The 57,671-nt window shown below is 58.3% G+C and carries 37 protein-coding genes and 2 tRNA genes (1 of these 39 only partly in view); 23 read left to right on the top strand and 16 right to left on the bottom strand.

What is annotated here, in order from left to right; translation table 11 throughout:
* Positions 1-316: 316 nt before the first annotated feature.
* The gene (locus tag CLU91_RS21875) at positions 317-2,422 is read right to left on the bottom strand and encodes a TonB-dependent receptor family protein (protein ID WP_100875803.1); all 2,106 of its coding nucleotides are present in this window, start codon (positions 2,420-2,422) and stop codon (positions 317-319) included.
* Between the two features lie 287 nt (positions 2,423-2,709).
* On the opposite strand from CLU91_RS21875, the gene CLU91_RS27965 reads away from it, so the two are divergent.
* Positions 2,710-3,156 (top strand): response regulator, encoded by a 447-nt coding sequence (locus tag CLU91_RS27965; protein ID WP_157814758.1) that lies wholly within the window; start codon positions 2,710-2,712, stop codon positions 3,154-3,156.
* Positions 3,157-3,184: 28 nt separating this feature from the next.
* Here CLU91_RS27965 and CLU91_RS21885 read toward each other — a convergent pair whose 3' ends face one another.
* From CLU91_RS21885 to CLU91_RS21910, 6 genes are all read right to left on the bottom strand, one after another.
* Positions 3,185-3,481, bottom strand: a complete 297-nt coding sequence (locus CLU91_RS21885; protein ID WP_198521381.1) for an addiction module antidote protein — start codon at positions 3,479-3,481, stop codon at positions 3,185-3,187.
* A complete protein-coding gene (locus tag CLU91_RS21890) occupies positions 3,481-3,780 on the bottom strand; it encodes a type II toxin-antitoxin system RelE/ParE family toxin (RefSeq protein ID WP_100876862.1) in 300 nt (99 codons plus the stop codon). The genes CLU91_RS21885 and CLU91_RS21890 overlap by 1 nt, the downstream gene beginning before the upstream one ends.
* 201 nt (positions 3,781-3,981) lie before the next feature.
* Positions 3,982-4,057, bottom strand: a tRNA-His gene (locus CLU91_RS21895).
* Between the two features lie 144 nt (positions 4,058-4,201).
* On the bottom strand, positions 4,202-5,047 hold the full coding sequence (murI, locus tag CLU91_RS21900) for a glutamate racemase (protein WP_100875805.1): 846 nt from the start codon (positions 5,045-5,047) through the stop codon (positions 4,202-4,204).
* Positions 5,048-5,113: 66 nt separating this feature from the next.
* Positions 5,114-6,655 carry a fumarate hydratase gene (locus tag CLU91_RS21905; RefSeq protein ID WP_086144995.1) on the bottom strand — a complete coding sequence of 514 codons (1,542 nt, stop codon included), beginning with the start codon at positions 6,653-6,655 and terminating at the stop codon, positions 5,114-5,116.
* 82 nt (positions 6,656-6,737) lie between these two features.
* On the bottom strand, positions 6,738-7,352 hold the full coding sequence (locus tag CLU91_RS21910) for a YqhA family protein (RefSeq protein WP_070218187.1): 615 nt from the start codon (positions 7,350-7,352) through the stop codon (positions 6,738-6,740).
* 294 nt (positions 7,353-7,646) lie between these two features.
* Between CLU91_RS21910 and acs the strand changes: the two genes are divergently transcribed.
* The 5 genes from acs (at position 7,647) to CLU91_RS27970 (ending at position 13,702) form a co-directional block, all read left to right on the top strand.
* Positions 7,647-9,653: an acetate--CoA ligase gene (gene acs / locus CLU91_RS21915; RefSeq protein WP_100875806.1), complete on the top strand. Its 2,007-nt coding sequence runs from the start codon at positions 7,647-7,649 to the stop codon at positions 9,651-9,653.
* A gap of 213 nt (positions 9,654-9,866) precedes the next feature.
* A tRNA-Ser gene (locus CLU91_RS21920) sits at positions 9,867-9,957 on the top strand.
* A 217-nt stretch (positions 9,958-10,174) separates the two neighbouring features.
* Positions 10,175-11,467, top strand: a complete 1,293-nt coding sequence (locus CLU91_RS21925) for a tyrosine-type recombinase/integrase (RefSeq protein ID WP_232730837.1) — start codon at positions 10,175-10,177, stop codon at positions 11,465-11,467.
* Between the two features lie 11 nt (positions 11,468-11,478).
* A complete protein-coding gene (locus CLU91_RS21930; RefSeq protein ID WP_100876864.1) occupies positions 11,479-12,102 on the top strand; it encodes a DUF4102 domain-containing protein in 624 nt (207 codons plus the stop codon).
* Positions 12,103-12,319: 217 nt separating this feature from the next.
* Positions 12,320-13,702: a hypothetical protein gene (locus tag CLU91_RS27970; protein WP_157814759.1), complete on the top strand. Its 1,383-nt coding sequence runs from the start codon at positions 12,320-12,322 to the stop codon at positions 13,700-13,702.
* 296 nt (positions 13,703-13,998) lie between these two features.
* Here CLU91_RS27970 and CLU91_RS21935 read toward each other — a convergent pair whose 3' ends face one another.
* Positions 13,999-14,304, bottom strand: coding sequence for a helix-turn-helix transcriptional regulator (locus tag CLU91_RS21935; protein WP_100875807.1), 306 nt, complete (start codon positions 14,302-14,304; stop codon positions 13,999-14,001).
* Positions 14,305-15,139: 835 nt separating this feature from the next.
* Between CLU91_RS21935 and CLU91_RS21945 the strand changes: the two genes are divergently transcribed.
* Positions 15,140-23,236: a CHC2 zinc finger domain-containing protein gene (locus CLU91_RS21945; protein WP_232730838.1), complete on the top strand. Its 8,097-nt coding sequence runs from the start codon at positions 15,140-15,142 to the stop codon at positions 23,234-23,236.
* 1,462 nt (positions 23,237-24,698) lie between these two features.
* Here the strand turns inward: CLU91_RS21945 and CLU91_RS21955 are convergent.
* Entirely contained in the window at positions 24,699-26,279 is a 1,581-nt protein-coding gene (locus tag CLU91_RS21955; RefSeq protein WP_100875809.1) for an isocitrate lyase, read from the bottom strand.
* A gap of 376 nt (positions 26,280-26,655) precedes the next feature.
* Here CLU91_RS21955 and CLU91_RS21960 point away from each other — a divergent pair, with 376 nt between their 5' ends.
* Positions 26,656-27,078 (top strand): SMI1/KNR4 family protein, encoded by a 423-nt coding sequence (locus CLU91_RS21960; RefSeq protein ID WP_157814760.1) that lies wholly within the window; start codon positions 26,656-26,658, stop codon positions 27,076-27,078.
* 174 nt (positions 27,079-27,252) lie between these two features.
* Here the strand turns inward: CLU91_RS21960 and CLU91_RS21965 are convergent, their stop codons facing one another.
* Entirely contained in the window at positions 27,253-27,846 is a 594-nt protein-coding gene (locus CLU91_RS21965; protein WP_100875811.1) for a cysteine hydrolase family protein, read from the bottom strand.
* An 84-nt stretch (positions 27,847-27,930) separates the two neighbouring features.
* The gene (locus CLU91_RS21970; RefSeq protein ID WP_099760423.1) at positions 27,931-29,235 is read right to left on the bottom strand and encodes an MFS transporter; all 1,305 of its coding nucleotides are present in this window, start codon (positions 29,233-29,235) and stop codon (positions 27,931-27,933) included.
* Positions 29,236-29,387: 152 nt separating this feature from the next.
* Between CLU91_RS21970 and CLU91_RS21975 the strand changes: the two genes are divergently transcribed.
* Positions 29,388-30,104 carry an SDR family oxidoreductase gene (locus CLU91_RS21975; RefSeq protein ID WP_100875812.1) on the top strand — a complete coding sequence of 239 codons (717 nt, stop codon included), beginning with the start codon at positions 29,388-29,390 and terminating at the stop codon, positions 30,102-30,104.
* Positions 30,105-30,178: 74 nt separating this feature from the next.
* On the opposite strand, the gene CLU91_RS21980 is transcribed toward CLU91_RS21975, so the two are convergent.
* Entirely contained in the window at positions 30,179-30,367 is a 189-nt protein-coding gene (locus CLU91_RS21980) for a DUF1993 family protein (protein ID WP_099760421.1), read from the bottom strand.
* A 134-nt stretch (positions 30,368-30,501) separates the two neighbouring features.
* Here CLU91_RS21980 and CLU91_RS21985 point away from each other — a divergent pair, with 134 nt between their 5' ends.
* The 12 genes from CLU91_RS21985 to CLU91_RS22040 all read left to right on the top strand — a co-directional run bounded on the left by CLU91_RS21985 (position 30,502) and on the right by CLU91_RS22040 (position 45,558).
* Positions 30,502-30,930: a hypothetical protein gene (locus tag CLU91_RS21985; protein WP_100875813.1), complete on the top strand. Its 429-nt coding sequence runs from the start codon at positions 30,502-30,504 to the stop codon at positions 30,928-30,930.
* Positions 30,931-31,003: 73 nt separating this feature from the next.
* Positions 31,004-31,960, top strand: a complete 957-nt coding sequence (locus CLU91_RS21990) for a bifunctional helix-turn-helix transcriptional regulator/GNAT family N-acetyltransferase (protein ID WP_100875814.1) — start codon at positions 31,004-31,006, stop codon at positions 31,958-31,960.
* A gap of 107 nt (positions 31,961-32,067) precedes the next feature.
* Positions 32,068-32,706 carry a TetR/AcrR family transcriptional regulator gene (locus CLU91_RS21995; RefSeq protein WP_198521383.1) on the top strand — a complete coding sequence of 213 codons (639 nt, stop codon included), beginning with the start codon at positions 32,068-32,070 and terminating at the stop codon, positions 32,704-32,706.
* 116 nt (positions 32,707-32,822) lie between these two features.
* Positions 32,823-33,629: an alpha/beta fold hydrolase gene (locus CLU91_RS22000; protein WP_100875815.1), complete on the top strand. Its 807-nt coding sequence runs from the start codon at positions 32,823-32,825 to the stop codon at positions 33,627-33,629.
* A gap of 148 nt (positions 33,630-33,777) precedes the next feature.
* Positions 33,778-35,982, top strand: a complete 2,205-nt coding sequence (locus tag CLU91_RS22005; protein WP_100875816.1) for a TonB-dependent receptor — start codon at positions 33,778-33,780, stop codon at positions 35,980-35,982.
* Between the two features lie 84 nt (positions 35,983-36,066).
* Complete coding sequence (locus tag CLU91_RS22010) at positions 36,067-37,062, top strand: extracellular catalytic domain type 1 short-chain-length polyhydroxyalkanoate depolymerase (protein WP_100875817.1); 996 nt, start codon at positions 36,067-36,069, stop codon at positions 37,060-37,062.
* 213 nt (positions 37,063-37,275) lie between these two features.
* A complete protein-coding gene (locus tag CLU91_RS22015; protein ID WP_100875818.1) occupies positions 37,276-40,071 on the top strand; it encodes a type VI secretion system Vgr family protein in 2,796 nt (931 codons plus the stop codon).
* 18 nt (positions 40,072-40,089) lie between these two features.
* A complete protein-coding gene (locus CLU91_RS22020) occupies positions 40,090-42,381 on the top strand; it encodes a T6SS effector phospholipase Tle3 domain-containing protein (RefSeq protein WP_100875819.1) in 2,292 nt (763 codons plus the stop codon).
* 58 nt (positions 42,382-42,439) lie between these two features.
* The gene (locus CLU91_RS22025; protein ID WP_100875820.1) at positions 42,440-44,056 is read left to right on the top strand and encodes a type VI lipase adapter Tla3 domain-containing protein; all 1,617 of its coding nucleotides are present in this window, start codon (positions 42,440-42,442) and stop codon (positions 44,054-44,056) included.
* A 13-nt stretch (positions 44,057-44,069) separates the two neighbouring features.
* Positions 44,070-44,336 (top strand): PAAR domain-containing protein, encoded by a 267-nt coding sequence (locus tag CLU91_RS22030; RefSeq protein ID WP_100875821.1) that lies wholly within the window; start codon positions 44,070-44,072, stop codon positions 44,334-44,336.
* A 100-nt stretch (positions 44,337-44,436) separates the two neighbouring features.
* Positions 44,437-45,084, top strand: coding sequence for a hypothetical protein (locus tag CLU91_RS22035; RefSeq protein WP_157814761.1), 648 nt, complete (start codon positions 44,437-44,439; stop codon positions 45,082-45,084).
* Positions 45,085-45,123: 39 nt separating this feature from the next.
* Positions 45,124-45,558: a DUF695 domain-containing protein gene (locus CLU91_RS22040; RefSeq protein WP_100875823.1), complete on the top strand. Its 435-nt coding sequence runs from the start codon at positions 45,124-45,126 to the stop codon at positions 45,556-45,558.
* Here the strand turns inward: CLU91_RS22040 and bla are convergent, their stop codons facing one another.
* Together bla and CLU91_RS22050 are read right to left on the bottom strand one after the other, a co-directional pair.
* Positions 45,559-46,452 carry a class A beta-lactamase gene (gene bla / locus CLU91_RS22045; protein ID WP_100875824.1) on the bottom strand — a complete coding sequence of 298 codons (894 nt, stop codon included), beginning with the start codon at positions 46,450-46,452 and terminating at the stop codon, positions 45,559-45,561.
* Positions 46,445-49,129: a hybrid sensor histidine kinase/response regulator gene (locus CLU91_RS22050; RefSeq protein ID WP_100875825.1), complete on the bottom strand. Its 2,685-nt coding sequence runs from the start codon at positions 49,127-49,129 to the stop codon at positions 46,445-46,447. The genes bla and CLU91_RS22050 overlap by 8 nt, the downstream gene beginning before the upstream one ends.
* Here CLU91_RS22050 and CLU91_RS27975 point away from each other — a divergent pair.
* Positions 49,128-49,337 (top strand): hypothetical protein, encoded by a 210-nt coding sequence (locus CLU91_RS27975; RefSeq protein WP_157814762.1) that lies wholly within the window; start codon positions 49,128-49,130, stop codon positions 49,335-49,337. The genes CLU91_RS22050 and CLU91_RS27975 overlap by 2 nt on opposite strands.
* Before the next feature lie 302 nt (positions 49,338-49,639).
* A complete protein-coding gene (locus CLU91_RS22055; protein ID WP_100875826.1) occupies positions 49,640-51,871 on the top strand; it encodes a TonB-dependent receptor in 2,232 nt (743 codons plus the stop codon).
* Between the two features lie 78 nt (positions 51,872-51,949).
* Here the strand turns inward: CLU91_RS22055 and gluQRS are convergent, their stop codons facing one another.
* Positions 51,950-52,879 (bottom strand): tRNA glutamyl-Q(34) synthetase GluQRS, encoded by a 930-nt coding sequence (gene gluQRS / locus CLU91_RS22060; RefSeq protein WP_100875827.1) that lies wholly within the window; start codon positions 52,877-52,879, stop codon positions 51,950-51,952.
* Between the two features lie 602 nt (positions 52,880-53,481).
* On the bottom strand, positions 53,482-57,671 hold the 3' portion of the coding sequence (locus tag CLU91_RS22065) for a PAAR-like domain-containing protein (protein WP_100875828.1). It continues 586 nt past the right edge of the window; 4,190 of the gene's 4,776 nt are visible here — the last part of the coding sequence; its start codon lies beyond the right edge, outside the window; the stop codon is at positions 53,482-53,484.

Consider the following 57,671-nt stretch of genomic DNA (forward strand, 5'->3'; position numbering starts at 1 on the left):
GTTGTTTATAGGATAATTTGATTTCTCAAATGACATTTAAATGATATCACCAAAACTCACACAAAAAACCAGGGCCGACTAAAAAAATTTGCAATTGTGAAATTATTTTTGTCTGTACTGCAATTAATTTTCATGGCGAAGCAATTACAGCCTTGGTGTAAGGCGAGCGCGACTTCGAACCTTCTTGCATGGCAGCATTTTTGTAACATCAGGGCGTTAAAAAACCTGCATCGCAACAACAACGAGGCAGGTTTTTTTGAGGGCATGTGCGTCTGCGGCGACATATTGATTCGATACGAACTGCCGCAGGCAATGGTCAGAACGCCAGGCGGCCCTGCAGATAGACCATGCGCGGCGCACCCACCAGCTTGCCCAGGTTGCCATCCGAAGTGCGCGTAAAGTAGCGCTTGTCGGCGAGGTTGTTGACGCCGGCGACCAGTTCCAGGCCCTTTTGGCCCGGCACTTTCCATTTTACTTGCGTGTTCCAGGTGCGAAAGCCCGGGATGACGCCCAGGTTGCCGGCCGCGTTTTCCGCCACGGTGTTGGCTTCGTCGGCGAACTGGCGGCTCTGGTGGCTGCTCGACAAATCGACGCCCCAGGCGCCCAGCTGGTAGTGGGCGCCGACGGTATCCGTGGTGCGCGAATAGAAGGGCACGTCGTTGCCTGCGTTCGCGCCATCCTGCAAGGTCGCTTTGGTATAGGTGTAGGTGGCATAGGAGTTCAAGCCGGACAGCGGGCCGGACTGGTCGAAATGGTAGTCGATGGCCGATTCCAGGCCACGGTGGTGCGTGGCGCCCACGTTGTAGAAGACGACGTTCTCGCCGCTGCCGACGGACTGGATCTGGTTGTCGAACTTGATGTTGAACAAGGTCGCCTCGGCCGACAACTGGGCGCTCTTCCAGCGCGCGCCCAGCTCGGCCGTCTTGGCCAGTTCCGGCTGCAGCGGGTTCTTGCTCGACTGGGCATTGAGCTGCGTGTTTTGCACGGCGCCAAACGAGCTGTTGTAGTTGCCGAACAGGGTCACCTTGTTGCTCAGCAAGTAAGCCACGTTCAGCGAGGGCAGGGCCTTGTTGTTGAGCAATTCGATCTTTTGGTCGACCGGCAAGTGATTGTAGCGTTCCGTCTTGATGTGCTCGTAGCGCACGCCCGGCGTGATGCGCCAGGCGTCGATGGCGATCTTGTCGTCGATATACACGGCTTGCGCATCGGTGGCATTGTTGGCGAAGCGCGTCGGCTTTTGTTGCACGCCGCTGGCGATGACCACGTTGTAGATGGTTTCATCGGCCCGCTCGGCCAGGTAGCGGTAGCCGACGGTGACGTCCTGCGATACCTTGCCCGTGATGAAGCGCTGCGTGTAGCGCGGTTCGATGGCCGTCGTTTCATAGTTGCGCGGCTGGTGGCCCAGGTTTTTTCCGCTGATCAGGGTGCTTTCGCGCGAGCTCTTGTTGTAATAGGCGCGCACCTCGAATTCCTGCGTGCCGGACAGGGCATTCAGGTAGCCGATATCGAAGGCTTTGCGCTCGCCGCTCCAGAAGTCGGTCGGACGCGTGTTCTGGAACGGGTCCTGTTTGTACTGGGCGGCGGTCAGGCCGCCCGGCGTGCGCGACGTCACGTCGTAGTAGGACAGCTTGCCGTACACCTCGGCCGTGGGGCTCAGGTCGTAGCGAAATTTCAGGGCGAAGTCGTTGACCTTTTCATCGCTGCCCACGCGCCAGTCGCTGCCGCGGATGCCCGAATACAGCACCGCCAGGCCCAGGCCGCTGTCGAGCTGGGTACCGGCAAAGACGCTCGCTTGCGTGTTGTGGCCCACTTCGCTGTACGAGTTGTAGCGCACGGTGGCGTCGCCCGTGATGCCTGGCGTGGTGGGTACGCGGCGCGTCTTGAAGTTGATGATGCCGCCCACGTTTTGCGGACCGAAGCGCACGGCGCCGCCGCCGCGCACCACGTCGACCGTCTCGACATTGGCCAGGCTGACGGGCGCGAACGACAGTTGCGGCTGGCCATATGGCGCCACCGACATCGGGATGCCGTCCAGCAAGACCGTGCTGCGTGGCGAATAGCGTCCGGCCAGTCCCCGCACGCCGATATTGAGCGATACGGCGCTGCCGGCGCTGCCCGAGTTGTCGCTGATCTGCACGCCGGGAATGCGGCGCATCACATCGCTGAGGCTGGTCGCGCCCGAATTCTCGATATCGTCCTTTTGCACCACCGTGCGGGCGCCGGCGAAATTTTTCGTGCTGGCGGCCATGCTGGTGCCCAGCAGGTTGCTGCTGACCTGAATCGATTCCAGGATGGGGCCGGCATTGTCAGCGGTGTTGGCTTGCTGAGCCTGCGCGGCAAGGGAAGTGCCCAGGCAGGCGAGGGCGATGGCCAGCGCGCACGGGCGCAGCGAAAACGGCAGTGTGGGAAGTGTGGCGGCCATGCATGGATCTCCGTAATGACAATGGTTGCGCGGGCAATCAGGCGGCGCGACAACGGCGTGGCGTGGGCATCCGGCGCAAGGGGATAGGAATGATAATGATTCTCATTTTATCCGTCAATTGCGCAAACTGCGTAGGGCAGGCTTTCTCCGCGCGCGGTGAGGAAGTGTTGCTGGCGCGGTACAGCGGGGCGCCTGGATTGCTGCTTGGCAGCATTGCTGGGGTGCGACGGCATTGCGCGCGCTTCTTGTATACTGCCGTTTTTGCAGCCGTCACACGTGAAGGTACAATGAGCCAGACAACTGAAACGACACCAGGCAGTTCCTCCGTGGAACGCCGCCAGGGCGACCAGCCGGCAAGTGCTGCGCGCAAACTCAATCTGCTGGTGGTCGACGACAACCAGGAAGTGGGCGAATCGCTGGCCATGCTGCTCGAGGCGCTGGGCCACCACGCGGTGGTGGTGCGCAACTGGCAGATGGCCGTCGAGCAAGTCAAGCTGTGCGTGCCCGACGCCGTCTACCTCGACATCGAAATGCCCGGTATCAGCGGCATCGAAATCGGCCGCCGCCTGCATAACAATCCCGAGACGGCCAACGCCGTGCTGATCGCCGTCACCGGCCACAGCCTGCCCATGTACATGGACGACGCGCTGGCCGTGGGCTTCCGCCACTTCCTCGTCAAACCCGTGCGCCTGGAAGACCTGGCGACGACGGTGCAGTCGGTGCTGGCGGGGTAGGTTTTCTGCTGCCTCGCCTGATCGGTGGTCAGGTGTTCAGCGCTGCGGCGCGAAATTGCAAGCCGAGTGCATGCGTCACCTTCAAAATGGTGTCGAAGCTCGGATTGCCTTCGCCGGACAGGGCCTTGTACAAGCTTTCCCGTCCCAGTCCCGTGTCTTTGGCAAGTTGCGTCATGCCGCGCGCCCTGGCAATGTTGCCGAGCGCTTTGGCGATGAACGATGCGTCGTCGCCAGCTTCTTCCAGGCAAGCTTCAAAGTAGGCGACGATATCTTCTTCGGTCTTGATGTGCTGCGCGCTATCCCATTTGCTGAGTTTTTGTACCATCAGACCTCCTGGAGTGTTTGCGCGAGCCGCTGCGCCGTTTTGATATCTTTCGCTTGCGTTGATTTGTCGCCACCAGCGAGCAGGATGATTATTTCCATGCCTCGTTGGGTGAAATAAACGCGGTAACCGGGGCCACAATCAATTCGCATTTCCGAAACGCCGCCACCGACAGGTTTGCAATCGCCAAAGTTGCCATCTTCGGCGCGATCAATGCGGGCCTGGATACGGAAAAATGCTTTCCGATCTTTCAGCTGGCTGAACCAGTCATCGAACGTGGCCGTGGTATGGATGCTTTTCACGCATACAAGTGTATTCTTTGGGATACGATAAATCAAGCGTATGCGTCAAGTTTGACTGCGCGTACAGCTTGGATTTTTTCTGATGTGCTCGCCTGACATGCTGCGGGAGAAGAGGGCTGATGTTGCCTCATGCATGTGTGCGGAAATGAAAAAAGGGTTACAAGCCGAAGCATGTAACCCTTTAATTTACCACTAATTCTGTGGGGTGGCTGATGGGGCTCGAACCCACGACAACAGGAATCACAATCCTGGACTCTACCAACTGAGCTACAGCCACCACTGTCTTACTTACCTGTTTAGCTGTTTTGCTGAACAGGTGCCGAATTATACAAAGAACTCGGCGAAGTGGCAAATCTAAATGCAGTCTTTTTTAAAGAATCGAAAGATTGCATGAAAACGGTCGCTTTTGCTCTCACACCGCTCACACGGACAGGTGTGTGACGGGCGGCTGCAAGTCCAGCAAGCCGGCGAAGGCTTGCGCCAAGGACTCGACCTTGGCCGTCGTGTAGCCCTGCAGCTGCGGGGCCTCGTTGTCGATGCGGCGCAGGCTTGCCGCGTCGAGCAAGCGGGTCAGCTGGCGCGCCACGGCGTCGCCCGTGTCCACCAGGGTAATCATTTCCTGCGTATGCGCGCGCACCGTGCGGACGATGGCGTCCTGCACGAACGGGTAGTGCGTGCAGCCCAGCACCAGCGTGTCGACGCCTTGCGCCAGCATGGGAGCGATGTAGCGTTCCAGCATGGCGCTGGTAGCGTCCGTCGGATCATTGCCCAGCTCGCACTGCTCGATGCGGTCGGCCAAGCCGATGCAGGGCTGCAAGATGAACGTGGCGCCCGTGGCAGTGCTCACCTGTTCGCGCAGGGCCAGCAGCTTGTCGCCGCGCAAGGCGCGTTCCGTCGCCAGCACGGCGATCTTGCCGTTGCGGCTGATGCTTGCCGCCGGTTTCAGGCCCGGTTCGACGCCGACGATGGGCAGGTCCGGGTAGCGCGCGCGCAGCGCCTTGATGGCGGCGATGGTGGCCGTGTTGCACGCCACCACCAGCGCCTTCGCACCTTGCTGCAATAAAAAGGCGGTGATGGCCAGCGAACGGTCGACCACTTGCTGTTCCGTCTTGTCGCCATACGGCGCATGGGCGGAATCGGCAAAGTACATCAAATCTTCCTGCGGCAGCTGTGCGCGGATATGGCGCAGCACCGACAGGCCGCCCACGCCGGAGTCAAAAATGCCGATGGGCGCGTTTGGGCGGGCAGTGCTTGCAGTAAAAGTCATAGGGAACCGTTGAAGATAAAAAAACGCCGCGCTGGATTGCCGCGCGGCGTTAATGGTAGAGCTTGTTTAAGCAACCGTCACGGGAATCTTGCTGACGCTATTGAGTTGCTCGATCTTCGCCTGCCATTCTTTCGGGCCCGTGTTGTGCACCGAGGTGCCTTTCGCATCCACGGCTACCGTCACCGGCATGTCGACGACGTCGAATTCGTAGATCGCTTCCATGCCCATATCGGCAAAGCCCAGCACCTTGGCGTGCTTGATGGCTTTCGACACCAGGTAGGCGGCGCCGCCCACGGCCATCAGGTAAGCCGACTGGTGCTTCTGGATCGATTCGATGGCGACCGGGCCACGCTCGGCCTTGCCGATCATGGCGATCAGGCCGGTTTTTTCCAGCATCATGTCGGTGAACTTGTCCATGCGCGTGGCGGTGGTCGGGCCGGCCGGGCCGACGGCTTCGTCGCGCACGGGGTCAACGGGACCGACGTAATAGATCACGCGGTTTTTGAAGTCGACCGGCAATTCTTCGCCCTTGGCCAGCATGTCCTGGATGCGTTTATGCGCGGCGTCGCGGCCCGTCAGCATCTTGCCGTTCAGCAGCAAGGTCTGGCCCGGCGTCCACGAAGCGACTTCTTCTTTCGTCAGGGTGTTCAGGTCGACGCGCTTGGATTTTTCCGTGTCCGGCGTCCAGTGCACTTCCGGCCACGACGACAGCGATGGCGGCGTCATGTAGGCAGGGCCCGAGCCGTCCAGCACGAAGTGGCCGTGGCGCGTGGCGGCGCAGTTCGGGATCATGGCGACCGGCTTCGATGCGGCGTGCGTCGGGTGCATCATGATTTTTACGTCGAGCACGGTCGTCAGGCCGCCCAGGCCTTGCGCGCCGATGCCCAGCGAGTTGATCTTGTCGCACAGTTCGATACGCAGTTCTTCCAGTTTGTTTTGCGGGCCGCGCTGTTTCAGCTCAAACATGTCGATGTCTTCCATCAACACCTCTTTTGCCATCAGCATGGCTTTCTCGGCCGTGCCGCCGATGCCGATGCCCAGCATGCCTGGCGGGCACCAGCCGGCACCCATCGTCGGCACCGTTTTCATGACCCAGTCCACCAGCGAGTCGGACGGGTTCATCATGATCATCTTGGATTTGTTTTCCGAGCCGCCGCCCTTGGCAGCGACTTTCACGTCGACGGTATTGCCTTCGACCAGTTCCATGTGCACCACGGCTGGCGTGTTGTCCTTGGTGTTCTTGCGGTCGAAATGCGGGTCGGCCACGATGGAAGCGCGCAGCTTGTTGTCGTCGAAATTGTACGCGCGGCGCACGCCTTCGTTGACGGCGTCGGTGACCGTGCCGCTGAAACCTTCGAAGCGCACGCCCATGCCGATTTTCAGGAAGACGTTGACGATACCCGTGTCCTGGCAGATAGGACGCTTGCCTTCCGCGCACATGCGCGAGTTGGTCAGGATTTGCGCGATCGCATCTTTTGCCGCCGGGCTTTGCTCGGCCGCGTAGGCGCGCGCCAGGTGCTCGATGTAATCAGCAGGGTGGTAGTAGCTAATGTACTGCAACGCTGCGGCGACGGATTCGATCAGGTCTTCTTGCTTTATGACAGTCATGGTGTTCTCGCGGTGGATAAGAAGGGTAGGACTCTTTGCTAAAAGCCCATGGCCGCCGCTGGCAGCCATGGGCTTCTTTTCTTTAGTGGGGTGCTCTGGCCTGGTTCTGCGTGACGGTCATAATGCGGTCCGTGTACGCAATCGCCATCGCCGACAGGATGAAGACCATGTGGATCACCGTTTGCGCGATGATCACTTCGATCTTGTACGAGTTGGCGTTGATGAAGGTCTTCAGCAGGTGGATGGACGAGATGCCGATGATGGCCATCGCCAGTTTCGTTTTCAGCACGGACGCATTCACATGCGACAGCCATTCCGGCTGGTCTGGGTGGTCATCGAGGTGCATGCGCGAAACGAAGGTTTCATAGCCGCCGATGATGACCATGATCAACAGATTCGAGATCATGACCACATCGATCAAGCCCAGTACCACCAGCATGATGGTCGCTTCATTGAGCTTGGTCGGCAGGGCGCCGCCCGGTACGGCCACGGCCGTCAAGACGTGCTGCAGGGCCGCGTCATTGCCGAACACGGCGCCGATCAGGTCCGACAGTTCCACCCAGAAGTGAAATACATACACGCATTGCGCGAGGATCAGGCCCAGGTACAGCGGCAGCTGCAGCCAGCGCGACATGAAGATGAAGGCGGACAGGGGATGCAGTTTGCTATGTTTGGGTTTTTGTGAATGGTCGATCATCTGGAGTTTCCTGGGGGTAAATACCAATTTTTGGTATGCCCGACATTTTACACTTGCTGCTGATCACTGCGCATGCCCTCGATCTGGATTCTTGGCCTTGATGAAACACAAAGCGACGCCAACTAATTGACTTGTTATCAGTTTTTCCATCCAGAATGCTGGGCGGCGTACGCTTGACGCCCGTCGCCGGTGGCGATTATGGTTAGAATGGATCGAGGAAAACGCTGCATGTAAGGCGTCCGTAAGACAGCAGGAATATTGTATTAACAAACAATTACTACACTGGAGACTAGCATGGCCGCTATAGAGAACCAAGGGCAGGGCACTGAGCAGCAGGGACCGGAAGAGTCGCGCGTATTTGAACCGTCGGCAGCGTTTGCCGCACAGGCAACGATTTCCGGCATGGACGCCTACCGCGCCATGGTGGCCGACGCCGAACGCGACTACGAAGGCTTCTGGGCCAAGCTGGCGCGCGAGAACCTGAGCTGGAAAAAGCCGTTTACCCGCACCCTGAACGAAGACAACGCCCCGTTCTACAAGTGGTTCGAAGACGGCCTGCTGAACGTGTCGTACAACTGTCTGGACCGCAACATCGAAAATGGACTGGGCGACAAGACGGCCATCATTTTCGAAGCGGATGACGGCACCGTCACCAAGGCAACTTATACAGAGCTGCACGAAAAAGTCTGCAAGTTCGCCAATGGCCTGAAAGCCAAGGGCATCGCCAAGGGCGACCGCGTCATCATCTATATGTCGATGTCCGTCGAAGGCGTTGCCGCAATGCAAGCCTGCGCGCGCATCGGCGCCACGCATTCCGTCGTGTTCGGCGGCTTCTCGGCGAAGTCCTTGCAGGAACGCATCATCGACGCCGGCGCCGTGGCCGTCATCACGGGCGACGAGCAATTGCGCGGCGGCAAGAAGCTGCCATTGAAATCCATCGTCGACGAAGCGCTGGCGCTGGGCGGCTGCGAGTGCGTGAAAAACGTCATCGTCTACAAACGCACGGGCAGCGACTTGCCGATGGTGGCCGGTCGCGACACGTGGCTGCACGACCTGGTCGAAGGCCAGAGCGCGCAATGCGAGCCGGAATGGGTCGATGCCGAGCATCCACTGTTCATCTTGTACACCTCCGGTTCGACCGGCACGCCGAAGGGTGTGCAGCATTCGAGCGGCGGCTACCTGCTGTGGGCCGCGCTGACGATGAAGTGGAGTTTCGACATCAAGCCCGACGACGTGTTCTGGTGCACGGCCGACATCGGCTGGGTAACGGGCCACAGCTACATCGCGTATGGCCCGATGGCCGTGGGCGCCACGCAAGTGGTATTCGAAGGCATCCCGACCTACCCGAACGCGGGCCGTTTCTGGGAAACCATCAAGAAGCACAACGTCAGCATCTTCTACACGGCGCCGACGGCCATCCGTTCGCTGATCAAGGCGGCCGACGTGGACCCGAAAGTCCATCCAGGCAACTACGACCTGAGCAGCCTGCGTTTGCTGGGTACGGTTGGCGAGCCGATCAATCCGGAAGCGTGGATGTGGTACTACAAGCACATCGGCGGCGAGAAATGCCCGATTGTCGATACCTTCTGGCAAACGGAAACGGGCGGTCACATGATCACCCCGTTGCCAGGCGCCACGCCGATGGTCCCCGGTTCCTGCACCCTGCCATTGCCTGGCATCATGGCCGCCATCGTCGACGAAGCGGGCCAGGACGTGCCGAACGGCCAGGGCGGCATCCTGGTGGTGAAGCGTCCATGGCCATCGATGATCCGCACGATCTGGAACAACCCCGAGCGTTTCAAGTCCAGCTACTTCCCGGAAGAACTGGGCGGCAAGATGTACCTGGCAGGCGACGGCGCCATCCGCAACAAGGAAACGGGCTACTTCACCATCACGGGCCGCATCGATGACGTCTTGAACGTGTCGGGCCACCGCATGGGCACGATGGAAATCGAATCGGCCCTGGTCGCCAACCCGCTGGTGGCCGAGGCGGCCGTGGTGGGCCGTCCGGACGACACGACAGGCGAATCGATCTGCGCCTTCGTGGTGCTGAAGCAAGCGCGTCCGACGGGCGAGGAAGCGAAACGACTGGCGCTGGAGCTGCGCAACTGGGTCGGCAAGGAAATCGGCCCGATCGCCAAACCGAAGGAAATCCGTTTCGGCGACAACCTGCCAAAAACCCGCTCCGGCAAAATCATGCGCCGCCTGCTGCGCGTGCTGGCCAAGGGCGAGACGATCACGCAAGACGTGTCGACCCTGGAAAACCCGGCGATTCTGGATCAGCTGAAAGAAACGTCGTAATAAGGTCAGTCCCTTCGGGATCGGCCTGCGCCCCACTGGGGCACAGGCCCCCGCCGGGCCTGACCCCAGCAGTTACTGGGCTGGGTGTTTCAAACTTTTACCCCAGGGTAAATAACTTTGGCAGTCTGTAGAATCTTTGCTATAATCTGCGGCTTCGCGACAAGCGATATGCAGTACACAATGTGAGCAAGCAAGACGCGCGCATTGCCTTCAGGAGAGATGGCTGAGCGGCTGAAGGCGCACGCCTGGAAAGCGTGTATAGGGTAATACTCTATCGGGGGTTCGAATCCCCCTCTCTCCGCCAAAGATACAAATTGGCCAGTTCAAGGAAGTCCAAGAACGTCCACAAAAAACCGTTTTAGCCCGTGCTAAAGCGGTTTTTTTGTATTCTGGCGTCCAGTACTGTCCAGCTGCAGCCAAATTTTTTGGGTGTTTGTTTGGGATCAATACCTAGTTCACACTGGGGACCATTCCCTGGTTAGTCGCCTATAGTGGTTTCTGACGCTTACGCAGAGGAGACCATGATGCCCAAGCTCATCCCACCCCTTACCGAACTCCAGGTCAAGAACGCCAAGCCCCGGCCCAAGCCGTACAAGATGTTCGACGGTGGCGGCCTGTACGTTGAAGTGATGCCCAGCGGATCGCGGATCTGGCGCTGGAGATTCCGTCATGCAGACGGCAAGGAAAACGCGCTGACGTTTGGCCCGTATCCGGAAATTTCAATGCAGGATGCGCGAGAAAAGCGCCTGGAGGCACGCCGCTTGCAGCTGCAGGGGATCGACCCTGCCAAGCATCGCGATGACGCCAAGCGGCTCGCCGCCGAAAAGGCCGCCAATACCTTCGAGAAGGTGGCACGCGAGTGGTACGCAAACAAGGTGCCAACCTGGAGCGAGCGCACTTCCAAGAACATGCTGCAGCGCCTGGAGGCCGATATCTTTCCAAAGATTGGCAGCAGGCCAATCGCGGAAATCAAGCACCGCGAACTGATTGTCATGCTGCGCAAGATCGAGGAGCGCGGCGCCACCGAGATCGCGCATCGCCTGAAGGCCGTCTGCTCGCAGATATTCAGCTACGCTATCCAATGCGGGCTGGCCGACCGCAACCTGATGGCGGACATGAAGGACGTCCTCAAGACCAAGCGCGCGTCGCATTACGCCGCCATCAGTGCTGATGAATTGCCGACTTTCCTGGACGTACTGTCGCGCAACGAGGCGCGCATGTTCGAGCCGACGCGCATCGCGCTGCGCCTGATGCTGCTGATTTTCGTTCGCACCAGCGAACTGATAGAAACGCCATGGAGCGAAGTTGATATTGAGAACGGCGAGTGGATTATTCCCTGGCAGCGCATGAAACGCGGCAAGCTGACCGTCAATCCCGACATGACCAATCACCATGTCTGCCTTTCGCGCCAGGCGCTGGCCTTGCTGCGCCAGCTGCATACCATTACGGGCCATGGTATTTATCTGTTTCCAAACCAGCGCGACCACGACAAGCCTCTGAGCAACAACACGCTGCTGGTGGCGCTGGCCCGCATGGGGTACAAGGGCCGCATGACCGGCCACGGCTTTCGCGCGCTGGCCATGAGCACCATCAAGGAGCGCCTGGGCTACCGCCATGAAGTGGTGGACCGCCAGCTGGCGCACGCGCCGAAGGACAAGGTCGCCAGCGCCTACGACCGCGCCCAATTCCTGACGGAGCGCCGCAAGATGATGCAGGAGTGGGCCGACTACCTGGAAGCCGTGGAGCGCGGCGATACGCCGCAGCCGGGCCATCATGGATCGCTGGAACTGGTGTGGCCAGTGCCGCATCGTTAATGGAGGCTGATATGGCAAAACTTATTGCACCTCTTACAGAACAACAAGTTGCCCAAGCTGAGCCTCGAAGCAAATCTCACAAGTTGTTCGATGGCTTAGGGCTGTATGTTGAAGTCATGCCAACTGGAACAAAGGTATGGCGGATGAAATTTCGTCAGCTAGATAGGAAGGAACAGACGTTGACCTTCGGCCACTACCCGGAAGTGTCGCTGGATCTTGCGCGGAGCCGCCGTGTAGTTGCTCGCAAGATGCTTGATGAGGGAAAGGACCCGCGCCCAGAGTTCAAGGCCGCGCAGACGCGCCCGTCAAAGCGGCTTCGGCAAAATCGACCGTTGCCTCCTGCCATAAATGCTAGAAACGTGGAGCGCTGCGCAACCCACATCGGTACGCAGGCGGTGGAGTGGATGTGGGCGCTGGTCTTTCCTGCACTGAGCCGCGTTTCCGCCGATGAAAGAATGCGAAGCGACATGTTGGCAATGCTGGAGAACGTCCAGAAAGAGCGCGCCGCCGAGGTAATTGATGTGCTGTATGACTACTGCGCCGACATAATCTTCGGCTGCCTTGAATTGGGCATGGATGAAGGTGACTTGATCGAGGCCATGAGAGATGCCAGGGTGATGCAGCGGCGCAGGTGAGCGTGCGTTTAATGCTTAATATTAATAGTACTTGAGCAAATACTTGTGTTAGTGTTTGACGCATGTGTGCCTGCTTGGCAGGCACTAGTTTTTATCACGGAAATTTCTCTTGTCAGAGTCGGTAATTATTCAAGCTTTGATGACAATCGCTACTTTTCGTTTCTGGCGTACTAATGCTGGAAACAGCCGTAATGGCCCTTCACGCTAACGTGATAATGTGCGTTTTTTTCGCATTGGACAAGTCGTTGTATTCTGGGATCGTCATATTGCAGTAGTATTTTTTGATAACTATAGTTTTCCTACTATCAGAAGGAGCCTCTTGTTGAAGATGCTTAGCGAACTTACCGATATACCGCCAGTACTGCAGTTGCTAGTAAATGAGGTGTCTCAATGCGAAAGATGGAGCGATGCAAGGAAGCGCATCAAGAATATTCTACCAGAACTAAAATTGCAAGCCCGATCTTTTGAATTTCCAAATTCCAATGATGCGATTAAGGCAAGGGATCCTGGGAAGCTGGATATACATTTGCACGGTGCTCTCGATATTATTAGTGGGGATGGGTGCTCAGCATTTTCTTGTCGTATTTTGGCGGCGGATAGAATTGCACGAAGCGTGGGGTTGATAGCCGATAGGATTTGGCTAACAGATACAATATCATATAGGTTAGTAGATTTTGGTCGAGCAACTAATGAAAAAATTGATGGATTAATTGAAGATGCAAAAGTACTTTCTAGATTGGCTCCGTTAATAAATGCTGGATTGGTGAAATTTAGATCGCCGTTCTTTGCGATATGTGACTGTTGTTCGGATAAGTTGATCGGGGATATATCATCACTTTCTAAAATTTTATCGAAGAAATTCAAATCAGATTATAAATTGGAGCCTTGCGAAAAAGGCGGATATATTGCTCACACTGGAAAATGCTTCGAGCCACCACTGATATTGACAAATCCATATGCGGAAGAGCTGCCGAGACTACGTGATTTTCTTGAGCCTCATATAGAGCAAGAGTTACGATCTATTCTCTATGTCGCTCGCGAAGCATCATTGACAGGTGGTTCGATCGTCTCTAATTCCCGCCTCGGATTAGCCGGTTTACTGGAGCAAGACGGTCGTCTATTGAGTAGAAGGTCAATGCTACTCTTAGAACGAGAGCGTGAAATTAATGTTCCTTGGGTGAGCGAATTGAGCCCTGAGCAAATTGTGCAACTTCGCGAAGAGGCCGCAATTGCACTGCCAGCATTTAGGTCCCAACTCACTAGAATTTTTTCTGCAGACGCAAGTAATGAAGCACTGACTTCCGCCTTGGTATCATTGGAATCCCTAAGAGATCAAGCGGAAGAAGTAAGGGCTGAATTGAATGCAAAGAAAAAGCATTCCTCAAAGTATTGGAAAGTTACCTATGGTGTTCTTGGGCTCGGGCTGTCCGCTTATGGTGTTTCTACGGATAATGTTGCTGCCAGTATAGGTGGCCTTCTTCCTTTAATTCAGATGCTTATCAACCATCAAACTGGTTATGATTCTGAATTGACAAAAATAACATCGCGTCCTAGCTATGTGTTATTGAAAGCTCAGGATATATTGGCCCACGCGCACTAAAGATTTTATCCGGATTGAGTTGTTTTTAATTTTATTAGAAGTGATATTTGTAATGGATTATTGTTTTGTTTATTGGTCTTTTTTTTGCTTCATTGTTTTCTTTGTTTTATGGAAATAATTTCATAGTAGTTTACCATGTCGATTTTCGAATTAATGGGTGCTCTAATTTTTTTGAAAATTTTCCGAATCCTTGAGGGGTAAAGGATTGTGCTTTTTACTGTAATTTTTTTAAGGAAATAGAAATAGAATTTTTAAATATTCTTTAAAAAACTATTGAATCCGCTTTTTTGTTAATTCTATTTATCATTCGTGTGATTAATGTATGGGGAATTATTGATTATCGAGGATGCAGCGGTTGTAGTCGGTCTGCTTGCCTCGATGCATGCTTGCATCCACCGCAGCACTTCGCTTCTGAGCCAGGCAGACGAGCGGCCCTGCAGCTTCACGGGGGCAGGGAAGGTACCTTCCCTGATGCCCGCATAAACGCTGCTGCGCGACTTGCCGCAGGTTGCCAGCACCTCGCCCAGGCGGATGAAGCGCTCTTCACCCATGCGAGGTTCCACGCGGCGCTCTTTCAGGTATTCGGCTGTCGCTGGTTTCATGGCGTCCCCCTTCGTGAATCAAAAATGCCAGCGGCAGCACCGGGGCGAATGGCATATGTGGCAGGCCTTGCCCTGTCACCGATTCGTCCTTCGTGGAAACGCGCTCGCAATCATTATTCCGAAAACACGTGTCCAGTATCGAATGCTGGAATCACTGGTGCAACAAGAATCGGTCTGCCATGCCACTTGGATCAAGCCTGTCGCGCACTTTGTGTGAGATCAAGGCTGGACACAGGGGCGGCTTCGTGGAAGCTTTAGCAGCTAAAAATTGGGCAATCGACAGCGCATTCTTCATGCGATAGATGCATTGGCGCAGCCCCGATTTCATTGGTCCTGTTGCTGTATCGCCGCCACATGTGCATGCGACTGCTGGCATCTCACGCCATCAATACCTATCAGCAATTGTTTTGACCGCCTCCAGGGGGGAGCTCTTTCTGTCCACGCGGAAAGGCGCAGCCATCGGAGGAGAAGCGCGCTATTGCCGTGTAGAACTCGTAAAGCAGACTATGAAAATTTGTTGCTGACATTGATCAAGGTCGGCCCAGATGCATGTCAAATGTTCCCACTTGGACGCTGCCAATTGCCGCTGATCAACCGTGCTACTTTCGGCATACATTCCTGCTAAATCTGCTCTCGTACCTGCAAAAAAATGGTTCGACCGAGGTATTACCCGGTGATTTAAGGGTTTCAGTCGCTGCACAGGGCGGAACTACCGTGCTAGTTTCGGCATACATTCCTGCTAAATTTGCTTTCGTATCTGTAAAAAAATGGTTTGGTCGAAGTTGTGTCCGACGATTTTTGTGGTTTAGTCGCTGCGCGAAGCGGGGCAGGATAGGTGAAGTTAGCTAACCTGCGGTTAGCTAACTTCCCACCTGCTTATTCGCACTTCGTGCTCAACGGTCATACGCGCCCGTCCTTGCAGCTGCAGGCAGCGTTTGGTTTGCGGCGCGAGGAAAGCATCAAGATCAAGCCGGGGTGGGTCGATGGCGGGAACATCCTGCGGCTGCAGGATAGCTGGACCAAGGGCGGCAAATACCGGGAAGTGCCGATTGCCACCATGCAGCAGCGCGCCGTGCTCTGGTTGAATCCAATTGTTACTGCCCCCCACTCTCATAAGTCGCAGCCAAGTGCAACCACTCAGCTAGTGAGATTTTGCGTACTTTCCAGATCGGCAACATGTTATGCTCTATGGCTAATGGCCGACTTTTGCCATGCCGGACGCTCAGGGATTTTTGAGGCCTCCCATCTCAAAACAAGCTCGAAAAAATCTAGGAAATACGTGGATCGATACGATATCAGTGACCTTCTGACCAAGGCACCACTGGAGGAAGTAGTAAGACGACTCGGTATAGACGCCGAGCGACGAGGCTCACAGACTCTGGTACTTTGCCCGTTTCACCAAGACACACGACCTTCGCTGACTCTGTATCGAGCTGATGGAACTTCTCCCGCGCACTTTCATTGTTTTGCTTGTGGTACCCATGGCACTGCCATTGACCTAGTCAAGCAGGTTGAGGGACTGGAATTCCTGCCGGCGGTAGCGTGGCTAGCCCAGCAATTCGGCGCCAAGCCTTTGCGCCTGAGGTCCACGCGACGGGACGAGCGAAAGGTTACCAGTGAAACCGCACTGGACTTTGCGCTACGCACTTTTGACGCGCAACACGACACCCAGCGATTCAAGTCTTGGTGCTTAGAACGTGATTTCAACGATGGATTTCTTTACCGCCAGGGGCTGCGTTGCATCACGCGCAGTGTCTTGGTTGAGGCCTTGCAGGGCAAGGATGTAGGCGAACGTATCGAACTACTTGATGGACTGGAGAACCTTGGGCTGATCAAACGCTTGCGCTCCCGATCCTCTTCCAGCCAATGGAAGCTGGATTTGCTCGATCAGTTTCAAGACTGCTTTCATGATGGACGCGTGATCATCCCCATTCGTGGCCCCGATGCCAATAAGCCCAAAGTAAGCGGCTTTGCGGGTCGCGCGCTACAGAGTGTACCCCCAGAAGGTGTGGCGAAATACCTGCTAACGTCGGGTTTCGATAAGAGCAATCATCTATTCAATGCGACAGATGCATTCAATGCTATCAAAGAAGCATTAAAGAACAACCAACAGGCAAAGCTTTATTTGGTTGAGGGCTTTCTGGATGCGCTACGACTTTTGGAGCTGGGCCAACCTGCAGTGGCGCTGATGGGGATCAGCCTGAGCAATCAACAACTTGGTCTGCTGAAAGCGCTAGCAGAGAGCGCACCCGGCAAAGGTGAATTGGTATACAGCGTTTTTTTAGACAGCGACTCTGCCGGTTTCGGTGGTGCCGGTCGCTTGGTGCGGAGGCTGCTTGACCTCCAAGGCGTGGACCTGCGCTGGATAGGTCTGCCCTGGCGAACTGATCCGACCTTGGGGAAAGACCCCGACACGAGTCTGCGCAGCTTGGCCTCATCCGAGCAGGCCACCGATTGGCTGCAGAGATTCGAGCTGCCGGCCGAAGGTCTGCTTCTTGCAGGTGAACTGGGAAGTCAAGACGCATCGGAACTTCAAGCATCCCGATGGAATCAGTTAGCTGCGACCATCCGCGAAAGGGCTTTATTTAGAACTGCTCTCACCGTTAAGCGGCTCTACGGCCACCGCTTGCCTGACCTGCCGGCGATGAGGCTCAGTGACAGCCAGTTGCCATGGGCGCAACAGCTTCATTGGATGCTAGTAGCATCCAATGAAGCAAAGCAGCCGATACAACGCAGCGTATACCTCGACGATGTTCTTCCGCGCGCAGCATTGGCTAGGAGGCTTGCCTATCACGGTGCGCATCGTGGCGAACTGCCTTGCGATGAAGAGGCTTGGCAAATTTTAAATAGTAATGAGTACCTGTTTGACCAGACAGCGTTGGATCGCCTAAAGGCCACTCTTCAGAAAAATTCATGGCACCAGGGAGCACCCTTCGATGCTGTGCATTTGCCACGCAAGCTCACTGGGGACAAAAACGTACTGGACGATCCGCGTCTAAAGGTGATGCCTCACCCGGCTGACTTGCATGCGCAACAGCTGCTTCTCAACGAGTTGCTCACCGAGCGACATGATCGCTTAAGCGCCGGGGGCCAGACATTCTCAGCGTGCATTCCCGCCGTGCGCTGGTACGCATCTCGGCAGGAAGTGGTGGTTAGCGGCACTTATGAAGAACTCAATGAACCTGATCTTGAATGGGATGAGCCGAAGACCTTAAGCTTCGGCTACCAGATCGACATGGACGTTCTGGAGGGCGATAGAATCCCAACGGACCAGGGCATGTTCCGGCCGTTCGGTCAATGCTGGCGTGACTTCATGGCGAGCTTGGCGCATCAGTGCCACGCCATCGGTCCCCGAGTGCATGTGCTGCGCCTGGATGCCAAGCGCTACTATGATTCCATCCAGCGCTACGTGGTAAGAGATGAGTTACTCAAGCCGCTGTCAGCCGCATTACGCGACCACAATCCGGAGGGCTTCAAGAGCATGTTCGGCTTAGCGGCCGATTCGCCTGTACCGGATGGCGCACTGGAGCGCCTTTTGACTGGACTCATATTTGGATACGAATATCACGATCCCGAGTTAGTGGAGCAAACCCGACAGAGCAAAGAGGCGATCGGCATTCCTCAGGGACCGGTGCTGTCTGCATACATTGGCACCATTGCGCTATTTCCTGTGGACCATGCAGCTCGCAATTTCATCCGTCGCACTCGCACCGAAGAAACCGGCTCAGACAGCAAGCGCCGCCCGCGCGCCGGTTATGCGCGCTACGTGGACGATGTCGTGATATTTGCCGATAGCGAGGAGCTGCTGAAGGAGCTGCGCGAAGTGCTGCAAGCGAAGGCCGCTGAGCTTTCTATCGCATTGATCCACAAAGGTGAACGTGTGCGCTCAGGCACGCCCATTCAGGTCATGCGTCAGCTCAACGACGGGCGGGGCCTAGCAGCGTCTGTACCGGCTTGGGCTCACCCCATCGTAGGTGACGGTGAGGCTGATTGGAGTCTCGGGGACGACCTACCCAAGGTTGATCGTCAGTGTGCCCTTCAGATGCTGCGAGACCCAGCGCTCATGGAGCGTCCTGAGGACATTGTCAAGCACGTGAAAGCGGCAATGACCGCATCCGATCTGCGAGCCAATGACTTGGGCCTCTGTGCGCGGTGGCTATGGTGGTATGTGGCGGCCGTGAGCCAACCGGTCGATCCCGAGGCGGCTTGGACCTCCTTCCGAACGCATTGGGACGACGTGTGTGAGAACCACGATTGGGCAGCAGCTTTTGCTGAGCGTGGCTACGACATGCTCTTTGCGGTCGAAGGACTAGACAGGCTGCTCGATCCCAACCCTTGGCAGGCGAACGGTCAGTTCTTGGCTGAAGTTGACAAGAACCGGAACCACCGCATTGCTCTGGCACGCTTGGTTTGCAAGGATGATTTCTTCCGAAGCGTAAGACCGGCCACGAACCGTGACCACGTAGCACGGCGGACGCGGCTGATAGCCCGCAAAGCTCGGCGTTTGGCTGGTAATGGCCCGGTGCTCCCGGCGGTGACGCCGCAAAGCGAGCGTAGGGTGACCGCCATCGAGTGGCTGTGTCTGGCAGGTACGGTTTTGATGAGCGCGGCAGTTGATCGACCGCTGGCTGCACTTCAAGACCGCGAAATTATTCCACTTGATGAGCTAGAGCTCGCACATGGCGTCATTGAGCAGCTGAGGGAGAACGATAGTGCTGTAAGGACTCGTGCCGAGGCTGGTCTGGCTATCGATTTTATCGTGAGAAGCGCACCTCCCCAAGAGCGACTGAGCGTACTGTCCAAATTCCGCGGGCTGCTTTCGAACCTCGGCAGTGAACAGAAACGGAGGCTGATTCCGCACCTGCCAGTCCTCAATCACCAGACCGCCTCGTTCTATGAGATCGACGAAGAGCTGGGAACTGGCGGCAGGTATCTTTACCGTTGCGCTCTGCGCGAGGCGACGCAAGACCTGAATGAAGTGGCGTCCCAATTCGTACAGGCGGCCTTGGGTTCAGGGCCCTCAAGCGTCACTGAAACAATGCAAGTCCGGTTCAAGTTGGAAGGAGCCGAAGCGTTCACTGTTTGCTGGGGCAAGAGCCTGACCTCTCAGGTGTGGAGCGACTTGGCTGCACTAGGAAAAACGGGCCCAGAAGCTCGAACCCATTTAGCGGCACGCCTGTTCCTAGCACTCCTCTCCATGCACCAATTGCGGGAGGACGAGAAAGGGGAAATGACCTATGTTCCGTTCTTGCCTCAGTTGTTCCTCGAAGTTGAGGGCGATCAGACGACACTCCATCTGGTAGCTGACCCCGTCCCGCGCAATCTTTTGGGAGTAAGCGCTTGGTACCACGACCGCGATGAAAGAGTTCAGTCGGAAAACGTGCCGCTGGCTGATGCAGATCTTTGGCGCGTAGGTTGGGCTGTCGCCGATGTACTAGGTGTGGCCACTGATATGGCGGGTGAAACCGGCGTGCGTGACGAGCTACTCGATGAAAGCGAGGAGTTTGATAACGAAGCGCATGCCAAGCAGGCACTGGAAGGCTATGTGCTGCGACAGCAACTGCGCAAGTTGCAGGGGAGCTTCCTGTCCGGGGTGCCGACCGCCGTTGTAAGCGACACGGCCGTTTCGTTGCCGGGCACCGTCAAGCGGGCGTTGAAGTTGTTGCTGGACTTCCCTTCGAACCAAGGGTTGGACGCGCAGGTGCGCCACGCAATTCTGGTGGAAGCCGAGACCCGAGCCATGGCCATGCGGATGCAAGCGCGCAGCGGCGACGACTTGCGACACGTTCTGCATCGTGCGTTTCCCGATGCGTTGAACCGATTGCCATTATGGGCTCTTGGGGGCCTTAAGTTGCGGCGCCCCACGAACCAATCAAGCGAATTGCGCCCAGATTTGGCACTGATGTTGGCCCTGTACCGAGCGCTATATCCTGAAGTGGTGGAAACTGATATTGACGTGACGGCACCGTCACTGCGCATAGCGCTGGCATTGGCGGCTGTCGGTGTAGGCCTGCGCGGCAGCGTGGCAGCGCTTTGGGGATACACTGCGGATCTCGGCTCGCGCCGCATGGAAGAAAACCTGAACCTGCCGACGAAATGGGCAATGCCCGATATGGCCCGCCTAGATCCGCAGGGGGATTACAAGGCCATGCGGAAACTGTTGTTCGATGGTAATTGGCCGGAACTGTGCAAGGCCAGTCCCTGGAAATGGATGTTGGGCTTGATCGGTCTGTTGAATAGCAGCTTTGCGCAGGCTTTCGAGCTTCCGTCATTGGAAGCGCTCTACAAAACCCTCAGTGCCTGGCAGACCACACCCGCACGCGTCGATGACTCTGCCCCCGCACATGAGCCCTGGCCGTTCGACGCTTTGCCTAGATTTACGTTGCAGCAATGCGAGGACTTGATGCGGGCACTACCAGCAGCGATGTGCGACCTCGATCTGAAACGGGGTATGCGCGTGGTATGCGTTCAAGGCCGGACGTTCGGTCGCAGCCGAGACACCAATGAGTTTACGGATGTTACGGGCGCCGGCTGGCAAATGACCAAGCCGCAATACACCAGCCTTTACGCCAATTCGCTAGAAGAGCACCGTCCGTCTGACGGCAACCGGATACTCAAAGTCTGGACCGAGACACGCCGTATTGCTGACAATGATCTACTGGCCGTACACACTCTAGATAACAAGCTCGGGAAATGGCTGCCATCTCAACCGGAGGCGGTCCTAGTGATTCCAGCGAGTGCGGTAGTTTCCTTGCAAACCGTTCGGCAAGACGATTTTCCGGAAGTGATAGATAGCGTAGCCGGAAACCCTGAAATACTGGCGGATTCTCAGCTAGAGCCAGCAGAGGGGCAGCCTCCAGCCACTCAGGAAAATGATGCGCTACCCAATGAAGCCTCTTCCCAGTCTAGATCCGGTGGGGCGGATAGTGTGGAAGCAGGCACGACTAAATCAATGCCGTTATCAGATGGAAACGAATCGTCGATGCATACGGATCGCTCGGCCGACGACTCGATGATCCCACCGCCTCCCCCATCGGACGTGCAAGAAAAACTCGATGTAGCCCAGAAAGCTAGTAAGTCGGACCACGAAATCTCAACCTTGCAGCTTCTCGACAGGTTGAGCGAATGGCAAAGTGAGTCGTGGAAAAATCGTCTTGGAGGCGAGACTAGCCACGACCAGGAAGCACGTATTAGCTCCCATTTTCGCGTTGCGTTATTCCAGTGCCGCGTAGAGGAAAGTTACAGTCATCCGTTAGCAGAAGTCGGGTTAGGCGGTTTGCCTTTATCCAAGTCGTCGCAAGAAGCACTCCGAGCCCATCTTAAGGACAAAGGTCAGCTCAAGGACTTGAGTAAGGCCGTCCAGCGACATTCTGAATTTCGTTGGCAAGATGAACTGCGAGTCATCTCGTGGCCCGAGCATCGGCGGCGGACACTTTTACGGCAAGCGTTGAAAGCGTGCCGAGACCTCAAGGTGCAACTTCTCGTCTTGCCTGAGGTATCAGTACGACCGGATACGGTCGTGTGGTTGAAGGAGCAGCTTCGAAACTATCCCGGATTGGCTGTACTGGCGGGGACCTACCGGCAATTTGAGGAAGCCGACAGTAGCAATCACTTGGCGGAGAAACTGACCTTGTTATGGCAACCGGATAAAGCTTTGGAAGTGCCATTTGGCTTAGAGGGCGACACTGGAGTAATTGAACTGCAGCGCGGCAAGAAGTACCGCGCCGTCGCAGCTCATGAGCTGTTCCGGCCTGATGTCAAGAAGTTGGAACCGCTGTACACCGAAGAGAAGGTGGTAGAGGCCTTACGCGGTATTCGAAGTCGCGCGAAGAAGGGAGAATGGTCACCAGAGCAGCTAATTCCGTTGCTTAGGGCGTTGATCCATGGCCCCCAGAAGCTGCGTTACTGTATGGAATTGGTTTGCTCCGAGCTATTTATGCTGACAAGTCCCGCCAACCGCTCGCCGCTAGAGCACGAATTGGCCAAGATGCTGCAACTGTTTGGAGGAAATCCTTCCGAAGCTAAGAAGCATGTCGATGAAGACATTAGCGCACTTGGCGAACTACTGACGTCCGCTCAGCGCAATCGTGAGCGGCGATCCGTGCTGCTAGTTCCTGCCTGTACAAGCCGTAGCAACGATTATTGGCATGCAGGCCAAGCCAGCGTCTTAGCATCGGGTACAGCTACTGTATTTTGCAATGCTGCCAACAAAAAGCTTAGCGTTGGAGGTAGTTGTTTTATAGGTATTGACTCTGTCAGCCACGTGAAACCTGACCACGCCGGCACCGTACGCCTGTTGACGCCTTATCACGGCTGGAGTAAGGGAATCCTCCAGCCTGACTGCAAGGGGGCCTTGTCCGCAGCTGATCAAGCCTTAGTGGTTGTAGATCTCGATCCTGTTCACGTAGTTAGTGGCAAGCCTCGCCCACAATTACTTCCCGAACCTATGTCGCTGGTAGCGTATCTACCTATAGTGGAAGTTATAGACAAGATGAAGAATGCCAGGGGACTGGAGAATGCGTTGAGCGACCAATTGACGTCGGATGGATGCAAGCGGTTGCATGAGATGTTGACGAATGAAGCCTTTCCCGAAGCATGCGGACCATTGCACAAGCGCGACAATTTCGCGGAAGCGTTCAAGATGCTGCTCGACGCAAAAGCGAACAGCAGCTTGAGTCTGGAGACAGGCGGAGCGACAGTCGAAATATTCAAGGATTTTTTTGGTGATCCTAGCGCCGTACGCGAGCGCATCTTGGCATGGATCAGAGACCGTCATCAGCAGCCTGCACCAAAGGCTGGTGAGCGGAATCTGGAGCCGGTTTGGCTGGATTTTTTGATCGCGGATCTGACGTGGAGGTATAGCGATGAGCCGCCAAAAATCCGGGTCCCGCAATGGCTTGGCGAGTTGCCACGTGCTTTCAGCAAAAAGTAAATTGGCGTCGATTACTCTACGCCGCTTTTGCGGCTATGCTACCGACCGTTATTGAACGGCCGTACCTCTTCGGCTACTTGCGGAGAGTAATTCTAATCACCACACAGATGCCGTTACCCCTGAGCATGGCTTTGTTGCACAAAATCCCGAGGCGCGCGTGAATCGCGACTCGGTAAACTTTCAGCATGAATGCACCGAGCAAACCGAAGTATCGAACGACCAACTGGAAGGAGGACAACGGGGCGCTGAAGGTGCATGGTTCGCGACTCACCTGGCTCGACCAGGACATGTGCTGGCACGGCAGTGGGGGGAGCCGGAAGTACAGCGAGACGGCGATTCAGTTTGCCTGTCCATAAAGGCTCTGTTTGGCATTCCCCCAGCAGTACGGACACTTCCGCTAGGCCCATTTTAGATTTTCAAAGTGAATTAGACTGAACTAGCCGATTGTTGAATGCACGGCGCAGTGCATTGTAGAATCTTTTTATGTTAGTCGAACAATCGGCGCGAAGTTCGTCCCTGGTTCGGTAGTGCTTCTCGCTGAGCCATTGGTTTTTGACCTCGAGAAGAAGCTTTTCATTGCGGTGTTGTCTCAGCAATTCCCACGATGGCTCATGCTGAAGGAAATGTCGTGCGATGCCACCAAGTGCTGAAAGTTCTCGCTCGTGTATTGCGAACCCTGGCTCCGAGAGATGCCGCACCGCGCAGGGCTTGCCGTGCCTAACAATGGCGATCATGAGCGCATCAATCATCAACTGGGGCATCGTTGGCTGCATTGAACATCGATCAACACGTCGGGAATACAGGTCTGATACAACGGCAACAAACAGCCGGCCCTCACCGATCCCAATATAAGTAAAGTCAGTAGTATATGAACTCTAGTGTAGATGATGAAATCGCTGGCGCAGCGGAAATAGCATAAATGGATCGCCACACGGACTTTGTGTCTTTAAAAAAATGCCAACTTGCATGTGTTGGCGTTCTCGCTGAATCATTCTTGGTGGTCCGGTGCGGAATCGAAACACCGACAGAAGGATTCTCAATCCTTTGTTCGAATGGATGTTCTTGTTGCACTAATTCTTGACCCAGGTAGGCAACTTTTTGGTAAGGGCATAGTTGGAGGCATTCTTTAATTTACCATCTGTTGAAATCGCCTATCCATGCGCGTTACCAGGCATGATTCGAATCCCCCTCTCGGGCAGCCATCTTCACCCCCAGCCCCGTCAACACGCCCACCATCATCCACCGCTACACGGCCACCCAAGTTGGCGGCAGGGTCAGGAATCCTGCAATCGACCCCAGCATCATTGCAATCACCTAATTCACGGCGATGCTGACGATGGTCTGCATGTATCCAAGTTACGCGTGCTGCTAACCCGACCTACAAAACTACCACCTGTCAACAACGAAGACGCAAAAAAACCCGCCGAAGCGGGTTTTCTCACTCTACAGCCAAACCAAAAACTTAGAACTGGTTCATGGTGTTGTCTTTGCCAGCCGCCTTCAGTGCCGCTTCGCCGCTGAAGTAATCCTTGTGATCGTCGCCGATGTCCGAGCCGGACATGTTTTGATGTTTCACGCAGGCGATGCCCTGGCGGATTTCCTTGCGCTGCACGCCCGCCACGTAGCCCAGCATTCCCTGGTCGCCGAAGTATTCCTTGGCCAGGTTGTCGGTCGACAAGGCTGCCGTGTGGTAAGTCGGCAGGGTGATCAGGTGGTGGAAGATGCCGGCTTCGCGGGCCGAGTCGGCCTGGAAGGTGCGGATCTTTTCGTCGGCGGCGATCGCCAGTTCCGTCTGGTCGTATTCCACGCTCATCAACTGGGCGCGGTCGTAGGCGGACACGTCCTTGCCTGCCGCTTTCATGCCGTCAAAGATTTGCTGGCGGAAGTTCAGGGTCCAGTTGAACGATGGGCTGTTGTTGTACACCAGCTTGGCGTTCGGGATGACCTTGCGGATTTCGCTGACCATGCCGCCGATTTGCGCGATATGCGGTTTTTCCGTTTCGATCCACAGCAGGTCGGCGCCGTTTTGCAGCGAGGTGATGCAATCCAGGACGCAACGCTCTTCGCCGGAACCGGCGCGGAACTGGAACAGGTTGCTCGGCAGGCGTTTTGGACGCAGCAGCTTGCCTTCGCGCTTGAGGATGACGTCGCCATTGCCCAGCGCGTCGGCCGACACTTCTTCGCAGTCGAGGAAGGCATTGTATTGGTCGCCCAGGTCGCCTGGTTCATTCGTGACGGCGATCTGCTTGGTCAGGCCGGCGCCCAGCGAATCGGTGCGGGCGACGATGATGCCGTCGTCCACGCCCAGTTCCAGGAAGGCGTAGCGGATGGCGCGGATCTTGGCCAGGAAGTCTTCGTGCGGCACCGTGACTTTGCCGTCCTGGTGGCCGCATTGTTTCTCGTCGGACACTTGGTTTTCGATCTGGATGCAGCAGGCGCCCGCTTCGATGAACTGTTTCGCCAGCAAATAGGTGGCTTCGGCATTGCCGAAACCGGCGTCGATGTCGGCGATGATGGGCACGACGTGGGTGATGTGGCCATCGATCTTGGCCTGGATCGCTTGCTTCTCAGCACCTTGGGCAGCGTCCAGCTGGCGGAACAGGCCGCCCAGTTCGCGGGCATCGGCCTGGCGCAGGAAGGTGTAGAGTTCGCGGATCAAGCTGGTGACGGCGGTTTTTTCATGCATCGACTGGTCTGGCAGCGGGCCGAACTCGGAGCGCAGGGCGGCGACCATCCAGCCGGACAGGTAGAGGTAACGGCGGTCGGTGCTGTTGAAGTGCTTCTTGATCGAGATCATCTTCTGTTGACCGATGAAACCGTGCCAGCAACCGAGCGACTGGGTGTACTTGGATGGGTCCGCATCGTAGGCAGCCATGTCGTTGCGCATGATCTTGGCCGTGTAGCGGGCAATGTCCAGGCCGGTCTTGAACTTGTTCTGGGCGCGCATGCGGGCGGCGGACTCGGGATTGATGGCGTTCCAGGCGCTGCCTTGTTGCTCTTTCAAACCAGCAACAGCTTTGATGTCGTCTTGATATTGGGACATGTGAATCTCCTAAAAAGAAAAGCTATGTTTGAGAAAATCGCCGAGTGCGCCACAACGTCTTGTCGAAGCAAACTGCATGACTAAATAGTAGGCCGATTCGCGCCAATGTTCAAGTCTTATATAAGACATATAACTTAAATTAAGTCTTTGTTTTTCAATGGATTAATTATGATTTTTCATGATATGAAATGAATTTTCAAAAAGTGAGAGCATAAATGGCTGAGTCTGCTGTTTGAAATTTCGTGATGTGAAACGCCTTTTCAGAATTTGGTGCAGCGCGACATATCGGGACGAAAAAAACCACCCGAAGGTGGCGTAGAAGCAATTTTGTTTTAATATCATGATCCAATTGTGAAAGGTAAAGTCAGCGATGCAGATGAACGGTTTGGATTTACCCGTCGAGTATGTTGCTTTTGCAGCAAGGTATCGGGATGTGGAAGGATTTTGCAATTTGAGACTGAAAGAAGAGCTCGATTCTTTCGGTGGCGTCTTGCAGACGGAACTGGCTCAAATCTATACGGATGTCGTCGAATTGACTGCCCAGACAGCGAAGCTTGGCGCGTGTTTCGTCGGCGATGGCTGCTATGGGGAGCCTGGAAGTGTCAGTGCCGGGCCGGGAGCCATTCCGGACATCGTTGATTTTACAGAAATCATTTGTTTCGGCATGGCCGGTGACGGGAGTCAATTCTGTTTCGATTTCAGGGGCGCCCGAAGCGCGCCATCTGTCATCGTATGGGACGATGATTACTGGCGAAAGATTTCAAACTCCTTTGAAGAGTTCCTATTGCTATTTTCTTGATAGCTTGCCGGGGCAGCTGCTGATGTGAAACGCCTTTTCAGAATGTGGTGCGGCGCGACATATCGTGGCGAAAGGAGTCACCCGAAGGTGGCGCTGGCTTGTACACCTGCTGGCAATGTGTGGAGGACCTTGCGGGGTGCTTTTTCAGCGCAGATGTCGTATGCCGGCCACAGCTTAGCGGACAAGGTGGGGCGCTGGCGCTGGGCAAGGGCGGGACAGTGCGTTGATCACGTCCGCCGTTGCCACCACTTGCGCATACTCGCCATGCAAATTGGCCAGCGCCATCACATGCACCTCGTCCGCCGTTCTTGGCGTGCCCGCATAATCGACTTGAGCAAACGCAAAGCACGCATCGGCGACGACTTGCGTGGCAAAGCCCAGATTGCCCGCCGTGCGCGCGCTCGATTCCACGGAATTGTTGGTGCTGACGCCCACGATGACCAGCTTGCTGATGCTGCGCACGCGCAACCAGCGTTCCAATCCCGAGTGGATGAAGGCATCCGGCACATTTTTTTCCACGACATGCTCTTCCGGTAAAGGGGCCAGTGCTGCCTGAAATTCCACACCGGGCTGGCCGGGCCAGAAGGGCGATCCTGGCGTTCTGGAAATGTGGCGCACATGTACGACGGTGGCGTCCGCTGCGCGCCAGGCTTGCAGCAGGGTGGCGATCTGGTGTTCCGCAGCGGGATTGTTGCGGCTTCCGGCAGCGGGGCTGGCCATGCCTTGTTGCATGTCGATGATGATCAGTGCGGGATGGTGGGCATGCATGTTGGTAGCCTGGGAGGGATGGCAGGCGCACCTGGCGCCTGCCTGGGGAAATCGTGCTGCAGTGATTGCCGCAGGGGCGCGAATCTAGCGTCCCACGGTCTGCCGCTGATCCTTGATAAACAGCGCCGTCAGCATGCCCACCACGCACACGCCGATCACGTAATAGGCGGGACCGAGCACGTTGTTTTTCAGCATCAGGGTCACGACCACGGGCGTCAGGCCGCCGAAAATCGCGTACGACAAGTTGTAGGAAAACGACAGTCCCGAGAAACGCACCTGGGCCGGGAATGCCTGCACCAGCACGTAGGGTACGGCGCCGACGACGCCGACGAACAGGCCCGTCATGGCGTACAGGGGCAGCAGCAGGTCGGGGCGGCTGCCGACGGTGGTGTAGAAGATATATGTACTGATGGCCAGCAGAACGGAGCCGGTGAAGATCACGCGCTTGCCGCCCAGGCGGTCGGCCAGCATGCCGGCGATGATGCAGCCGAAGGCCAGGCACAGCGTGGCCACGGTATTGGCCACCAGGGTGGTGCGCGGCGCGATGTGGTGGATCTTTTGCAGCAGGGCAGGCGTCATCAAAATGACGACGACGATGCCGGCCGACAGCATCCAGGTCAGCAGCATCGACACGGCGACGGCGCCGCGGTGGCTGCGCAGCACGGATTTCAACGGCATTTCCGTCGCCAACGCCTTGCGCTGCTGCATTTCCGCAAACACGGGCGTTTCATGCAGCCAGCGGCGCAGATACATGGCGCCAAAGCCGAAGAGGCCGCCCAGCAGGAACGGATAGCGCCAGGCGCCATCGGTGATTTCTGCCGGCGTGTAGACGGTGTTCAAGCCCGTCGCGACGAGCGAACCCAACAAAATACCGACAGTCAGGCCGGCCGTCAGCACGCCGCAGGCAAAGCCCGTGAAACGGCTCGGTACGTGTTCGGACACAAATACCCAGGCGCCAGGCACTTCGCCGCCCACGGCAGCGCCCTGGAAGACGCGCATCAAGAGCAGCAGCAGCGGGGCGGCCAGGCCGATGGTGGCGTAGGTCGGCAGCAAGCCGATCAGCAGGGTCGGCACGGCCATCATCAGGATGGACAGCGTGAACATGCGCTTGCGGCCCAGCAAGTCGCCGAAGTGGGCCATGACGATGCCGCCCAGCGGACGCACCACGTAGCCGGCGGCGAAGATGCCGAAGGTTTGCAGCAAACGCAGCCATTCCGGCATTTCTGGCGGGAAGAACAACTGGCCGATGGCGTTGGCAAAGAAGACGAAGATGATGAAATCGTAGAATTCCAGCGCGCCGCCGAGGGCGGCCAGCGACAGGGTCTTGTAGTCTTGTTTGGTGAGGGGACGGCTTGCGGCGTTGATTGCGGCGGTGTTGGAAGTAGGCATGTGTCTCGTTCTTGTGTGTTATCGGAGATTGCCAGATCTAGCATACGCATTTCCGCCGCGTGAGTAAATGCGGTGCGTATGCGCAGACGCCTCAGCTGTGCTTAATACAACGCCGCTATCATCAGCGTTGACTTCATTGGAAAGGACACACAATGCATATCATGATCGTGGGCGCCAGCCGGGGCCTGGGACGCGCGCTGGTGGACGGTTTGCTCGCTGAGGGCCATGCCGTCATCGGCGTATCGCGCCAGCAACCCGCCGACTTGCCTGCCGGCCAGGACACACAGCTGCAATGGATAGAGGCGGACCTGGCCGCACCGGCCGAGGCCGTCGAACGCATCGCGCGTGTCGCGCCGGCCGTGCTGGACGCGGTGATCTACAACCTGGGCGTGTGGGAAGAAAAGGCCTTCAGCGATGACTACGCTTTCCTTGGCGATGCGGACGAGGCCATCGTCGACATGGTCAATACCAACATCACGGCGACGATATTGCTGCTCAAGCGCCTGGTGCCGCGCTTGCTGGCCAGCAGCAAACCGCAGCTGATACTCACGGGGTCGACGTCCGGTCTGCGCCAGAGCGGCCGGCCGGAAGTGACGTTCAGCGCTTCGAAATTCGCCCTGAACGGCATCGCCGACGCCTTGCGTGAAGGATTCCGCGCACAGGGACTGGCCGTGACGGCGCTGCAACTGGGCTATCTGAATACCTACGATGGCTTGTCGGTGCCGCTGGCGGACGCCGCCGCGCGGGGCGAGGGCGAGCTGATCCCCGTGCATGACGTCGTTGCCGTCGTGCGCATGCTGCTGAGCCTGTCGAATGCCTCGTTCGTGCGCGAGCTGGTGCTGCCGGCGCTGCGCGACGAGCGTTTTTAGGCTTTTCGCCGGAAACAGCGCCCCGGCTTGCCGCAGGTTGGCAGGCGTGACGAGCTGGGGTAGCGCTTGCTGCGTCAGCCGACGCACGGCTTCCTGCGCCAGGGTGCAGCCAAGGTATGCATGTCGGGTGCCAAACGCACATCGAGCAGGTGTTGCGCATCGAAACCCAGCGCCTGGGCGCGTTCTTCGCCTTTAATTAACAGCGTCGTCAGGGAGCGCAGCATCTGTGCAAAGCAGGGAATGGTAACGGCGTAGACCGACATGGATTTCCTCAAGTAAAGGGTCGAGAGCGATGCCGGCAGTATGCCCGGCCCAGCCGTGTTTCAGCGTGCCACTTGAACATGCTACAGTCCGCCTTTGCCGCCGGCGTGGAGCGGCTTTGCCTGGATCAAGATTGATGCCCACCTGGATTTCCCCGCCGCAACTCGTTGCCCTGGCCGCCTTCTATGCGCAGGCGCAAGCCCATCCTGAAGCAATCAGTGACGCTGCCTTCCTGGACAAGGTGAAAAACGCCCACTGGCCCACCAATTGCTGGAGCTACGTGGAAGCATCGTTCGCCATCATCGCGCCCGCATGCCTGCTGCGTCCGCATCTGACCGCCGAGCTGATCGCTTTCCCCATCGATGCCATGATCGCGGGTGGCCTGGACGATGCTGCGCAGGTCATCGCCATCGGCCTGGCCTGCGCCACGCGCGACGCGCCATATGTGGCGCCGAGCGAGGAGGGCAAGCGCTGGCTGACGCAGGTGTGGCCGGGATTGGGGGAGGTGGTCGAGACTGTGTTTGAGGCCAGGCTGCAAGTGGCGCTGGCCGATGATGAGGACTAGGCAAGCCTGTGCTTGACCTGGAAAGACGGTTTACGTTAGGGTATACGTAACTACTTACATATATCCCGATCTCATGTCCTCCAACTTGCAAACCTACGGCTCCCTGATGCTGGCCAGCCGCCTGCGCCGTCTTTCCGATCAACTGTATGCCGGTGTCGATACCAGTTATCTGGTGGCCGGCGTCGAACTGACGTCGCGCTGTTTCCCCTTGTTATTGCTGCTGCGCGACAACGGCCCCACGGCGATCACGGCCCTGGCCGCGCAGATCGGCCAGACGCATCCGGTGGTGGTGCAACTGGGGCGCAAGCTGCTCGATGCTGGCGTGGTGGCGGAGTTGCCGGACGCCAAGGATGAGCGGCGCCGCCTGCTGGCGCTGACCGACGCGGGGCAAGCCTTGCTGCGCAACATGGCGCCGCTGTGGGACGATGTGCGTGCGGCCGTCGATATGGTCTTCGAGCAAGGCACGCCGCAGTTGATGGCCAGCCTGGACCGGGCGGAAGCGCGCTTGCAATCGCAAGGCTTTGGCGAAACGATCGCCGCCTGCCGGCGCCAGCGCGAGCGGGCCGCCGTAGAGATCATCGATTACGCCGACCAATATGCACCCGACTTCAAGCGCCTGAATATCGCATGGCTGGAGCGCTATTTCTATGTCGAGGCGCTCGATGACAAGGTGCTGTCCGATCCGCAACGTTCGATCCTCGATGACGGCGGGCAGATCTTCCTGGCGCGCCGGGACGGCAAGATCGTTGGCACTTGCGCGCTGATCCGCGCCGATGACGCCAACATCGAATTGTCGAAGATGGCCGTCACGCCAGAATGCCAGGGCCTGGGCATCGCGCGCCGCCTGATCGAACGGGCCTTCGACGCCTTCGAGGCCAGCGGCGCGCAACTGCTGTTCCTGGAGTCGAACAGCAAGCTGGCGCCCGCCATCCGCCTGTATGAAAGCAGCGGTTTTAGCCACGTGGCGCGGCCCGCCGGCGACGCGCATTACCAGCGCGCCGACGTCTATATGGAGTGGCAGGGCAGGTAGCACGCGCGAGGGCGCCATGCGGCGCTCCCCATCGGCCGTCTCCCGCGTTACAATACGCGCACCCCATAACGGAACTTAGGTTCCACTATTCGAGACGCCGACGCCGCATGCCTTCCTTTCCGATGCCCTTCCCGCAGATGATCGTTCCCCCGGAACCCACCCAGGCGCGCAGCAAGCAAGCGTTCGAGCGCCTGCTGCAGGTCGGTGAACAGTTGCTGGCGGAAAACCGTTTCGATGAAATCGGCGTGGCTGACCTGGCGAAACTGGCGGAAACCTCGGTGGGCACCTTTTACCGTTTATTGGGCGACAAGGACACCCTGAGCCGCTTGCTGCTGCAGCGCTTTTTTTCCGACATGGTGGAAAAGGTCGAGACCCTGACGGAGCTGCGCCAGTGGGAAGGGCGCAGCCTGGAAGACTTCATCCGCGCCATGGTAGCGATGTTCGTGGCCGTGAATGGCGGGCGCAGCGGTGTGTTGCGCGCCCTGATCACGCGCGCGTCGCAGGATGCGCAATTTCGCGACAGGGTGCACCAGATCAATCATTTGATTTCGCAACGCACGGTGGCCGTACTGGCCAGCAAGTCGTCCAGCATCCGCCACCCGAACCCGACGCAGGCGATGATGGTGGTGCCCCCCGTGCTGCTGGGCATCCTGAACCAACATACCCTGACGGGTTCGCTGTCCTTTTTGTCGGGCGCGGCACTGGAAGATGAACTGGTGCGTGTTGCTTTAAATTACCTGACCTAAACTATTTAGCGATTTAACTTGAAATCGGAATTCGGATTCCGTATTATGTTTTCCAACAGCAGGAAAACATATTCCTGCACCTGAACACAAAGCATGTTCAACAGCAAGGAGACAAAATGCGGCGTCACACGACATCCGATGTTCCATTGCATTACCTCGACCTCGATCCCGGCACTGAGACAGGGCAGGGCGAGCCTGTGTTTCTGCTGCACGGCCTCGGTTCTTGCGCCGAAGACTGGCGCCCGCAAGTCGACGCCCTCGGCAGCACCTTTCGCCTGATCGTGCCCGACCTGCGCGGCCATGGTGCCAGTCCCGCACCGGGCGGCGACTGGCAGATCGGCGACTTCGCCAACGACCTTTTCAACCTGATGGACCAGCTCGACGTGCCGCGCGCGCACATCGTCGGCTTTTCCCTGGGCGGCATGGTGGGCCTGGAAATGGCCAACCGCGCGCCCGGCCGGGTGGCCAGTTTATGTCTGATCAACTCGCAGCCGTTTCAGGGCCGCAAGCCGGCGTCGTTGCTGTTTGCCTACTGGCTGCGGCGCACGGTGATCGCCACTTTCGGCTTGAAAGCCATGGGCAAGATCATCGGCAAGAAGCTGTTTCCCGATCCGCCCCAGCAAGCGCTGGTCGAGCGCTTCGCCACGCAAATGGCAGGCATGGACAAGCGCGCCTACCTGGCCGCGCTGGACGCCATTTTCCACTGGAATATCGACATTCATTTCCAGACCCTGGCCATGCCCGTCTTCATCATGGCGGCCGATCAGGATTACACGCCCGTCGCCAGCAAGCGGGCCTTTGCCGCACAGTTTCAGCAGTGCGAGTTCGAGATCATCGCGAACTCGCGCCATGCCACGCCCCTGGACCAGGCGCAGCGTGTGAATACCTTGTTGCAGTCCTTCCTCGCCACACATTCAAAATAAACAGGCCACTCGCCGCACGGGACGAGGGCCGGGAAACAGTCATCGCAGGGCAGGTGCTCGCATTGCGCGCGCCGGTACCGTGACGTCTTGCGAATCTGCAAACCGGCCGTCTTCCCTGGTGGTAAGCAAGCCTGACATTGGAGACGCTATGAAACTTGCTTTGAAATTGATGCCCGCCGCCCTCGCCGTTGCCGGCGCTTTTGCCACCCAGGCCCAGGCGCAGGAAGCCATCCCGGCTACTGCTGCCAGCGCCCAGGAAGCCAGCGATGCGAAAGAGCGCATGGAAACCGTGACGGTCTCCGCCCGCCGCCGCGAAGAGCGCCTGCAGGACGTGCCGCTGGCCGTCACGGCGTTTTCCGCCAAGGCCCTGGAACGGGCGAATATCCAGAACCTGGCCGACTTGCAGGAGCGCGTGCCGAACCTGACCGTGTACGCCTCGCGCGGCACGAATACCACCCTGACGGCGTTTATCCGCGGCGTGGGCCAGGCCGACCCCGTCTGGGGCGTGGACCCGGGCGTGGGCATTTATTTCGACGACGTCTACATGGCCAGGCCGCAAGGCGCGCTGCTCGACGTGTTCGACGTGCAGCGCATCGAAGTGCTGCGCGGCCCGCAAGGGACCCTGTACGGCAAGAACACCATCGGCGGCGCCATCAAGTACATTTCGCGCCCCTTGGCGAAGGAAAACGGCGCCTCGGCGGAAGTGGGTATCGGCAACTACAACCAGCGCAACTTCAAGGCCGCCTTCAACCTGGCCAACGAGAGCGGCACCTGGCGCGCGCGCCTGGCCGCTGCCAAGCTGGACCGCGACGGTTTCGGCCGCAACACTTTCAATGGCGAACAGGTCAGCGACCAGGACAGCACTGCCGCGCGCCTGTCCGTCGGCTATTTTCCGCAAGATATTCCGCTTACCGTCGTGCTGAGCCTGGACGCCACGGACGACAAATCGGGCGTGCGCGGCTTCCAGCGCATGGGCGTGAGCGCCTTTGACCCGCTCAAGCGGCCCGCCAGCAAGGATGCGTACGACATCCAGAGCGGCATGCCAGGAAACAATTTCACGCATAACCGGGGCGGCTCGCTGGTGGCCAATTACACCTTGTCGGACGACTGGTCCGTGAAAGTGATCGGCGCCAAGCGGCGCAGCACGTCCGAGCAAACCATCGACTTCGACGGCTTGCCGCAACCGATTGCCGACGTGTTCGGCGACTCGCGCGACGAGCAGAAAAGCCTGGAATTGCAGGCCTCGTACAGCGGCGACTATGGCGCCGGCGTGATCGGCCTGTACCGCTTCGAAGGCACGGCCGGCGGCGGCATTTACAACAACTTTCTGGGACGCCAGTTCACGGCCGCCGTCAGCACGGTGGAGACGGACAGCACGGCGCTGTACACGGACTGGACCTGGCCGCTGGGCAAGGTGTGGAGCATCAATGCGGGCTTGCGCCACACGCGCGAGGAAAAGCGCGCCATCGTGCTCAACCGTGCTTTTGCCGACGTGGGCTTTACGCGGCCCATCCAGACGGCAGCCGACTTCGACAAGTCTTTGTCCGTCAGCAATACCTCGCCGAAAATCTCCGTGCGCTACGAAGCGTCGAAGACGACGAATTTCTACAGCAACCTGTCGCGCGGTTTCAAGTCGGGTGGCTACAACGTGCGCGCCAACAACCTGGTGGTGCCCGATTCCGCGCGCCCGTACAAGGATGAAAAACTCGATGCGCTGGAAGTGGGCATGAAATACGCGGCGCCCGACGATACCTTCGACGCCAACGTGGCCCTGTTTTACAACCGCTACAAGGATATCCAGTTGTCGGTGTTCACCAGCTACGTGCAGCCGGGTGGCGTGCCGGGCTTCTATGGCGACTTCACGAATGCGGGCAAGGCGACCGTGAAAGGCGCGGAATTCGAATTCTCGTGGCGGCCGAACCGCCAGTGGGAAGTCAACGGTTTCCTCGCCTTGCTGAGCGCCGGCTATGACGAGTTCATGAGCGGTGGCAAGAACATTGCGGCTACGCAAAAGTTCAGCAATACGCCAGCCCGGCAAGTGGGTTTGAACCTGACGCGCACGGACCGCGACGTCTTCGGCGGCGCCTTGCGCAGCATGGTCGGCTATGGCTACCGCAGCAAGGTCTACCCGACCACGGACTTGAGCGAAACCCTGGCGCAGGGCGGCTACAGCATCTGGACGGCCGGCGTCGTGTGGGAAGCGCCGAAGAACTGGACCTTCAGTCTGCACGGCAGCAACCTGGGCAACAAGCGCTACCGCACGGATGGCTACAACATTCCGGCCGTGTTCATCCTCGACGGTTTCTACGGCCCGCCGCGCCAGATCATCGCCAAGGCTGGCTACAAATTCTAAAAGCTTGTTGAAGTGCCAGCCTGGTGAGCGCCAGGCTGGTTCGTTGTCGCTGTTTTCGTGGTGAATAATAATCAGGAGACTGGCATGGCACATCTGCATCAGCAACTGCGTCACTTCTTATCCGCAATCATCGCCGCCTGCGGCTTGCTGGCTGCACTGCCGGCCTTTGCTGGCCAGTGGGATTTCGGCCTGTACGCGAGCCTGTGGGGTTCGCGTGAATACCAGGTCTGGCTACCGAGCAATTACAATCCGAACACGCCGCTGCCCGTGGTACTGATGCTGCACGGCTGCGGTTCCGAGCCCAACAGTATGGCCGCCGTCAGCCGCTACAACCAGCTGGCCGACAGCGAGAATTTCATCGTCGTCTATCCGCGCCAGAACGCCACGGCCAACCCCATGCGCTGCTGGAATTTCATGTTGCCGCTGAATCAGGAGCGGGGTACGGGCGAGCCGGCCGTGCTGATGGGTATCTTGAACAAGGTCAAGAACAAGTATGCGGTGCAGGACAGCCGCGTGTACGTGACGGGCATCTCGGCGGGCGGCGCCATGGCCTCCATCATGGCCGCCTGTTATTCCGACGTGTTCGCTGCCGTGATGGTGCATTCGGGCGGCATGTACAAGGGCGCCATCGGCATGCTCACGGCCGCCGATTCGCTGTTCAACGGCAGCGCGTTCGATCCGAAAGTGCGCGGCAAGGATGCCTGGCGCTGCTCCGGTTCGCCGCGTCGGCTGATGCCGACGATGGTGTTCCACGGTACTTCCGACATCGTCGTCAACCCCGTCAACGGCGAGCAAACCATCGAGCAATTCCTGCAGACCAGCGATGTTGGCGACGATGGCCTCGACAATGACAGCGTGCGCTACCGTGCCGACAGCATCGTGCGCCAGACGGTGCCCTACGGCCGCAGTTACTCCATCGACACGTATCTGCACAACGGCGCCGTCATCGCGCAAAAATACACGGTCGAAGGCATGAACCACGCGTGGAGCGGCGGCCCTCCCGGCTGGCCCTTCAGCGATGAGCTGGGCCCGGACGCCACCGTGATCAGCTGGAATTTCTTCAAGCATTACCAGCGCTGATGGCGTGAGGAAGTTGCAGCTTGGATAGTGGGGCGCAGCGATTGCGCCCCATTGTGCTGCTCAAGGCCCGCCCTGCTGGCCAAGCGGAAAAGGTTGATGGAAGTAGTGGGAACCTTGGCGGATTCTTACTAAATATCAAGTATTTCCCTGCCATCCCATGGCATTGTCGGTTCTCCAGCTTGATTCGATGCAAGTGCGAACGAGGAGAATACCATGGACGGTGACGAGTCGATATCGGGTGCCGAGCGACCGCTGCGCCTGCGCCTGGGTGTTTCGCCCAAGGTGCCTGCCGGCGTGCTGATACCGCAGCGTATCGCCGGCAGCGAGGCCATCTGTGGCGGCATCGAATACCGCATCTTGTGTGTCTCGACGCATGCCGACTTGCCGCTCAGTAGTTTGATTGCCTTGCCCGCGGCACTCGATATCGTCACCGACCAAGGCCAGCTGCGCAGCATCTGCGGCATCGTCACGCAAGCCAGTGCAGGTGACAGCGATGGCGCGCTGGCCAGCTACCAGCTGGTGCTGACGGACGCCTTCGCCATCATGGAAAAACGCTGCAATACGCGTGTCTTCCGGCGCCTGACGGATATCGAGATCGTCAAGACCTTGCTCGATGAATGGATACGCAGCAATACCGTGCTGGCGCATGCCTTCCAGTATGCGTTTGCCGATTTCTTTGAGGCGCAGACGTATCCGCAGCGCGAGTTTGTCATGCAGCATAATGAGTCCGATGCAGCCTTCGTGCGGCGCCTGCTCAAGCGCAGCGGCGTCGCCTGGTTTTTTCGTGCCGAGGGCAATACGGATGCACATGCCGAACCGGCGCACACGCTGGTGCTGTTCAACCACGCCGATGGCTTGCGAAAGAACGTGGCCGATACCGTGCGCTATCACGCGGACCGCGCGACGGAACAGCGTGACACCCTGACGTCGTGGAACGAAGTGCGCAAGCTGCAGGCGGGCAAGGTGACGCGCCATAGCTGGAACGAGGAACATCCGCGCGCGCGGCCATTCATGACCGCCGATGCCTTGGGGCAGGGGCAGCAGGGCATGCATGGCAATGCCATTGCCGCCACTCTTGATGATTATCGTGTGCTGCCGCCGCGCGCGGGCATGGATCATGATGCCTTGTGTCAGCTGGGCATGCTGGCCATGCAGCAGCACGATTACGAGAGCCATTGCTTCCATGCCGAAGGCAGCGTACGCGACCTGTGTCCGGGTGAATATTTTACGCTGGCCGAGCATCCGGACGTTGACGCCTTGCCAGCGGCCGCGCGCGATTTTGTCGTCACGTCGCTGCACGTGGCGGCGCAAAATAATTTACCCAGGGAGCTGGCCGCCCGGGTGGCACGCCTGTTTGCGCGCAACCGCTGGCTGGCCGATGACGCATCGCTGCCGCAGCGCGAACTGGCGGCTGCCGTGGACGGTGGCCCCTTGCGCATGCATATCGAACTGACGGCAGTGCGGCGCGGCGTGGCCATCGTGCCGGCCTACGACACGCGCAGTGATTTGCCGCCAGTTCCCATGCAAAGCGCCATGGTGGTGGGGCCGGCGAATGAGGAAGTCCATTGCGACGCGATGGGCCGGGTCAAGGTGCGCTTTCCCGCCACGCGCAAGCTGGACCATGAGCATGCAGGCGGCACGGGCGCCTCCGACACAGATGCCGATTCGGCCTGGGTGCGGGTCGCGTCGAGCTGGGCGGGAAACGGACCTGGCAGCATGCAGCAATGCGGCTACCTGGGCTTGCCCCGCGTGGGCAGCGAAGTCCTGCTGGCCTTTCTTGGAGGCGATCCGGACCGGCCCATCATCGTGGGACAGTTGTACAACCATAATGCGCAGCCGGTTGCCTTGAGCAAGGTGGGCGACCTGCCCGGCAACCGTTATTTGTCCGGCATCAAGAGCCGCGAGATCAAGGGCTCGCGTGGCAACCAGCTGCGCTTTGACGATGTGCATGGGCAAATCAACGCCCAGCTTGCCAGCGACCATGGTTCTACCCAGCTCAACCTGGGCTGGCTGACGCAGGACCGGCGCAATGGCCAAGGCGAGGCGCGCGGCGAGGGCGCCGAGCTGCGCACCGATGAGCAACTGGCCATGCGGGCGGGCAAGGGCATGCTGATTTCGGCCTGGAAGCGCCTGAACGGCGAGGGTAGCCACATGGCGCGCAGCGAATATCTGGGCCTGATGGAAAACTGCCTGGAATTGTTTCGCTCGCTGGGCAGCTATGCTGCCACGCATCAGGGGCTGGAGCACGCGGACGAAGCGCAGCAGGAATTGCAGCACAGCTTGAAAGGCTGGGAAGGCGGCAGCAATACGCAGCCCCGTGCCGAACTGGGCGGTGCGGCGGCGATTGCTGTCACGGCGCCCGCCGGCATCAGCTTTGCCAGTTCGAAGGCCATCGTCAGCTATGCCGTCAGCAATATCGATACCGTGGCGCAGCAGCACCTGCAAGCGGTGGCAGGCCAGCGCTACAGCGTGAATGCGGGCAAGGGCATCTCGCTGTTTGCCCATGCGGATGGCATCCGCGCCATCGCCCATCATGGCAAGTTCCTGCTGCAAAGCCAGCATGACGACATGGACCTTAACGCGGCGAAAAACCTGAAGCTCACCGCCAGCGAAGGCAAGCTGACGGGCATGGCCGATGAAATCGTGTTGATCTCCAAGCACGGCGCTTTCATCCGCATCGCCGACGGCATCACCTTCGGCAGCAAGTCGCCGCTGAACTTCAATGCGCCCAATTTCATCTTCAATGACCCGCAAAGCATGGAGGTGCAATTGCCAAGCTTTGCCGAGGGCAAGGCCGACCAGCAATTCATCTTTCAATATGAAGGCGACGACAGCGCCGTCGATGGCGTGCCGCAACAACCGCAGTTGGCACCGCAGGCGCACTTTGCCGTGAAGCTGGGCGATGGCTCGTCGGCCAATGGGCGCAGCGATGGAGGCGGCAAGACGGATGTGCTGGAGCGCGCAGCGATGCACCTGGCCGCCATCGAAGTGTTCAACAACAAGGATTGATGACGCCAGGAGAGTGCGATGGGCAGCTATCCGAAAGTACCGTACGTGGTGGGCGAGGAAGTGGCACTCCTGCATTGCGAACGCAGCGTGTGCAAGAAGGTCAAGATACGCCGCAACCTGCCGGGCAATATCATCGTCATCCATGGCGTCAACGATGTGGGCGTCAGCTACAAGGCGGTGGAGCATGGCTTGTGCGAGGGCTTGACGAAAAGGCTGGGACGCGGCTTTACGCCAGCTTCTTACCGCATGCCTGTGGCAGCGGACAAGGACAAGCTGGAAGATGACCCCGATGCCGTTTTCTTCAAGCGCACGATCGCCAAGGACACCAACAGCCCCGTGATTCCCTTCTATTGGGGCTACCGCGAAGTTGAAGGTAAGACGACTACCATCCATGGTCAGTTCGTTGACCGTTACGGCAACCGGCTGGACAAGGATCTGTCCAAGGAAGGTGGGCCGTTTGGCAACGCCACCAGCAGCTTGCCCGACATGTGGCGTCCGGGCATGTATGCGCCTGCGGACCCCATGGGCGATGCCTTGAGGCCACTGAAAACGGCGCCCGGACGCATGTATATGGTGCTGGCGGCGCAGCGGCTGGCCGCACTGATTTCCATGATCCGCGATTACGACGCGGATGATACCGTCAGCATCGTTGCGCACAGCCAGGGCTGCCTGCTGTCGCTGCTGGCGCAAGCCATGCTGATGGAGAAAGGGTTGGCGCCAGCCGATAATTTGATACTCACGCATCCGCCGTACAGCCTGGTGGATAGCCTGCCTCTGTTGATGCGAGGTGCTGCCTGGTTCGATGGCGGTGAGGATGCGGCGATGAAGCCCTATTACCATTTGCTCAGTGGTGCGCAGACCATGGGAGCGCGCCTGAAGACATTGGTGAACATAGTTTCCGGCGTGGCGAAGGGCAACGGCCAGGCTTGCCAGCCGCCGTTTGCCGAGCTGAAGAAGGACGAACATCGCGGCATGGTTGGCAGCCGCTGGCAGAGCGCCGAAGACCGCGACAACCGCCGCAAGGTTTATCTGTATTTTTGTCCTGAAGACATGACGGTGGCGCTCGATAACATCCAGGGCATAGGGTGGGATGGCGTGCCCGATCATGCATTGGGAAGTGAATTGGTGGAAGAAGAGGAGACATCCAGTCTTGATGGGTACAGTATTTCCTCCGGTCATACCAAGATGGTGGAACACAAGCAGGTACGCGGCGCTCTGGTGGAACTGGGTGGCAGATTTTATCAGCGGGTATTCAGCAACAAGATCCGGCTGGATCCAGCCACGGGAAAGACCACGGTGTCGTTGGTAGGCAAGCCGCCACCGTTTGACTTTCCGTTGCGCCTGTCGACGGAAACGGAGCAATCGCACGTGGAGGTTTCTCTGCGAAAACACCGCGCACAACATCAAGCGGTGGCCTGGCCTGTCAATACCCGGTTGAGCAAGATGGAGCAGCGCAATGGCATTCGTACCATCACGGGCGAAGCATTGAAGCTGCCCGTAGCCGCCGACTTGCGCGGCACATCGCAAATCGATCCGGAGAATATCCCGGCTACGTCCATGATGAGAAATCGTCCTGTTGCCGATCAGGGACCAGCGGAAGAAGTCGATCCTTGCGATGCGTCAGTGGCACCGACCAGCGGGAGCGGCATGCAGCTACGCAGCGAATTTCGTCCTGATCCTGGCGGTTATCAAAAGTTTCCCGAACGGGCAGAATACCTGAGTTTACGAGAGCTGGCATTGATGACGGCAAGCTACAACAAGGAAAAAGGACTGGACGTGAAAGACAAGCTGGATCAACGCGAAATTGTCTCGGCGCAACGCTACCCTGACAGCAATGTCGTGGCGAAAATTCAGGAAAGCCCGAACGAGGCGCGCTTGCGCTGGCAGCGGGAAGTCAGTGCCAAGTCTTTCCACAGTTCCATTATCGGTAGCGCAAAAAATCATAGCCAGGTGACCGCGTATGACGTGGCGATTGGCAGCGGCAAGGCGTCGTCGGATCCGCAGTTTTATGCGTATCTGTGCGCGGTGGCGGATTGGCGGGTGAAGATTCTGAAGAAAGGTGAGCAACCGAGAGACGGAATACTATTAATGCATCGATTTCGTGCTTTGTATTCTTCTTATCTGGATGTTGAGCCAGCATGGCGGCAATCCATTATTGAAGGAAATATTGGCTATTACAACAGCGGAAGTTTACCTGCAGGACTTCCATTGCTGTCGGGCGCCTTATGGAAGATTGTCGTATCGCAAACAAAAAATATGAAAGTAGTGGCTGAAGAAAAGGTAAGTAGCGTGTCCAAGACGCATCGATAACAGCTTACTTGGACTGATTGTGCATCCTTCGGAATTGCAGACCTAAAAGGTGAGAACTATGATGATGCTTCGTTGGTTGGGGATATCGATAGTTGTTGTAATTTTATTTGCTGGCTGGTTATGGCTAGGCGCCGCAACTAAGAGTCAGGCCCGTGAAATTGCGTCACAGTTGCAGGCGAAACAGCCAAAGGTACCTGTGGAACCGGTGCGGGAGTATGTACTGGAGGTGATTGGACTTGGCGTTACTCTGGATAAGTATCGGCAAGGAAAGCTGTGGGATGTCTTACAAAAAGGAAGTTCTTACACCAGCATACGCGAACAAGACCCCAGGAAATACCCGTGGACAGGCGATGACAAGGATGGGGAAGGCGGTAGCAGGGCCTATGATGCGCTGGAAAATGGCATCAATTCCACTCCGATGCATTGGAACCTGCCGTCATTTTATGCGGGTACCCCCATTCTTGACCCGGCTGCACAACCGAGCTTGATAGAGCCGATGGCGGGACTCGTGGCTGGCGCTGGTACGGGGGGCATGCCCTTGCATCTATTTTCCGTGGCTTCCTGGAAGCTGGATGAACATCCCGACCAATTGCTGATTGATGTGTTTGATTTTTTCGATAAGCATCCTGACGTACCTTACGTCGCCTTACACTCCGAGGATAGCGTTGGCACGCGAGATGGCAACCGGAAGCCAGGCACTGCAAGGAAATTGGTAAACGGATATTTCATTCCTGATATGCCTGATGCCACGGCAGTATTTATCCTGGCGCGCCGCGAACGAGTAGAACCGTTGCGCCCTTTTGTCTGGGACGACCCGGAGAATAACTTCGTCCAGGAAAAACTGCGGGCCATGTATTACAACGTCATGCAGTCGCTGCCTTCGCGCGCGAAACAGCAGCGACCTGAAGCCTTCAGCGAACGTCAACCCACCGTCGCCGAATGGCTCGCCGCTGCCGCCGCTTTTGCCCAGCGGCCCGATATCCGTGGCGTGGGCTTGCATACGTTCGACAAGCTCAATCCCTGGGAAAATCGTCCCCCGCGCGACTGGAAGCCGACGCCGTGGTTTCCCATTCCGTGGAACCGGGAGCAGATGGAAACCTTTGACCGCCTGCCCTCGTTCGGTTTCGTGCACCGACCCGTATTCGTCAAGTTCGCGGATGAGGAAGGCAAGCCCGTCACGCGGCGCGACGCGCGCCAGAAGATATTCAATGCAGGCTGGCAGCAGGCACTGCAGACCTTGCCGGAAGCGGAGCGCGGCAAGGGGCCGGCGCGCATCGTGGCCGGCACGGGAAACCAGCCGGAACAGTTGCTGATGCTCGAAGGCCTGTTGCATGACTATGCGTCACAAGGCGGACCGGAAATCGACAGCGGCAAGAGCGCGCAGTTCATCAATACCGATCTTCGCCTGGGCAACACGGGTGCCGCCACCTGGTTCATGCAGATGGCCATCGGCGTGCTGGGCAGCTATCGCGACGGGGGCGCCAGTGCCGCGATTAATATGCGCGACGGCAATGAGGCCAGCATCATTTTTATTACGCCACCATCGGATGCGAAACGCCAGCAGCAGGATGCCAGCGGCGATATCTTCCGCAGCCGCGTCACGCCCGCCGTCGACCCGGCCAACTACGCGGCGCCATCGGTGGAAGCCATCCTGGAAAGCTCGGTGGGCAAGTAAAACGGGAGGCAGCATGCGCAAAGTCATCCGTTTGGGCGACGCCACTTCACATGGTGGCAAGGTGCTCAGTTGTGCCGCCACGCACTTCACGGTCAATGGCATTGCGGTCGCCTGCGTCGGGGACCTATGCAGTTGCCCCATCAAGGGGCATCAGGGCTGCAAGATTGCCAGCGGCTCGTCCCGGCACACCATCAACGGAATTGCCATCGCCTTTGAAGGCGATACCACCACCTGCGGTGCCAGGCTGCTCGCTGGTGGTGTCAACTTCCGCACGTCCTGACGCCGTACACTCCTGGTATTTCCTGGTAACTATATAATCTGCGCTTGGGCGATACCCGCCCCTGAACGTCGATTGAAGGAATGCCATGCCAGGATATTTCATGCGCTCTGTAGCGCTTTTTACCGTATCGGCCGTGTGCATCTCAGCCAGCGCCGCCGAGGTGGTGGCGGTGGATGCGCAGCAGCGCGCGTCCTTGCTGGAATTTTATGCGCAGCAATATCCGGGCGAGCCCGCTGCGCGCACCGTGTTCGAGAGCGTAGCCGTGGTGGGCAGCCGGGGCCGCGAAGTGGTGGGCAGCGTGGAAACGCCGCCGTATCGCGGTCATGGCGTGCTGTGCCGCACGCAGCGCACCAAGTTCGTGCTGCACGGCGAGGGCAAGCAGGCGCGCTGGCAGGAGGCGGGCATGGAGTATTACGCCTGGCTCGACCGTGGCACCTGCCGCGCGGTGGCCGAACCCGTGCGCATGCTGCAACGGATACCCGATGTGGAGCTGGAAGGTGTGTTGCTGTACCAGAAGCCGCTGCTGGAGCGGGCGCGATTATTGATGGCGGGTAACACGGCCTGCGCGCCGCTGCGCGCGCTGAAGTTTACGCTGGCGGCCGTCGACGTGGGCGCCGCCGCACCGCGTGCAGAAGAGCGTTATGCACTGGTGTTCAAGAGCGACCGCGACAGCTACGCCCGCGTCTGGCTGCGCAAGAGCGGTGCCCAGTATGACGCCTGGAATGTGACTTGCCCGCCCGTGCTGTAAGCTGCGCCCCCTCGATTGATTTTTTTGACTGTTGCAACCATGAACGAAAATTCCACTTCCGCCCGCAGCTGGGGCACCATCGTCACGCATAGCGACGAGATGGCCATCATCTACCGCTATGTCGACACCTTCCATGACGACTGGGACCTGTCGTCGCAGCCGGACCGCATCATCATCGCCTGGCGTTATGAAGATGAAACGGGCATGCCCGCACCGAACGAGCGCGAGCATATGGAAGAGCTGGAAGCGGCGCTGGCACCCGTGGTGGAAGAGGGCGGCTTCGCCACCTTGGCGCTGGTGTCGACCGGTGAAAACCTGCGCGAATGGATTTATTACACGCAGTCGGGCGAAGAGTTTTTCAATCGCCTGAACACGGCGCTGGCGCCGCGTCCGAAATTCCCGATTGAAATTCGCAGCGCGGCCGACCCCGCCTGGTCGACTTACGCGGGTTTCATGGCGGCCTTACCGAAATAATCAGACCAACGCGGCCGTCACGATGCGCGTGGCGGCCGTGATGATGTCCTGATTCGTGTCCGCTTTTTTCTGTTCGCGCGTGTAGTACACGGCGATGACCAGCGGCGCGCCGCTGGGCGGGTAGGCCACGCCGATATCGTTGACGCTGCCATACGCGCCCGAGCCCGTTTTATCGGCCACTTTCCAGCCGGCCGGCACGCCGGCGCGGATGCGTTTGTCGCCCGTCGTGTTGCCGCGCATCCAGGCGTCCAGTTGCTGGCGCTGCGCCGCCGGCAAGCTATTTCCTAATAACACTTGCTGTAAGCTGTGCGCCATCGACGCAGGGCTGGCCGTGTCGCGCACTTCGCCGGGGATAGCGCTATTGAGTTCCGTTTCCCAGCGTTCCAGCTGGAACATGGTGTTGCCGATGCTGCGCGCAAACGCCGTCACGGCTTGCGGCCCGCCTAATAAGGTCATCAAGAAATTGGCTGCGCTATTGTCGCTGTACTGCAAGGTGGCGGCGCACAGGTCGGCGACCGTCATGCCGTCGGCCAGATGCTTTTCCGTGATGGGCGAATAGGTGACCAGTTCCTTTTTCTCGTAACGCACGTGCTGGTCCAGCAAGCCCGGCTGGCTGACACTGCGGGCCAGTACGGCGGCTGCCAGCATGGCCTTGAAGGTGCTGGCCAGGGGGAAGCGTTCGTCGGCGCGGTAGGCAACGCGCAGCTCGCTGCCCTGGCGCCAGGCGGCAACGCCGAGGCGTCCGCCTGCGGCTTGTTCCAGCGCGGCCAGTTGCGTGTGGCCGGCGGCAAGGCTGGTGGCGGGCGCGGCAAACAGCAGCGGTGCCGGGCACAGCATGGCGGCGCCGCCGGCCAGCAGGAGATGGCGGCGGACGTGGTTCGTGGATTCAGGCATGGTTTGTCGGTGTAGTTGGTGTTGTTGGTGTGGCGAGGGTGGCCAGCAGTTCGCCGATGGCGAGCAGGTTGGCCGGTTTGGTCAGATGGTGGTCGAAACCGGCCGCGCTCGATTGGCTGCGGTCGTTTTCGGCGCCCCAGCCCGTCAATGCGACGAGCACGACGTTGGCGCCGGCCGGTATCCGGCGCAGCGCGCGCGCCACCTCGTAGCCGTTCATGCCGGGCAAGCCGATGTCGAGGAAGATAACGTCTGGCAAGAATTGCGGCGCCACGGCCAGCGCCTGCGCGCCGTCGTGGGCCACTTGCGTGGCGTGGCCCATCATGTCGAGCACGGCGGCGAGGGTGTCGGCCGCATCGACATTGTCGTCGACCACCAGCACGCGGAAGTGCGCGCCGCTGGCGGGGCTGGCAGGCGCGGCCGGTGCGGCGGACACTTTCGCTGCTTCCTCCAGCAGGGGCAGGCGCACGCTGAAGGTACTGCCCAGGCCGGCGCCTGGACTGGCCACCGTGGCGCTGCCGCCATGCAGCTCGGCCAGGCGCCGCACCAGCGACAGGCCGATGCCCAGGCCGCCTTGCGCGCGGCCCATGTTTTGTCCCACCTGGGTAAACATGTCGAAGACGGTGGCGATCGACTCGGCGGGGATGCCCACGCCGCTGTCCCTGACCTCGATCAAGGCTTCGTTGCCATCGCGTACCGCGCGCAAGCTGATATGGCCGCCCGCGGGTGTGTATTTGGCGGCATTGTTGAGCAAATTGCCCAGTACTTGCGCCAGGCGCGTGGGGTCGGCCTTGAGCGGCAGCGGGTCTTCAGCGAGTTGCACCTGGAACTGGTGGCGGCCCGCTTCGATCAGCGGCATGCTCGTTTCCACGGCGTTGGCGATGATGGCTTTCAAGTCCGTGCGCTCGGGCTTGAGTTCGATCTGGCCCCGCGTGATGCGGGCCACGTCGAGCAAATCATTGACCAGATGCACCATCTGATTGACTTGCCGTTCCATCACGTCGCGCACTCTCGCCACGGTGGCGGGCTTGTCGGCGGCCAGGCGCATGATCTGCAAGCCGTTGCGGATGGGCGCCAGCGGGTTGCGCAGTTCGTGCGCCAGGGTGGCCAGGAATTCCGTCTTGCGCCGGTCCATCTCGGACAGGTTGTCGGCCAGCTGGCGCAATTGCTGCTCTGAGCGCTTGCGTTCGCTGATGTCGCTGAACAGCACCGTCAGCAGGCGGCTGCCGGGGCCGCCCAGGCGCGCGGCGAAGACTTCGAACCAGCGTTCCATGGCGACGGCTTCGTTTTCGTAGCGCACGGGTTCGCCCGTCTTGACGACCTGGTCGTACAGGTCAAACCAGTGCTGATCGTGGTCGGGCACGAAGCTGCGGATGGTCTTGCCGATGGCGTTTTCCAGTCCCGACTGCTTGACGAAGGAGGGATTGCCTTCCAGGTAGCGGAAATCCACGGGGCGGCCTTGTTCGTCGTACAGCATTTCGATCACGCAAAAGGCCTGGTCCATCAGCTCGATCAGGGTGCGGTAGCGTTCCTCGCTGCGGCGCAGCGCATCTTCCACCTGTTTCTGGCGCGTGATGTCGAGCAGGACGCCGGGCAATTGCAAGGGCGTGCCATCGGGCGCGTATTCCGCGCGGCCCCGCGCGATGACCGAACGGTACTGGCCATCGCCGGCAGTGACGCGGTAGCTGGCCTCGAACGGCGTGTGCGCCTGCAGCGCCTGGGCAATCTGCGTGCTGACTTGCTCGCGGTCATCGGGATGGATGATGTCCAGGTAGCGCGCCAGCGGCGCCGCCGTGGCCGTATCGGCATTGACGGGGAACAAGCGCGCCATATTGCTGTCGGCCGTGACCCGGTCGGCCACGATGTCCCAGTTCCAGGTGGCCACTTCGCCGGCCGCCAGGGTCAGGCGCAGGGTTTCTTCGTTCTGTTTGCTGGCCGTCAGGTCGAGCGAGATGCCGGACAGGCCGATCACGTTGCCGGCGCCATCGCTGGTGCAGGTGCCGCGCATGTGCGCCCAGTGCAGCGATCCATCGGGCCAGCGCACGCGGATGTCGATCTCGAAATCGCTGGCGCTGGCGATGGCGGCATGCACCACCGTTTGCCAGTGCTGCAGCTCGCCGTCGAGCATGGCACCGGTCAGCTGCGCGTAGTCGATGTGGCTGGCAGGCGGCAGGCCCAGATTGGCCTTGAATGCGTCGGAGCAGGCCATGCTGCCGCTGCCCAGGTCGATCTCCCACGTGCCCATGCGGCCGCCTTGCATGGCCAGACGCAGCCGCTGTTCCGTCTGCCGTTGCTGCGTGACGTCGCAATGCGAACCCAGCCATTCAACGATGCTGCCGTCGGGCGCCAGCACGGGCAGCATGCGCACGAGCATGTTGCGGTAGGCGCCGCTGACGTGGCGCAGCCGGTATTCCGCTTCGAACACGCTCGTCAGATGTGACGGCATAACGTAAGGCAAGTTGCGGTCGTCCGGATGCAGCGCATTGACCCAGCCACGGCCCAGCAGTTCGGCCTCGGTCTGGCCCGTGAAGGCGCGCCAGGATGGCTGGTCGGCATCGAACTGGCCGAAGGTTTTCGTGCTCCAGACGATGTCGCAATGGGCGCTCAGCAGCAGATGCGCCGCCTGGGCGGCGACGGTGGAGGACGGGACGGCGTTGCTGGGCTGGCTCGGTTCTGGCATGGAGGCGATCGACGATGGTGCAGGGGGGCTGCCGCCGCACTGGAATGGGGCGGCTTGGCAACTCAATTCTGGCGATATTACAACTATTTTTACCGCCGGGGCTGTCTTGCTGGACGCCAATTCCGCTTTCGCGGGCCAGGCAAAAAAAGTCGCGCCGTGCGGCAAATCATCGGGTGAAACAGCCAGGCAAGCGCGCTGTTGTGGCTGAATAACCACTAGTCAGCCCTTTATGTTGATGAATGAATATTTTACATAACAATATTCTTGCAGCGCACAAGGTGCTTGAATTAAATTGGCGCCTTACTCAAAAGTTGGTGTTCATCAGACATCCCAGAGATGCGGCCGCCATCGCTGTCAGCTAGCACGACAGCCAAGGCAGAGCCAGTGACGCCAGGAGCGGAGAAACATCCGCTCGCGCTGCTGCACCGTGATGGTGCAGACGATCATCCAGCGCCGTACATAAGCCGGAGACAGGTTTCGCAATTCTTTTTTAAACTTCTGGGAAACAACATGATCAAGATGTCCAAGATGCACCAGCGTTTGTGCGCCAAAAGCGCCGCCATGCTGGCACTGTCCGCTGCCTTGCCTATCGGCTCGGCGTATGCTGATGAAGTCGCTGCTGATACGACCCCTGCCGCCAGCCAGCTGGAAACCGTGACCGTGACGGCGCAGCGCCGCAAGGAAAATATCCGCGACGTGCCCGTTTCCGTATCGCTGCTGCGCGACGAGAAGCTCGACGTGCTGGTATCGGGCGGACAAGACATTCGCGTGCTGGCCGGCAAAGTGCCGAGCCTGAACGTGGAATCGTCGAATGGTCGCACCTTTCCCCGCTTCTACATCCGCGGCTACGGCAATACGGATTTCAATACGTTTGCATCGCAACCTGTTTCCCTGATTTACGACGATGTCGTGCAAGAAAATCCCATTTTGAAGGGTTTCCCGATTTTTGACGTGGCCGGCGTGGAAGTATTGCGCGGCCCGCAAGGTACCCTGTTCGGGCGCAACACGCCGGCCGGCGTCGTGAAATTCGAATCGGCCAAGCCCACGCTGGAGAAGGTCGAAGGTTATTACAACGTTTCCACCGCCACGCATAACACCAGCAACTTCGATGGTGCCGTCAACGTCCCCTTGAGCAATGAATGGGCCTTGCGTTTTTCGACCCTGCGCCAGCACCGTGACAATTACGTCGACAACACGTTTACGGGCAAGAAAGATGCGCTGGACGGCTACAACGAACACGCCGAGCGCGTGCAACTGCTGTACGCACCGAACACCACGTTCAACGCCCTGTTCAATGTGCATCAGCGCACCACGACGGGCAGCGCGCGCCTGTTCTTCGCCAATGCAATCAAGCAGGGCACGAATGACCTGGTCGATGGTTTCGACCCGCAAAAATCGTACACCAATGGCCAGAACTTCCAGCGCCTGCGCACCAGCGGCGCCAGCGCCCGCCTGAGCTGGGACCTGGACAGCGTCAAGCTGTTCTCGATCACCGGCTATGAAAAGGTCAACAATTACCTGAGCCATGGCGACATCGACGGCGGCGTACCTGGCCCTTCGAATAATTTGCCATTCCAGGTAGAAACGGCTGGCGGCATCAGCGGCGTCACCCAGTACAGCCAGGAATTCCGCGTCGAATCGAAAAACGCCGGTCCTTTGAACTGGCAGTCGGGCCTGTACTTCTTCGATGAAGATGCCAACGGTTTCACCGACAACTTCGACAGCGACACGGGCGCGCTGACCTCGCACGTGGCCAGCCATCAGAAAAACAAGGCCTGGGCCGCCTTCGGTTCCGTCAACTACGCCGTCAACGAAGACTTCATGCTGCGCGGCGGCTTGCGCTATACCAAGGACAAGAAGGATTTCAACACGGTCGAAGCGGACCGCGTGAAGCAAATCTCCCCCACCAGCGCCGATGTCAGCAAGGGCAAGGTCAACTGGGACTTGAGCGGCACCTATAAATACAATAAGGACGTGAACTTCTACGCCCGCATCGCCACCGGCTTCCGCGCGCCGAGTATCGCGCCAGCTGGCGACAAGGTGCCTGTCACCATCGCTGATGCGGAAACCATCCTGTCCTACGAGGCCGGCATCAAGGCTGACTTGTTCAACCGCCGCGCTCGCGTCGCCTTCAGCATTTACGACTACGAGATCAAGAACCAGCAACTGACCGTGGTCGGCGGCAGCTCGAACGTCAACCGCCTGATCAATGCTGCCAAGACCAGCGGCCGCGGCGTTGAGCTGGACCTGGAAGGCTTCGTGACGCCTAGCCTGAAAATGTCCCTGGGCGGCAGCTACAACTTCACCCAGATCAATGACGCTGGCCTGGCCGTCAGCAAATGCGGTTTTGCTTCCTGCACCATTCTTGATCCGATCAATGCCGCCGGCAACGTCGTCATCAACGGCAATCCGCTGCCACAGGCGCCAAAATGGATCGTCACGGCCACCGGCCGCTATTCGATCCCGCTGGAAAACGGCGAACTGTTCCTGTTCACGGACTGGGCATACCGCAGCAAGATAAATTTCTTCCTGTACGAAGCGGCCGAATACACGGGCAAATCGTTGCTGGAAGGCGGCTTGCGCGTAGGCTATACCTGGGATGCTGGCAAGTATGAAGTGGCTGCCTTTGGCCGCAACATCACCGATACCCGCCGCATCACGGGCGCCATCGACTTCAACAACCGCACGGGCTTCATCAATGAGCCGCGTCAGTTTGGCGTGCAGTTCAAGGGCAACTTCTAATTTCCTGATACCAGGCGCCGGCCCTTGCGGCCAGCGCCTGTACTTCAACCCGCCCGGCTCGCGCCGCGGCGGGTTTTTTTATGTGCGCTCGGGAAGGCGCGCCAGCCGCTGCGCCCAGGCGGGAATGGCTTGCCGCCAGAAATCCTCCACGTCGTCGGCGCGCACGTCGAGACCGAGGAAGCGGGCCGCCGGCAGCAGCGCCGACGTCAGCAGTTCGGCGGCATGCGTGCCTGTATCGAAGGCGAGGGCGCCCGTCTGCTTGGACAGCTTTTCGCCGCTGTCGTTCGTGACGACAGGCACGTGCAGAAAGCCGGGATGCGGCAAGCCCAGCACATCCTGCAGATACAGCTGGCGCGGCGTGGAATCGAGCAAGTCCGCGCCGCGCACCACCTGCGTGATGCCTTGTGCGCCATCGTCGACGACGACGGCCAGCTGATACGCCCAGTAACCGTCGCCGCGCAGCACGATGAAGTCGCCCACTTCGCCGGCCAGATCCTGCCGCTGCGGACCCGCCCAGCGGTCAATAACGCCATACACGGCTTGCGGCCCCTCTGGCACGCGCAGCCGCAAGGCCCGCGCCGCCTTGCCCGGCGCCAGGCCGTGGCGGCAGGTGCCTGGATACACGGCGGCCCCGCCTTTGGGCGTACCCGCCCGCAGCACCGAATCGTGGATCTCCTTGCGCGAACAGCCGCACGCATACACGAGGCCATCATCCTGCAATTGCTTCAGCGCCGCCTGGTACAGCGGCAGCCTGCGGCTCTGCCATGTCGCCTCGCCATCCCAGTGCATGCCGCAGCGCTGCAAGGTGGCCAGGATGCCGACATCGGCGCCCTCGACATTGCGGTCATAGTCCAGATCCTCGATACGCAACAGCCACGTGCCGCGATGCACCTTCGCATCGAGATAGCTGGCCATGGCGGCGACAAGCGAGCCCATGTGCAGGGGGCCGGAGGGGGAGGGGGCGAAGCGGCCGATGTAGGGGGCGGTGGAGGAGTTCGGAGACGGCATGCTGTGAGTGTAGGCGGTGGTGACAGGCGTTTATTGCTCAGGATGGGGAGCTTTGGCAACAGCGGCAAGTATCGTGCAGGGCGATGGGCAAGTCAAATCTTGGGTTGTTCGTGGGTTGCCTAATACTGAAAAATCCATATTAAAATTTAGAATTACGAACGATATTCGAGATGTTTTTCGATGTGCTCTGTTAGGATATTATTTTTTTGAAATTAACATGTAATTTTTGCAGATATTTTTATCTTTAAATGAGAGTCTAAAAATTATTTTTTGAAAAAATAGGTAAATTTACTTATCTTTAGATTACTTTTATTTTTTGAAGTTTTATTAATTTCTTGTTTTTGTCAATTTTGTTTACTCTATAATTTTCTGAATATGCATAAAAGTAAGCTGAGAAAAAAATGGGATTTAGGAAAATGCAAAAAACAAACTTCCAACTTTTCTCCTCTGAATTTTCATTGATCAATAGGTTGATTATTTCTGGTGTAATTAATTTAGCATTCCAGGTGTCGGATAATTCGATACAAATATCACTTCCATTTCTAATTTCAAATTTTATATTTGACAAGAAGCTTTTACATGGATAAGTAAGATTTTTCATTTTAGTCGTTTGAGTTTTTGCAGGTTAAAAATACAATAATGCAGCTTATGCCGCAAATTCCAGCTTTAACAACAGCTGGTCCCGGACATCTCTTTACGCATGCTGCTAGACAAAGTTTAAAGACCATATCACACGATGGTCTGCCAGGAGGTGGAGGAGGTACCTGTTCTGGAATGGGCTTTTGTGGAATACCTGGTTTCGGTTTCGGCTGCGGTGGTAATCGACCTGCGGCTAAGCCTTTCGGATCAGTATTGTTGACAGGATTGCCTTCAGCATAGCGGTAAATGTTAATTCCGCCGACCAGGCCTATGGTGTCTTGAGTTAAATATATTGCAGTGTCCGAGTCGTAGAATCTTGATCGGTTATAATATAGTCCTGTCTCTTCATCTTCGTATTGTCCTTGAAATCTTAAAGGTTGACTACTTATCCCAACATCCACTTGGAAGAGTCTTCCCCAAGCCTTGTATCTCCCAGCCCAAACCAATAGCCCTTGTTCGTCAATCAGTTCACGTGGCGTGCCCAAATGATCACAGTTGTAGTGGCGAATATTGTCGTTAGCACCCAGCTCAACTAGCTGCGTATCTTGGATAAGTAATTTTTTGCTAGATATTTCTTGTGAGATAAAATCTGATTGTGTTTTTTTCGCCTCAGTATTGCCGGGGAAATTACAGATATCAACTGTTGGTAAAGATTTCGATCTTGCATGGCCACCTTCGATAGATACAACGTTTGCCAATGGAACAAAACTATCTGGCTCATAAAGATATGTGATCGTATCTTGCTGGTTTATTTCCTGCAGAATTGCGTCGCTGTCCCACACAAAAAACGTCGTGGTGGTGGTGGTGCTCGCAGCCGCATCGGTTTCGATGTTTTGTTTGTTGCTCCATTTTTCGTGCCGGACGCGTTTGGCGATGCGGCGGCTGAAGGCGTCATAAAAGTATTCGGCATGGTAGCGCGTCAGATATGCGGTTTTGCACGTATGGTTAATGCGATTTTCTGCGTCGTAGTGCAACTCCAGGTCGCTCCATTGCGATGGTTTGCCGGGCGGCCGCTTGCGTTTGCGAGTAGTGTTGCCATGTTCGTCGTAGCTATATTGGATATCGCCGAATTGCTCTAGGCGGTTGCCCTTGACGACGCTATTTGACCCATCGGTTCTTGGCACGATCAAGTTGCCAGCCGGATCGAAGGAAAACCGTTCTACAAGCCCTGGCTGTGCGGCAGAGAGCACTTGCCCTATAGGGTCGTAGGTGTAGTGCAGATTGCCGAGCGGGCCGTTTTCCGTATGACCGGTTTGGGAGATGGTGGTCATGTTGCCGGATGTGTCGTAGTGAAACCGGCGCTCACGCAAAGGTGAGGGGGCATTGATACCGCGCACCAGCGTCATCTGTGCTAGCCGCTGCTGGCGGTCGTACAGGCGCGTGGAGGTCAGGCCGCTGTTTCCCAGGCGGCGCAACTTTTCACGGTGCAGGCTGTCGCGTTCGACATCGACTATTGTGCGGCCGTGCCACATTACACCGTGCCAGTGACCAGAACCGTATCGCAAGGTATCGATGCGGCGACCATTGGGCAAAACAGTGTAGATACGGTTGCCCAGTTCATCGTAGGCGTGCGTCATAACGAAGCTGGCGTTGGGCAGGCGCGGATCGTTCGGCAAGCGGCCGGCGGCCGGTAGCGTTTGTAGGAAGCAGGCGCTGCGTTCTTCGATCAGTTGACCAAGCGCATCATAAAGATAGCGTTGCTCGGCTTGCGGCGACGACACGGCGGTTAGGCGTCCCAGGGCGTCATAAGCGTGGCGCGTGGTGCCATCGGCTGTGGTCGTGGCTGATAGGCGGCCAAGCACATCGCGCATAAAGTCGGTGCGCTGATTTCCGCTCTGGCTGGCAGTCAGGTTGCCAGTACGGTCATAGCTGTATTCGGTCAGCTTGCCGTCAAAACCAATTTCAGAGGCCAGCCAGCCTTCGGCATGGTAGGTCAGATGATAGGTCTCGTCCTTGGCATTGATCAGTTCGATAAGCTGTAGCGCGCTGTCATACCGATAGTGCAGTGTCTGGCCGATGGCATCCGTGCGTTGCACCGGCAAACCCTGGCCATTGTACTGGTAGCGTGTTTCGTGACCAGCGGCATCCAGATAGCTGAGCAGGTTGCCGTCGGCGTCGTAGTGGAATAGCTCGCCTTCGCCGTTTGGGCTCATGATGCTGTTCAGGCGGCCGAGAGCATCGTAGCCATAATACATGGCGTGTTCTTGAGCGTCGAATATCGCGCTCAACCGGCCTTGCTTGTCGTAGTGGTAGCGGTTGCTGTAGCCTGAACAATCGGTGTGACGTACAAATTGTCCTTTGCCGTTGTAATGCAGATACTGATGGCCACCTTTGGCATCGATAACTTCGATCAGTTGGCCATGCGCGTCGTGGCGATAGCTAGTGGTTTGGCCCAGCACGTTGGTTTCAGACAGCAGCCGGCCACTGTCGTCATAGATACGCCGGCTGCTGTACCCCAGTGCATCGGTGATGACAATCGGCTGGTTGTATTCGTCATAGCCGATGCTGTAGCGGTTTCCGAGCGCATCAGTACTGCTTATGAGATTTCCTTTATCATCGTACGTATGACGGATAGCGGTGCCGTTGGCGTCGATATCGGCCAGCAGCATGCCATCGCGGTCCCATTCGCGCCGGCCCAGACAGATAGCCTTGCCATCGATCACGCGGCGTACCTCGGTGACCAGCCAGTTGGCGTCGAATGTGTATTCGAGGACGCCGCCGTTTTCCGTGACGCGGCTGGTGTCGTTGTCCACGTAATCGATGCGCGTGTGCTCGCTGCCATCTTGGGCGCGCGTGGCGATGGCGCGCGCCTGGTAACTGTTGGCCAAGCTGATGGGATAGTGCTGCGCCAGTTCCTGTTCGCTCAATGGGGAAGCGCTCCAGCGGGCGCGCAGCGCGTCCAGGCTGATCCATTCCAGCTCGTAACTAAAACCCGTGTAGCTGCTGCACGACGTGAGCAGGTGATGGCGATAGGTGTAGCGGCGCGTGTCGCCCAGCACATTCGACTGGCTGACCAGGTTGTGGCGGGGCGCGAAGGGTGGCTGGGCGTTGTTCGTCTCAACGGCATAGGCGTAGCGGACGTGGCAGAGTCGGCTGCCGTCGGGCAATACCTCGTCGATGCTGCCGATGTGGATGGCCGTTTCCTCAGCTCCGCGCATGGCTTCGAGCACGCTGCCATCGTCGCTGCGCAGGCGCAGCAGCACTGCGCCCGGTTTTGCATCGATCAACCGTTCGATGCTGATGCCGCGCCCATCGCGCCCTTCGCTACGCATGAGTGCAAAGCGTTGCGTGGCGACGGGAGCGGACGGGGCCAGCATGGCGTTGACGCCGTCGTAGCCGTGCGGCAGCCAGCCGCCATCAGCGCGCGCGTAGCGGTCGACGCTGCCGTCGCGCCACAGCACGGTAAAAGTGTCGGCGCTGTCGCGCGTCAACGTAAAACCTTCCTTGCGGCTGTCGTGCTGCTGGCCCGGTTCCAGGCCCGGCAGGCGCAGGGCGCGGCCGCTGTCGTCGTGGTAGACGATGCCGGCATTGCACAGCGACAGGCTGGTGGTGTAGGGCGTGGACCAGCGCGCGCCCAGTAAGCCCCAGTCTTCGCATTCGGCGCCGGAGCGGTAGCAGCGCGTCCAGGCGATGGGGATGCTGCGTTCGAGCGCGAAATCCGTCTGGTACAGAATTTCCTGCCCCGTGCCGAAATGCACGGGCTTGCGGCCCTTGACGGGCTTTTTGGCGGGCCCGCTATCCTTGGGGCAGCAGTCGGACGGCGGCTCCGATTTCGGTTCTTTCTTGCCACGGCTCTTGCCGTCGTCGCCGCCGTTTTTTGGGGGAGGTTTGTCGAGTTTTGGGGGCGGCTTGTCCGGCTTTTTGCCGACCAGCTTGTCCTTGACCTTGTTGATGGTCGGCGCAGCCTTTTTGCCGAGGAACTTGCTCAGTATTTTTCCGCCGGGAATCTTGCTGAACACTGCCGTTTGCAGTAATGTGCCTGCCGCATTCATGACGATGTCCGAGGCCGTATTGAGTAAATCAGGGGTCTTGCCTGTCAATACATAGTCGGCCGCCTGGTCGAGTACCGTGGCCGATGCTTTCATTGCCGTGCCTGTCGCAACGGTCGCCGTGCCGACAACTGCGCCGGTTGCTGCCGCTGTTTCCATCGCGG

The organism is Janthinobacterium sp. 64 (genome assembly GCF_002813325.1).
Classification (GTDB): domain Bacteria; phylum Pseudomonadota; class Gammaproteobacteria; order Burkholderiales; family Burkholderiaceae_D; genus Janthinobacterium.

Excerpts from the sequence above, each read along its gene's own strand:
- gluQRS (WP_100875827.1), bottom strand. The coding sequence starts at position 52,879 with ATGCCGTCTCCGAACTCCTCCACCGCCCCCTACATCGGCCGCTTCGCC.
- CLU91_RS21990 (WP_100875814.1), top strand. The coding sequence starts at position 31,004 with ATGTCCTCCAACTTGCAAACCTACGGCTCCCTGATGCTGGCCAGCCGC.
- CLU91_RS21905 (WP_086144995.1), bottom strand. The coding sequence starts at position 6,655 with ATGACTGTCATAAAGCAAGAAGACCTGATCGAATCCGTCGCCGCAGCG.
- CLU91_RS21970 (WP_099760423.1), bottom strand. The coding sequence starts at position 29,235 with ATGCCTACTTCCAACACCGCCGCAATCAACGCCGCAAGCCGTCCCCTC.
- CLU91_RS21875 (WP_100875803.1), bottom strand. The coding sequence starts at position 2,422 with ATGGCCGCCACACTTCCCACACTGCCGTTTTCGCTGCGCCCGTGCGCG.
- CLU91_RS21980 (WP_099760421.1), bottom strand. The coding sequence starts at position 30,367 with ATGTCGGTCTACGCCGTTACCATTCCCTGCTTTGCACAGATGCTGCGC.
- CLU91_RS22015 (WP_100875818.1), top strand. The coding sequence starts at position 37,276 with ATGGACGGTGACGAGTCGATATCGGGTGCCGAGCGACCGCTGCGCCTG.
- CLU91_RS27965 (WP_157814758.1), top strand. The coding sequence starts at position 2,710 with ATGAGCCAGACAACTGAAACGACACCAGGCAGTTCCTCCGTGGAACGC.
- CLU91_RS21975 (WP_100875812.1), top strand. The coding sequence starts at position 29,388 with ATGCATATCATGATCGTGGGCGCCAGCCGGGGCCTGGGACGCGCGCTG.
- bla (WP_100875824.1), bottom strand. The coding sequence starts at position 46,452 with ATGCCTGAATCCACGAACCACGTCCGCCGCCATCTCCTGCTGGCCGGC.
- CLU91_RS22055 (WP_100875826.1), top strand. The coding sequence starts at position 49,640 with ATGATCAAGATGTCCAAGATGCACCAGCGTTTGTGCGCCAAAAGCGCC.
- CLU91_RS21995 (WP_198521383.1), top strand. The coding sequence starts at position 32,068 with ATGCCTTCCTTTCCGATGCCCTTCCCGCAGATGATCGTTCCCCCGGAA.
- murI (WP_100875805.1), bottom strand. The coding sequence starts at position 5,047 with ATGACTTTTACTGCAAGCACTGCCCGCCCAAACGCGCCCATCGGCATT.
- CLU91_RS22050 (WP_100875825.1), bottom strand. The coding sequence starts at position 49,129 with ATGCCAGAACCGAGCCAGCCCAGCAACGCCGTCCCGTCCTCCACCGTC.
- CLU91_RS22035 (WP_157814761.1), top strand. The coding sequence starts at position 44,437 with ATGCGCTCTGTAGCGCTTTTTACCGTATCGGCCGTGTGCATCTCAGCC.
- acs (WP_100875806.1), top strand. The coding sequence starts at position 7,647 with ATGGCCGCTATAGAGAACCAAGGGCAGGGCACTGAGCAGCAGGGACCG.
- CLU91_RS21930 (WP_100876864.1), top strand. The coding sequence starts at position 11,479 with ATGGCAAAACTTATTGCACCTCTTACAGAACAACAAGTTGCCCAAGCT.
- CLU91_RS21965 (WP_100875811.1), bottom strand. The coding sequence starts at position 27,846 with ATGCATGCCCACCATCCCGCACTGATCATCATCGACATGCAACAAGGC.
- CLU91_RS21960 (WP_157814760.1), top strand. The coding sequence starts at position 26,656 with ATGAACGGTTTGGATTTACCCGTCGAGTATGTTGCTTTTGCAGCAAGG.
- CLU91_RS22000 (WP_100875815.1), top strand. The coding sequence starts at position 32,823 with ATGCGGCGTCACACGACATCCGATGTTCCATTGCATTACCTCGACCTC.
- CLU91_RS22005 (WP_100875816.1), top strand. The coding sequence starts at position 33,778 with ATGAAACTTGCTTTGAAATTGATGCCCGCCGCCCTCGCCGTTGCCGGC.
- CLU91_RS21955 (WP_100875809.1), bottom strand. The coding sequence starts at position 26,279 with ATGTCCCAATATCAAGACGACATCAAAGCTGTTGCTGGTTTGAAAGAG.
- CLU91_RS22040 (WP_100875823.1), top strand. The coding sequence starts at position 45,124 with ATGAACGAAAATTCCACTTCCGCCCGCAGCTGGGGCACCATCGTCACG.
- CLU91_RS21885 (WP_198521381.1), bottom strand. The coding sequence starts at position 3,481 with ATGGTACAAAAACTCAGCAAATGGGATAGCGCGCAGCACATCAAGACC.
- CLU91_RS22020 (WP_100875819.1), top strand. The coding sequence starts at position 40,090 with ATGGGCAGCTATCCGAAAGTACCGTACGTGGTGGGCGAGGAAGTGGCA.
- CLU91_RS22030 (WP_100875821.1), top strand. The coding sequence starts at position 44,070 with ATGCGCAAAGTCATCCGTTTGGGCGACGCCACTTCACATGGTGGCAAG.
- CLU91_RS22025 (WP_100875820.1), top strand. The coding sequence starts at position 42,440 with ATGATGATGCTTCGTTGGTTGGGGATATCGATAGTTGTTGTAATTTTA.
- CLU91_RS21910 (WP_070218187.1), bottom strand. The coding sequence starts at position 7,352 with ATGATCGACCATTCACAAAAACCCAAACATAGCAAACTGCATCCCCTG.
- CLU91_RS21935 (WP_100875807.1), bottom strand. The coding sequence starts at position 14,304 with ATGAAACCAGCGACAGCCGAATACCTGAAAGAGCGCCGCGTGGAACCT.
- CLU91_RS27975 (WP_157814762.1), top strand. The coding sequence starts at position 49,128 with ATGGAGGCGATCGACGATGGTGCAGGGGGGCTGCCGCCGCACTGGAAT.
- CLU91_RS22010 (WP_100875817.1), top strand. The coding sequence starts at position 36,067 with ATGGCACATCTGCATCAGCAACTGCGTCACTTCTTATCCGCAATCATC.
- CLU91_RS21925 (WP_232730837.1), top strand. The coding sequence starts at position 10,175 with ATGATGCCCAAGCTCATCCCACCCCTTACCGAACTCCAGGTCAAGAAC.
- CLU91_RS21985 (WP_100875813.1), top strand. The coding sequence starts at position 30,502 with ATGCCCACCTGGATTTCCCCGCCGCAACTCGTTGCCCTGGCCGCCTTC.